General features: G+C 70.7%; 47 protein-coding genes (1 of these 47 only partly in view). 20 read left to right on the forward strand and 27 right to left on the reverse strand.

Annotation, left to right across the window (positions count from 1 at the left end; genetic code table 11):
* Positions 1–276, forward strand: partial view of a dipeptide ABC transporter ATP-binding protein gene (locus ACWD0F_RS27430; RefSeq protein WP_449880182.1) — the 3' end only. It extends 1,374 nt beyond the left edge of the window; 276 of the gene's 1,650 nt are visible here — the last part of the coding sequence; the start codon falls outside the window, past its left edge; the stop codon is at positions 274–276.
* Here ACWD0F_RS27430 and ACWD0F_RS27435 read toward each other — a convergent pair.
* Positions 273–395 (reverse strand): hypothetical protein, encoded by a 123-nt coding sequence (locus tag ACWD0F_RS27435; protein ID WP_449880184.1) that lies wholly within the window; start codon positions 393–395, stop codon positions 273–275. The genes ACWD0F_RS27430 and ACWD0F_RS27435 overlap by 4 nt on opposite strands.
* 17 nt (positions 396–412) lie before the next feature.
* On the opposite strand from ACWD0F_RS27435, the gene ACWD0F_RS27440 reads away from it, so the two are divergent.
* Positions 413–1,288 (forward strand): LLM class flavin-dependent oxidoreductase, encoded by an 876-nt coding sequence (locus ACWD0F_RS27440; RefSeq protein WP_449880186.1) that lies wholly within the window; start codon positions 413–415, stop codon positions 1,286–1,288.
* Here ACWD0F_RS27440 and ACWD0F_RS27445 read toward each other — a convergent pair.
* The 4 genes from ACWD0F_RS27445 to ACWD0F_RS27460 form a co-directional block, all read right to left on the reverse strand.
* Positions 1,257–2,024, reverse strand: a complete 768-nt coding sequence (locus ACWD0F_RS27445) for a DegV family protein (protein WP_449880188.1) — start codon at positions 2,022–2,024, stop codon at positions 1,257–1,259. The genes ACWD0F_RS27440 and ACWD0F_RS27445 overlap by 32 nt on opposite strands.
* A gap of 82 nt (positions 2,025–2,106) precedes the next feature.
* The gene (gene hutI / locus ACWD0F_RS27450; RefSeq protein ID WP_449880190.1) at positions 2,107–3,315 is read right to left on the reverse strand and encodes an imidazolonepropionase; all 1,209 of its coding nucleotides are present in this window, start codon (positions 3,313–3,315) and stop codon (positions 2,107–2,109) included.
* Between the two features lie 505 nt (positions 3,316–3,820).
* Positions 3,821–5,233: a GTPase HflX gene (gene hflX / locus ACWD0F_RS27455; RefSeq protein ID WP_449880386.1), complete on the reverse strand. Its 1,413-nt coding sequence runs from the start codon at positions 5,231–5,233 to the stop codon at positions 3,821–3,823.
* A gap of 84 nt (positions 5,234–5,317) precedes the next feature.
* The gene (locus tag ACWD0F_RS27460) at positions 5,318–6,010 is read right to left on the reverse strand and encodes a DUF4097 family beta strand repeat-containing protein (RefSeq protein ID WP_449880192.1); all 693 of its coding nucleotides are present in this window, start codon (positions 6,008–6,010) and stop codon (positions 5,318–5,320) included.
* A gap of 166 nt (positions 6,011–6,176) precedes the next feature.
* Between ACWD0F_RS27460 and aceB the strand changes: the two genes are divergently transcribed.
* The 8 genes from aceB (at position 6,177) to ACWD0F_RS27500 (ending at position 15,335) form a co-directional block, all read left to right on the forward strand.
* On the forward strand, positions 6,177–7,754 hold the full coding sequence (gene aceB, locus ACWD0F_RS27465) for a malate synthase A (RefSeq protein ID WP_449880194.1): 1,578 nt from the start codon (positions 6,177–6,179) through the stop codon (positions 7,752–7,754).
* A 24-nt stretch (positions 7,755–7,778) separates the two neighbouring features.
* A complete protein-coding gene (locus ACWD0F_RS27470; RefSeq protein WP_449880388.1) occupies positions 7,779–9,215 on the forward strand; it encodes an FAD-linked oxidase C-terminal domain-containing protein in 1,437 nt (478 codons plus the stop codon).
* 8 nt (positions 9,216–9,223) lie between these two features.
* Positions 9,224–10,390, forward strand: coding sequence for an FAD-binding oxidoreductase (locus tag ACWD0F_RS27475; RefSeq protein WP_449880196.1), 1,167 nt, complete (start codon positions 9,224–9,226; stop codon positions 10,388–10,390).
* Position 10,391: 1 nt separating this feature from the next.
* Positions 10,392–11,594, forward strand: coding sequence for a (Fe-S)-binding protein (locus tag ACWD0F_RS27480; protein WP_449880198.1), 1,203 nt, complete (start codon positions 10,392–10,394; stop codon positions 11,592–11,594).
* Entirely contained in the window at positions 11,591–12,337 is a 747-nt protein-coding gene (locus tag ACWD0F_RS27485; RefSeq protein ID WP_449880200.1) for an IclR family transcriptional regulator, read from the forward strand. The genes ACWD0F_RS27480 and ACWD0F_RS27485 overlap by 4 nt, the downstream gene beginning before the upstream one ends.
* Before the next feature lie 63 nt (positions 12,338–12,400).
* A complete protein-coding gene (locus ACWD0F_RS27490) occupies positions 12,401–13,141 on the forward strand; it encodes an IclR family transcriptional regulator (RefSeq protein WP_449880202.1) in 741 nt (246 codons plus the stop codon).
* Positions 13,142–13,145: 4 nt separating this feature from the next.
* Positions 13,146–13,358: a DUF2277 domain-containing protein gene (locus tag ACWD0F_RS27495; RefSeq protein ID WP_449880204.1), complete on the forward strand. Its 213-nt coding sequence runs from the start codon at positions 13,146–13,148 to the stop codon at positions 13,356–13,358.
* Between the two features lie 63 nt (positions 13,359–13,421).
* The gene (locus tag ACWD0F_RS27500; RefSeq protein WP_449880206.1) at positions 13,422–15,335 is read left to right on the forward strand and encodes a hypothetical protein; all 1,914 of its coding nucleotides are present in this window, start codon (positions 13,422–13,424) and stop codon (positions 15,333–15,335) included.
* Positions 15,336–15,344: 9 nt separating this feature from the next.
* On the opposite strand, the gene ACWD0F_RS27505 is transcribed toward ACWD0F_RS27500, so the two are convergent.
* A complete protein-coding gene (locus tag ACWD0F_RS27505) occupies positions 15,345–15,572 on the reverse strand; it encodes a DUF6289 family protein (RefSeq protein WP_449880208.1) in 228 nt (75 codons plus the stop codon).
* A 220-nt stretch (positions 15,573–15,792) separates the two neighbouring features.
* Between ACWD0F_RS27505 and ACWD0F_RS27510 the strand changes: the two genes are divergently transcribed.
* Positions 15,793–16,539, forward strand: coding sequence for a sensor histidine kinase (locus ACWD0F_RS27510; RefSeq protein ID WP_449880210.1), 747 nt, complete (start codon positions 15,793–15,795; stop codon positions 16,537–16,539).
* 192 nt (positions 16,540–16,731) lie between these two features.
* Here the strand turns inward: ACWD0F_RS27510 and ACWD0F_RS27515 are convergent, their stop codons facing one another.
* From ACWD0F_RS27515 to ACWD0F_RS27530, 4 genes are all read right to left on the reverse strand, one after another.
* Positions 16,732–17,040, reverse strand: a complete 309-nt coding sequence (locus ACWD0F_RS27515) for a hypothetical protein (RefSeq protein WP_449880212.1) — start codon at positions 17,038–17,040, stop codon at positions 16,732–16,734.
* Between the two features lie 149 nt (positions 17,041–17,189).
* Complete coding sequence (locus tag ACWD0F_RS27520) at positions 17,190–18,050, reverse strand: helix-turn-helix domain-containing protein (protein WP_449880213.1); 861 nt, start codon at positions 18,048–18,050, stop codon at positions 17,190–17,192.
* 127 nt (positions 18,051–18,177) lie between these two features.
* Complete coding sequence (locus ACWD0F_RS27525; protein ID WP_449880214.1) at positions 18,178–18,516, reverse strand: hypothetical protein; 339 nt, start codon at positions 18,514–18,516, stop codon at positions 18,178–18,180.
* Positions 18,513–18,656 (reverse strand): hypothetical protein, encoded by a 144-nt coding sequence (locus tag ACWD0F_RS27530; RefSeq protein ID WP_449880215.1) that lies wholly within the window; start codon positions 18,654–18,656, stop codon positions 18,513–18,515. The genes ACWD0F_RS27525 and ACWD0F_RS27530 overlap by 4 nt, the downstream gene beginning before the upstream one ends.
* Positions 18,657–18,776: 120 nt before the next feature.
* Here ACWD0F_RS27530 and ACWD0F_RS27535 point away from each other — a divergent pair, with 120 nt between their 5' ends.
* Positions 18,777–19,145, forward strand: coding sequence for a PepSY domain-containing protein (locus tag ACWD0F_RS27535; RefSeq protein WP_449880216.1), 369 nt, complete (start codon positions 18,777–18,779; stop codon positions 19,143–19,145).
* A gap of 69 nt (positions 19,146–19,214) precedes the next feature.
* Here the strand turns inward: ACWD0F_RS27535 and ACWD0F_RS27540 are convergent, their stop codons facing one another.
* The 5 genes from ACWD0F_RS27540 to ACWD0F_RS27560 form a co-directional block, all read right to left on the reverse strand.
* Positions 19,215–19,874, reverse strand: coding sequence for an HNH endonuclease family protein (locus ACWD0F_RS27540; protein ID WP_449880218.1), 660 nt, complete (start codon positions 19,872–19,874; stop codon positions 19,215–19,217).
* Between the two features lie 78 nt (positions 19,875–19,952).
* A complete protein-coding gene (locus ACWD0F_RS27545; RefSeq protein ID WP_449880220.1) occupies positions 19,953–23,099 on the reverse strand; it encodes a 2Fe-2S iron-sulfur cluster-binding protein in 3,147 nt (1,048 codons plus the stop codon).
* On the reverse strand, positions 23,096–23,338 hold the full coding sequence (locus tag ACWD0F_RS27550) for a sarcosine oxidase subunit delta (RefSeq protein ID WP_449880222.1): 243 nt from the start codon (positions 23,336–23,338) through the stop codon (positions 23,096–23,098). Before ACWD0F_RS27550 ends, ACWD0F_RS27545 begins: the two co-directional genes overlap by 4 nt.
* Entirely contained in the window at positions 23,338–24,540 is a 1,203-nt protein-coding gene (locus ACWD0F_RS27555) for a sarcosine oxidase subunit beta family protein (RefSeq protein ID WP_449880224.1), read from the reverse strand. The genes ACWD0F_RS27550 and ACWD0F_RS27555 overlap by 1 nt, the downstream gene beginning before the upstream one ends.
* Positions 24,537–26,999: a GcvT family protein gene (locus ACWD0F_RS27560; protein ID WP_449880226.1), complete on the reverse strand. Its 2,463-nt coding sequence runs from the start codon at positions 26,997–26,999 to the stop codon at positions 24,537–24,539. The genes ACWD0F_RS27555 and ACWD0F_RS27560 overlap by 4 nt, the downstream gene beginning before the upstream one ends.
* Before the next feature lie 162 nt (positions 27,000–27,161).
* Here ACWD0F_RS27560 and ACWD0F_RS27565 point away from each other — a divergent pair, with 162 nt between their 5' ends.
* A complete protein-coding gene (locus tag ACWD0F_RS27565; protein ID WP_449880227.1) occupies positions 27,162–28,148 on the forward strand; it encodes a helix-turn-helix domain-containing protein in 987 nt (328 codons plus the stop codon).
* A 3-nt stretch (positions 28,149–28,151) separates the two neighbouring features.
* Here the strand turns inward: ACWD0F_RS27565 and ACWD0F_RS27570 are convergent, their stop codons facing one another.
* Genes ACWD0F_RS27570 through ACWD0F_RS27595 form a run of 6 tightly spaced genes read right to left on the reverse strand, consistent with a single transcriptional unit; the run spans position 28,152 to position 34,277 of the window.
* Positions 28,152–28,910: an SDR family NAD(P)-dependent oxidoreductase gene (locus tag ACWD0F_RS27570; RefSeq protein WP_449880229.1), complete on the reverse strand. Its 759-nt coding sequence runs from the start codon at positions 28,908–28,910 to the stop codon at positions 28,152–28,154.
* A 1-nt stretch (position 28,911) separates the two neighbouring features.
* Positions 28,912–31,185, reverse strand: coding sequence for a tetratricopeptide repeat protein (locus tag ACWD0F_RS27575; RefSeq protein WP_449880231.1), 2,274 nt, complete (start codon positions 31,183–31,185; stop codon positions 28,912–28,914).
* A gap of 19 nt (positions 31,186–31,204) precedes the next feature.
* On the reverse strand, positions 31,205–31,960 hold the full coding sequence (locus ACWD0F_RS27580; protein ID WP_449880233.1) for an SCO6745 family protein: 756 nt from the start codon (positions 31,958–31,960) through the stop codon (positions 31,205–31,207).
* A gap of 48 nt (positions 31,961–32,008) precedes the next feature.
* A complete protein-coding gene (gene dapF, locus ACWD0F_RS27585; RefSeq protein WP_449880235.1) occupies positions 32,009–32,821 on the reverse strand; it encodes a diaminopimelate epimerase in 813 nt (270 codons plus the stop codon).
* A gap of 9 nt (positions 32,822–32,830) precedes the next feature.
* On the reverse strand, positions 32,831–33,736 hold the full coding sequence (miaA, locus tag ACWD0F_RS27590) for a tRNA (adenosine(37)-N6)-dimethylallyltransferase MiaA (protein WP_449880237.1): 906 nt from the start codon (positions 33,734–33,736) through the stop codon (positions 32,831–32,833).
* 13 nt (positions 33,737–33,749) lie between these two features.
* Positions 33,750–34,277, reverse strand: coding sequence for a methylated-DNA--[protein]-cysteine S-methyltransferase (locus tag ACWD0F_RS27595; protein WP_449880240.1), 528 nt, complete (start codon positions 34,275–34,277; stop codon positions 33,750–33,752).
* Here ACWD0F_RS27595 and ACWD0F_RS27600 point away from each other — a divergent pair.
* Positions 34,276–35,193, forward strand: a complete 918-nt coding sequence (locus ACWD0F_RS27600) for a ribonuclease Z (RefSeq protein ID WP_449880241.1) — start codon at positions 34,276–34,278, stop codon at positions 35,191–35,193. The genes ACWD0F_RS27595 and ACWD0F_RS27600 overlap by 2 nt on opposite strands.
* On the opposite strand, the gene ACWD0F_RS27605 is transcribed toward ACWD0F_RS27600, so the two are convergent.
* From ACWD0F_RS27605 to miaB, 4 genes are all read right to left on the reverse strand, one after another.
* Positions 35,166–35,819 carry a hypothetical protein gene (locus ACWD0F_RS27605; protein WP_449880243.1) on the reverse strand — a complete coding sequence of 218 codons (654 nt, stop codon included), beginning with the start codon at positions 35,817–35,819 and terminating at the stop codon, positions 35,166–35,168. The genes ACWD0F_RS27600 and ACWD0F_RS27605 overlap by 28 nt on opposite strands.
* Before the next feature lie 28 nt (positions 35,820–35,847).
* Positions 35,848–36,636 carry an isocitrate lyase/PEP mutase family protein gene (locus tag ACWD0F_RS27610; protein WP_449880245.1) on the reverse strand — a complete coding sequence of 263 codons (789 nt, stop codon included), beginning with the start codon at positions 36,634–36,636 and terminating at the stop codon, positions 35,848–35,850.
* Between the two features lie 210 nt (positions 36,637–36,846).
* Positions 36,847–37,419: a hypothetical protein gene (locus tag ACWD0F_RS27615; protein ID WP_449880247.1), complete on the reverse strand. Its 573-nt coding sequence runs from the start codon at positions 37,417–37,419 to the stop codon at positions 36,847–36,849.
* Between the two features lie 917 nt (positions 37,420–38,336).
* Positions 38,337–39,827, reverse strand: coding sequence for a tRNA (N6-isopentenyl adenosine(37)-C2)-methylthiotransferase MiaB (miaB, locus tag ACWD0F_RS27620; protein WP_449880249.1), 1,491 nt, complete (start codon positions 39,825–39,827; stop codon positions 38,337–38,339).
* A 138-nt stretch (positions 39,828–39,965) separates the two neighbouring features.
* On the opposite strand from miaB, the gene ACWD0F_RS27625 reads away from it, so the two are divergent.
* The 6 genes from ACWD0F_RS27625 to ACWD0F_RS27650 all read left to right on the forward strand — a co-directional run bounded on the left by ACWD0F_RS27625 (position 39,966) and on the right by ACWD0F_RS27650 (position 46,398).
* A complete protein-coding gene (locus ACWD0F_RS27625) occupies positions 39,966–40,721 on the forward strand; it encodes an amino acid ABC transporter ATP-binding protein (protein WP_449880250.1) in 756 nt (251 codons plus the stop codon).
* Between the two features lie 18 nt (positions 40,722–40,739).
* Complete coding sequence (locus tag ACWD0F_RS27630) at positions 40,740–41,618, forward strand: glutamate ABC transporter substrate-binding protein (RefSeq protein ID WP_449880252.1); 879 nt, start codon at positions 40,740–40,742, stop codon at positions 41,616–41,618.
* A 58-nt stretch (positions 41,619–41,676) separates the two neighbouring features.
* Complete coding sequence (locus tag ACWD0F_RS27635) at positions 41,677–42,345, forward strand: amino acid ABC transporter permease (RefSeq protein WP_449880254.1); 669 nt, start codon at positions 41,677–41,679, stop codon at positions 42,343–42,345.
* Entirely contained in the window at positions 42,342–43,259 is a 918-nt protein-coding gene (locus tag ACWD0F_RS27640) for an amino acid ABC transporter permease (RefSeq protein WP_449880256.1), read from the forward strand. The genes ACWD0F_RS27635 and ACWD0F_RS27640 overlap by 4 nt, the downstream gene beginning before the upstream one ends.
* Positions 43,260–43,398: 139 nt before the next feature.
* Entirely contained in the window at positions 43,399–44,244 is an 846-nt protein-coding gene (locus tag ACWD0F_RS27645) for a glutamate ABC transporter substrate-binding protein (RefSeq protein ID WP_449880390.1), read from the forward strand.
* Positions 44,245–44,295: 51 nt separating this feature from the next.
* The gene (locus ACWD0F_RS27650; protein ID WP_449880258.1) at positions 44,296–46,398 is read left to right on the forward strand and encodes a S9 family peptidase; all 2,103 of its coding nucleotides are present in this window, start codon (positions 44,296–44,298) and stop codon (positions 46,396–46,398) included.
* Between the two features lie 251 nt (positions 46,399–46,649).
* On the opposite strand, the gene rny is transcribed toward ACWD0F_RS27650, so the two are convergent.
* Both rny and recX read right to left on the reverse strand, forming a co-directional pair.
* The gene (rny, locus tag ACWD0F_RS27655; protein WP_449880260.1) at positions 46,650–48,269 is read right to left on the reverse strand and encodes a ribonuclease Y; all 1,620 of its coding nucleotides are present in this window, start codon (positions 48,267–48,269) and stop codon (positions 46,650–46,652) included.
* Positions 48,270–49,078: 809 nt separating this feature from the next.
* Positions 49,079–49,900, reverse strand: a complete 822-nt coding sequence (gene recX, locus ACWD0F_RS27660; RefSeq protein WP_449880263.1) for a recombination regulator RecX — start codon at positions 49,898–49,900, stop codon at positions 49,079–49,081.
* Between the last annotated feature and the right edge of the window lie 348 nt (positions 49,901–50,248).

Below are 50,248 nucleotides of genomic sequence, written 5' to 3' on the forward strand. Positions count from 1 at the left end.
CCCGTCTCCGCCCTGGACGTCACCGTGCAGGCCCAGATCCTGGAGCTGCTGGCCCGGCTCCAGCGCGAACGCGGTCTCAGCTACCTGTTCATCTCCCACGACCTGGCCGTCGTCCGCCAGGTCAGTGACGAGATCGCGGTCATGCGCGGCGGTCGCGTCGTGGAACAGGGCGAGACCGGTCAGATCTTCGCCGACCCGCAACATCCCTACACGAAGGAACTGCTCGCGGCCGTTCCCGGTTTCCGGGCCGCATCGGAGGGACCCCCATGGAGCTAGACCTTCATCACCTTCGGCACTCTGCCGCCCGATCCGCGCACCACGTTCACGAAATGCACGGGCAGCCCCCAGGGTCGGCGGACCCCCGACGTGCCGTCGCGCAGGGCGACCGGCCCCATCACGAGGAGCGGAAACTATGAGCGCCATCTCGGGCAACCGGCTGCGCTTCGGCGCGGGCGGCGCCGTCACCGGCCTGTCCGCCGGTCAGACGCTCGACCTCGCGCAGAGCGCGGACGAGCTGGGTTACGACCTTTTCACGTTGAGCGACCATCTGCACGGTGAGCGTCCCAGCCTGGAGCCGCTGACGGCGCTGAGCTGGATCGCCGCCCGCACCAGCACCATCGAGGTCGGCACCAACGTGCTCGCCCTGCCCTACCGCGAGCCGCCCGTCGTGGCCAAGACCGCCGAGACGATCGACCGGCTGTCCGGCGGGCGGCTCGTGCTCGGTCTCGGGGGCGGCGGCTTCGACCACGAGTTCGCCGCGTTCGGGCTCACCGCGCGTACACCGGGGCAGAAGGTCGCGGCGCTGCGCGAGGCGATCGGCGTCATCCGCGGCCTGTGGACGCGGGAGTCCGTCTCCTCCGACGGCGCCCACTACACGGTCAGGGACGCGGCGATCGCGCCGCGGCCCGCGCATACGATCCCGATCTGGCTCGGCTCCTACGGCCCGCGCTCGCTGGCGCTGACCGGCGAGCTCGCCGACGGCTGGGTGCCCTCGATCGGGCGGATCTCCCTGGAGCAGGCCGTCGCCATGCGCAGCGTCGTCCGGGAGGCCGCGCGGTCCGCCGGGCGCGATCCCGACTCGATCACCTGCGCCTGCAACGTGCGGGTCTCCCTCGACGCGGCCGGGCCGCCCGGGGTCATCTCCGGCGACGTGCCGGCCGTGGTGGACGGCCTCACCGCCATCGTGGCGGCCGGCTTCAGCTTCCTGCTGCTCAGCCTGCCGACCGTAGGCGAGCAGGAGCTCTTCGCCAAGGAGGTCATTCCGCAGGTGCGTGCGCGCGTGGAGTGACGGTGAGGCCGAGCATGCCCGGGCCCACGTGTACGCCGATGACCGCCCCCATCTCCACCACCCGCAACTCCGCCGGCCCCGGGATGCGCTTCGGCAGCCGTTCCGCCAGCGCCTCGGCTCGTTCGCGTGCTCCGAGATGCTGGACCGCCACGTCCACGGGCCCTTCGCCCGCGGCCCGCACCGCAAGGTCCTCCAGCCGGGCGAGCGCGCGCGAAGAGGTGCGGACCTTCTCCAGGAGTGCGATGCGGCCGTCCACCAGGTGGAGCAGCGGCTTGATCATGAGGGCTGAGCCGAAGAGGGAGGCCGCCGTCCCCATGCGGCCGCCGCGGCGCAGGTGGTCGAGGGTGTCGACGTAGAAGAACGTCTCGGTGGTGTCCATGCGGCGGCGGGCGGCCGACGTCACCGCCTCCAGGGTGGCGCCGGCCGCGGCGGCCCGCGCCGCGGCCAGCACCGGGTAGCCGACGCCCATCGCGATGGAGCGGCTGTCGACGACCTCCACGGGCACGGGGGCGTCGCGTGCGGCCGTCAGGGCGGACTCCAAGGTGCCCGACAACTCTCGCGACAGATGGATGGAGACGATGCCCGTCGCCCCCGCGGCGGCCAGGGAGGCGTAGCAGGCGGCGAAGCGGGCCGGTGCGGGGCGTGAGGTGGTGGCGGAGCTCAGATCGCCCGCGGAGACCTCATGGACCGAGCCCTCGTCGTATGACACCCCGCCCACGATCACCTGAACGGGCACGACCGTGACACCCGGAACCGCAGGCAAGTAGGCGGTTGAATCCGTGACAACGGCGACCGATGGCGACATGACCCGGGATCGGCTACTGGACCGGGGTTCCACCCCGCCACACCCGGCGCGGCTTGAGGCCGAAGGACCAGGCGAACGCGCCCTCGTGGTCGGCGTCCCACTGCACGATGTCGGCCAGCCGTCCAGGAGCCAGCACGCCCCGGTCCGGTGCGCCCAGGACGGTCGCGCCACCGAGCGTGGCGGCCCGGAGCGCGTCGTTGACGCTCATCCCGAACGCCGACACCGCCATGGCGATCACCAGGGACATGGAGGTGATGCCGCAGTAGCCGGGGTTGTGGTCGCTGCCGAGCGCGATCTGCACGCCATGCTTGATCATCTGACGCACCGGTGGCAGGTGGCCGCGCTGCAGGGCCGTGGCCGGGCAGACGACGGCGGGCACGCCGTAACGGGACATGATGGCGATGTCCTCGTCGGACATGTGGTGCAGCCCGTCGGCGGAGGCGCAGCCCAGCTCGGCGGCGAGCTGGACGGCGCCCCGGCGGCTGAAGAGGCCGCCGTGGATGCGCGGCAGCAGGCCGACGTTGCGGCCGGAGGCGAGGACCCAGCGGGACTCCTCGGTGGTGAAGTGGCCCTCGTCGCAGTAGACGTCGACGCTGTCGGCGCCCGCCGCGGCGGCGTCGGCGCACCAGGCGCCCACGGCCTCGACGTATTCGCGCTGACGGCCGAAGTATTCGGGCGGCACCACGTGCGCGGCCAGGAACGTGACGTGCACCCGCGGCATCATCGGCTCCTTCTCCAGCTCGCGCAGGAGCCGCACGTCGGCGAGCTCGCCGTCGCGGGTGAGGTGGTAGCCGGTCTTGGCCTCGACGGTGGTGGTGCCGCTGAGCAGCCAGCCGCGCAGCCGCTCGCGCACGCCGTTGCAGAGGGTCCACGGGTCGGTGCCGCGGGTCACGGTGACGGTGGAGCCCACGCCGCCGCCCGCCGCGGTGATCGAGGCGGAGGTGGAGCCGCCGGTGCGGATGGCCAGCTCGGCGTAGCGGTTGCCGGCGTAGACGGGGTGGGTGTGGGCGTCGATGAGGCCCGGCGTCACCAGGGCGCCGCCCAGGTTTTCGACGTGGTCGACGTCGACGATGTCGTCGACGACTCCGGGCACGCTCTGCGGCAGGTCGGGCGCGCGCCCGACCCACGCGATGCGATCGTTGTGCACGAGGATGGCGGCGTTGCTCAGGACCTCGTTGCCGGTCCAGAGCCGGCCGATGTTGGTCAGCAGTCGAACGGTCACCGCATCACCGCCCTGCGCGAAGCCGTGTTCGCATCCGGGCGCGCGGGCAGCGCCCAGCGCGCGGACTGTGCCGCGCCCACTGAGTCCGCTCCGGGTCCGGACGACATGGGGGGTCTCCTGCTCTCATCCGCATCGTGCTGTGCGGTGACCGTCGCCAGGGCATGATCCCGGCGATTTCAGTTCAGTTACGTTATTTCACAGTCGGGCTTGCTGTACAGGGTTATTCGGAAGAAAGACCACTCATCCCAGCCGTTACCCAGCCCCACATCGTCCCCATGGCCCCCGCTGACGACTTCGATACCCACAGTCAGCATCCGAAACCTAGAACCCAAACTCAAAAACCCGACCAACGTTAGGTCTGGCCATCCTAGCAATCCCTAGGTTCGGCGACCACTGCCGCTTTTGGGCAACTCTGTGAGTTTTACGGGGGGCGGCGGGTGCGCATAGCGAACGGCCTGGCCATCGCCCTGCGAAGGACGACGACCAGACCGTGCCGTTGGGGACGCTAGGAGACGCGCTCGACCGGCTTGCCCACCCGCAGCAACTCCTGCGACAGGCTGGGCAGCACCCGGGCGTGCAGGATCGTCCCGTCCTCCACGTGGTCCACCGAGAGCACCTCGCCCTCCTTGTGGGCCCGCGAGATCAGGTCGCCCCGGTCGTAGGGGACCAGCACCTGGACCTCGTGATCCAGCCGCGGCAGCTCCCGCTCGATGAGCTCCAGCAGCTCCGGAATGCCCTGGCCCGTCCGGGCCGACACCACGATGCTGTCGCGCTCGCGCCGCAGGATGCGGTCGATCACTTCCTGGTCGGCGGCGTCGGCCTTGTTGATCACGACGATCTCGCGGACGTCGGAGGCGCCGTCGATGTCGGCGAACACCTCGCGGACCGCCGCGAGCTGCCCCTCGGGGTCGGGGTGCGAGCCGTCGACCACGTGCAGGATCAGGTCGGCGTCGGCGACCTCCTCCAGCGTGGACCGGAACGCCTCGACGAGCTGGTGCGGCAGGTGGCGGACGAAGCCGACGGTGTCGGCGATCGTGAACACCCGGCCCTCCGACGTGCGCGCACGGCGCACGGTCGGGTCGAGGGTGGCGAACAGCGAGTCCTCCACCAGCACGCCCGCGCCGGTGATGCGGTTGAGCAGCGAGGACTTGCCGGCGTTGGTGTAGCCGGCGATGGCCACGGCCGGAACCTCGCGGCGCTGCCGCTGGTAACGCATGGTGTCGCGGGTGGTGGACATGCCGCCGATCTGGCGGCGCAGCTTGGCCATCCGCTCGCGGATGCGCCGGCGGTCCAGCTCGATCTTGGTCTCACCGGGGCCACGGCCGCCGATGCCGACGCCGCCCGCGGCCCGGCCGCCGACCTGCCGGGACAGGTTGCCACCCCAGCCGCGCAGGCGGGGCAGCAGGTATTGCAGCTGCGCGAGCTCGACCTGGGCCTTGCCCTCGCGGCTCTTGGCGTGCTGGGCGAAGATGTCGAGGATCAGCGCGGTGCGGTCGATCACCTTGACCTTGACCGTCTCCTCAAGCTGGCGGAGCTGGCCGGGGGCCAGCTCGCCGTCGCAGATCACGGTGTCGGCGCCGCTGGACTCGACCACGTCACGCAGCTCAAGGGCCTTGCCCGAGCCGATGTAGGTGGCCGGGTCGGGCTTCTGGCGCCGCTGGATGAGCCCGTCGAGCACTTCGGAGCCGGCCGTTTCGGCCAGCAGCTTCAGCTCCAGCAAGGAGTTCTCGGCATCGGTGACCGTGCCAGAGGTCCAGACGCCGACGAGAACGACCCGCTCGAGCCGGAGTTGCCGGTACTCGACCTCGGAGACATCCTGGAGTTCGGTGGAGAGGCCCGCCACGCGGCGCAGCGCCTGGCGCTCCTCTAGGTCCATGTCGCCGGTCTCGAACTCGTCGAGCGCGGTGTATTCGTGCATTCGTGTCATCTCTATTAGGGAACGTCTGGACACCTCGATGTCTTCCCACGATGGTGGCACGACATCCCCTGCGTCATCACCTGGTTATCCAGGCATCACGCTGAGGTCGCCAGACCCCGAGGTCAAGGAGATCTTGTGCGCGGAGGAGGCGTCGGTCTTGACCGAAACCGTCGCGTCACCGGATCCGACATCAGTTTTCACGTCATAAGCGCCGTCGGGAAGATTGAGCGCGACATCTCCTGAACCGGATTTCACTTCGGCGTCGTCGGGAGCAACCGCGTACTTCAGCTCGATGTTCCCCGACCCCATGTTCACGAACAACTTTTTGCCCGCCAGCCCCGTGGCGTCCACGTCACCGGAGCCCGCGTGCACGTCGATCGGGCCCGTCAGGCTCCTGAGCGTGAGGTTGCCCGAGCCGGTCTCCAGGTCGAGCGCCATCCCCTTGGGTACTTCGATCTTGTAGTCGACGCCGCAACTCCCCCAGTTCGACGGGCAGTCGTAGGTGACGAACAGCGCGCCGCCCTCGACCTTGTGCTCCGGCTTGGGCTTGTCGTCGCCGCGCCAGCGCAGCGTCTCGACGACCCGGATGGCGGAGCCGTCGATCTCCGTGATCACCGCTTCACCCGCATTGCTCTTGAGCCGGAGCTTGGCGACCTGCTCCGTCACCTCGTACGACGCCGTGTCCTGGTTGGTGGAGCCGCCGATGCTGTCGAGCCCGCAGCCGGTCAGCAGCAGTGCGGAGGCGAGCAGGCCGCCCGCGATAACCATCGTCTTCATGGTGTTCAGCCTGTCCTGGCCTGGGCACGGTCCGCATCGGGGATGACCCGGACCACCCCCCGGGGCTACCCCAGCTTTGACCCGGGAACGGGTACCGGAGTACTTTCACTTCCACAATCCAGAATTCATTTTCCACCTGGTGGAAAACTCAGGGGAAAGAGGTCTCATGGAGATCACCGGCCCGATGCTCGACAGGTTCGACGAGATCCTCACGCCCGAGGCGCTCGCGTTCGTGGCGGCTCTCCAGCGCGAGTTCGATCCCCGGCGGCTGGAGCTGCTGGCGGCCCGGCAGGACCGGCAGGCGGAGTTGTCGGCCGGCGGCACGCTCGACTTCCTGCCCGAGACCAAGCAGGTCAGGGAGGGCGACTGGCGGGTCTCGGCCCCGGCGCCCGGCCTTGAGGACCGCCGCGTCGAGATCACCGGCCCCGTCGACAAGAAGATGACCATCAACGCGCTCAACTCCGGCGCCAAGGTGTGGCTGGCCGACTTCGAGGACGCCAACTCCCCGCTCTGGGCCAACTGCGTGAGCGGCCATCTCAACCTCCGCGACGCGCTCGACCGCACGATCGACTTCGAGACCGGCGGCAAGTCCTACACGCTGCGGCCCGACGACGAGCTGGCCACGGTCGTGGTGCGCCCGCGCGGCTGGCACCTGGACGAGAAGCACGCCGAGGTCGGCGGCCGGCCGGTGTCGGCGTCGCTGTTCGACTTCGGCCTCTACTTCTTCCACTGCGCCCAGCGGCAGATCGACAAGGGCAAGGGCCCCTACTTCTACCTGCCGAAGATCGAGTCGCACCTGGAGGCGCGGCTCTGGAACGAGGTGTTCACCCGGGCCCAGGAGCTCCTCGGCATCCCGCACGGCACGATCCGCGCGACCGTGCTGATCGAGACCTACCCGGCGGCGTTCGAGATGGAGGAGATCCTTTATGAGCTCCGCGACCACTCGGCCGGGCTCAACGCGGGCCGCTGGGACTACCTGTTCAGCGTGATCAAGAAGTTCAGGACCCGGGGCCGCGAGTTCCTCCTCCCCGAGCGGAACACGGTGACGATGACGGCGCCGTTCATGCGCGCCTACACCGAGCTGCTGGTGCGCACCTGCCACAAGCGCGGCACGCACGCCATCGGCGGGATGGCGGCGTTCATCCCCTCGCGGCGCGACCCCGAGGTGAACGCGGTGGCGCTGGAGAAGGTGCGGGCGGACAAGACGCGCGAGTCGGGCGACGGGTTCGACGGGTCGTGGGTGGCCCACCCCGACCTGGTGCCGGTGTGCCGTGAGGTGTTCGACGGGGTGCTGGGCTCGCGGCCCAACCAGCTCGACCGGCTGCGCGAGGACGTCAGCGTCACCTCCGCCGAGCTGCTCGCCGTCTCCGAGACGCCGGGCGAGATCACCGAGACCGGCCTGCGCGCCAACGTGGACGTGGCGCTGCGCTATCTGGCCGCCTGGATGGGCGGGCTCGGCGCGGTGGCGATCCACAACCTCATGGAGGACGCCGCCACGGCCGAGATCTCGCGCTCGCAGATCTGGCAGTGGATCCACAACGACATCACGCTCGCCGACAGCGGCGCGCGGGTGACGAAGGAGCTGGTCGAGCGGATCATCGCCGAGGAGCTCGACAAGATCGCCACGGAGCCGGGCTACGACGAGAAGTTGTACGCCCAGGCCACCGCGCTGTTCAAGGAAGTCGCGCTGGACGACGACTTCGCGGAGTTCCTGACGCTTCCGGCTTATGCTCGGATGCCGTAAACCCAGGACATAGGGGGATCGGTGCTGGAAACCCTGACGGCGGCCCTGCGCTCGCTGCTGCCCCGCGATTCGGTGATCACCGATCCGGTACGCCTGCGCACCTACGAGTGCGACGGCCTGACCCACCACCGGGCGACCCCGGCCGTGGTCGTGCTGCCGGGCACGGCCGAGCAGGTCGCCCGCGTGGTCCGCCTGTGCAACGACTTCGGCGTGCCCTTCGTGGCCAGAGGGTCGGGCACGGGCCTGTCGGGCGGGGCGCTCCCCCGCGAGGACGGCGTGCTCATCGTCACCACCAAGATGCGCGCGATCCTGGAGATCGACCTGGCCGACCGCCGGGCCGTCGTCGAGCCGGGCGTCACCAACCTCGCCATCACCGAGGCCGTGCGCGCCCAGGGTTACTACTACGCCCCCGACCCCTCCAGCCAGCAGGTCTGCTCCATCGGCGGCAACATCGCGGAGAACTCCGGCGGCGCCCACTGCCTCAAGTACGGCTTCACCGTCAACCACGTCGAAGCCTGCGAGATCGTCACCCCGGACGGCGACCTGGTCACCCTGGACCGCATGGACCCGGGCTACGACCTGCTGGGCACGTTCATCGGCTCGGAGGGGACGCTGGGCATCGCCACCAAGATCACGGTACGCCTCAGCCGCGCGCCGCAGGCCGTCACCACGGTGCTGGCCGCGTTCGAGAGCATCGAGCAGGGCGGCCGGGCCGTCTCGGCGATCATCGGCGCGGGCATCGTGCCGGCCGCGATCGAGATGATGGACGCGCTGGCCATCGAGGCGGCCGAGGCGGCGGTGGCCTGCTCCTATCCGGCGGGCGCCGGCGCCGTGCTGATCGTCGAGCTGGACGGGCCGGAGGCGGAGGTGGAGCGGCAGTTCGCGCAGCTCAGGGAGATCTGCTCGGACGCGTTCGAGCTGCGCGTGGCGGCCGATCCGGCCGAGCGGGCGGCGATCTGGAAGGGCCGCAAGTCGGCGTTCGCGGCCGTCGGGCGGATCAGCCCGGCCTACATCGTGCAGGACGGCGTGGTGCCGCGCACCTCGTTGCCCGCCGTGCTGGCCGCCATCGACCGGCTCTCGCGCGAGCACGGGATCAGGGTGGCCAACGTCTTCCACGCCGGGGACGGCAACCTGCATCCGCTGGTGCTGTTCGACGACGCGGAGCCGGGGGCGGGCGAGCGGGCCGAGGTGGTGTCCGCGGCGATCCTGGACCTGTGCATCGAGCACGGCGGCTCCATCACGGGCGAGCACGGGGTCGGGGTGGACAAGTCGCGGTACATGCCGAGGATGTTCAGCGCGGACGATCTGGACACCATGCAGCTCGTCCGGTGCGCGTTCGACCCTCAGGGCCTGTCGAACCCGGGCAAGGTGTTCCCCACGCCCAGGTTGTGCGGTGAGGTTCCGGGGGTGCGCAAAGGCGTGCATCCTCTGGTGGAGTCCGGGAAAGCGGAGCAGTTTTGATCCCTGGAGTGACGGTCAGGCAGGCCGGCGAGGACGACGCGGTGGGCGGCGTGCCGCCCCGCTGGGTGGCGCTGCCGGAGACGGTCGAGGAGGTCGCGGCCGTGCTCCGGGCCTGCGCCGAGCGGGACCTGGCGGTGGTGCCCGCCGGCGGCGGCACCAAGCTGCACTGGGGACGCCCGCCGGAGCGCTGCGACGTGCTGCTCGACCTGTGCTGCATGAACGAGATCCTGGAGCACGCCGCGGGTGACCTCGTGGTGCGCGCGCAGGCCGGGGTGACCATGGACACCCTGTCGGCCGCGCTGGCCGTCCAGGGCCAGGAGCTGGCCTTGGACGTGCCGTTCACCGAGGACACGACCGTCGGCGGCACGCTCGCCGCCGCGCTGCCCGGCCCCCGTTCCTTCCGCTACGGCGGCGCCCGCGACCTGCTCATCGGCATCACGGTCGTGCTGCCCGACGGCACGATCGCCAAGTCGGGCGGCAAAGTGGTCAAGAACGTCGCCGGCTACGACCTGGGCAAGCTCTTCACCGGCTCGTACGGCACGCTCGGCGTCATCGCCGAGGCCACGTTCCGCCTGCATCCGCTGCCCGCCGACCGCGTGTGGATCACGGCGGAGGTCGATCGCGCCGCGCTGCCGCCCATCACCGCCGCGCTGGCGGCCTCGCAGGCCGAGCCGAGCGCGGTCGAGGTCGACCGGCCCGCCCCGGACGGGCCGCTGAGCCTGGCGGTGCTGGTCGAGGGCGCGGCGGCGGGGGCACGGGCCGAGGCGCTGCGCCAGGTGATCGGCGCCGGGTCCATCGGCGCGGGCAAACCGGCGTGGTGGGGGCTGATCCAGCAGGACGACGTGCTGGTGGAGGTGCGTTTTCCTCCTTCGGCCACGGCGGCGGTCCTCGACGCGACCGCCGCGACCGGGATGGCGCTGCGGGGGTCGCCGGTCTCCGGCCGGGTGCTGCTGGAGTCGTGGGAGGCGCCCGGGGAGCGGGCGCTGGCGGCCCTGGTGACCAGGCTCCGGGAGGCGGTCGAGACGGCCGGGGGGCGGGTGCACGTGCTCGCCACGCCGTACGAGAGCGTCGACAGGTGGGGGCAGGTGAGCGGGCTGCCGTTGATGCGGCGGGTCAAGGAACGGTTCGATCCCGGGCGCAGGATGTCCCCCGGACGGTACGTGGGAGGCATCTGACATGGACCCGGAACTCATCGGCGACTGCGTGCACTGCGGGTTCTGCCTGCCGACGTGCCCGACCTACGCGTTGTGGGGCGAGGAGATGGACTCGCCGCGCGGGCGCATTCATCTGATGAAGCAGCACGTCGAGGGCACGCCCATGACGCCGGAGATGGCCGGGCACTTCGACGCCTGCCTGGGCTGCATGGCCTGCGTGACGGCCTGCCCGTCCGGGGTGCGGTATGACCGGCTGATCGAGCAGACCAGGGTCGTGGTGGAGCGGGAGCACGTACGCGAGCCGCAGGAGCGGGCCGTGCGCGAGATCGTGTTCAGCCTGTTCCCCTACCCGCGCCGGTTGCGCCTGCTCCGGCCGGGCATGTGGCTGGCCGAGCGGATGGCGCCGTTCCTCGGCCGGGTGCATCCCAGCCTGGGCGCCATGGCGGCCCTGGCGCCGCGCGTGACGCGGCGTCAGCGCATGCCGCGCGTGGTCAGGGCCAGGGGCGAGCGCCGGGCCGTGGTCGGGATGCTCACCGGATGTGTGCAGGGCGAGTTCTTTCCGCAGGTCAACGCGGCCACGGCCCGGGTGCTCGCGCTGGAGGGCTGCGACGTGGTCATCCCCCAGGGTCAGGGCTGCTGCGGCGCGCTCAGCGTGCACGCGGGACGGGCGGAGCAGGCCGAACGGCTGGCGCGCAGGACGGTCAGGACGTTCGAGCGCGCCGGGGTCGACACCGTCGTGGTGAACGCGGCGGGCTGCGGCTCGTCCATGAAGGAGTACGCCGAGCTGCTCGGCCGCGAGCCCGGGTTCAGGGTCGCCGACCTGTCGGAGTACCTGGCCGAGCTGGGCCCGGTCGCCGAACGGCATCCGCTGCCGCTGACCGTGGCCTACCACGACGCCTGCCACCTGGCCCACGCGCAGGGCGTCCGGGCGCAGCCGCGCGCGTTGCTGGGCGGCATCCCGGAGCTGGAGCTGCGGGAGATCCCCGAGTCGGCGATCTGCTGCGGCTCGGCGGGCACGTACAACATGCTGCAGCCGCAGGCCGCGCAGGACCTCGGCGACCGCAAGGCGCAGGCGGTCGGCACGACCGGCGCCGAGTTGCTGGTCTCGGCCAACCCGGGCTGCACCATGCAGATCGCCGCGGCCATGCGGCGGGCCGGCGCGGACATCAGGGTGGCGCACACGGCCGAGGTGCTCGACGCCTCCCTGCGCGGGGTCTCGTTGTGAGCGTGCAGTCGGTCGAGCGGGCGCTCGACGTGCTGGAGGCCCTGGCGGAGCACGGCGGCGAGGCGGGCCTGTCGGAGATCGCCGCCAGGACCGGCCTGCCGTACGGGACCATCCACCGGCTGCTGCAGACCCTGCTCGCGCGCGGCTACGTGCGCCAGGAGTCGGATCGCCGCTACGCGCTGGGCGGCGGCCTGGTGCGCCTGGGCGGCATCGCCGAGAGCATGGTCGGCGTGTGGGCCCAGCCCTATCTGACCAAGATGGTCGAGCTGTCGGGCGAGACCGCGAACCTGGCCGTGCTCGAAGGCGACTTCATCGTCTACGTGGCGCAGGTGCCCTCGCCGCGCCGGCTGCGGATGTTCGCCGAGGTGGGCCGGCGGGTGCTGCCGCACAGCACGGCCGTGGGCAAGGTGCTGCTCGCCGGGCGGCCGGCCGCCGAGGCGATGGCCGTCTTCGAGCGCACGGGCATGCCCCGCCGCACCCCGAACACGATCACCGACCTCGCGGCCATGCTCACCGAGCTCGACGCCGTCAAGGGCCGGGGCTATGCCATGGACCTGGGCGAGGAGGAGCTGGGCGTGCACTGCCTGGCCGTGCCGGTGTGGGACGGCGACCGGGTGGTCGCCGCGATGTCGGTGTCGGGGCCGGCCGAGCGGATCGACGTGCTCGACCGCGACGACCTGGCGCGGGGCCTGCGCAAGATCGCCCTCGACTTCGGCGGCGAGCTCAGCCCGGCGGCGGGCTGATCGGTTGTGGCCGACGCGGGCTGAACAGCCCATCGCGCCGCCGGCGACGTATCCTGTTGCGCTATGGGCAACACCTCGACGGTTCAGTCGGTCGACCGGGCCATCGCGATCCTGGAGATCCTGGCCCGTGACGGCGCCACCCGGGTGACGGATCTCGCGGTGGCGCTGGACGTGCACAAGTCCACGGCGTTCCGGCTGCTGGCGGCCCTGGAGCAGGGCGGGCTGGTGGAGCAGAGCGGCGACCGGGGGCGTTACCGGCTCGGGTTCGGCGTGGTGCGGCTGGCCGGCGCGGCCACGGCCCAGCTCGACCTCTCCCGCGAGAGCAAACCCGTGTGCCTGCGCCTGGCGGAGGCGGTCGGCGAGACCGTCAACATCGCGGTGCCGCAGGACGGCTACACGGTCAACATCAGCCAGGTGCGCGGCCCCGCGGCGATCTCGGGGCACAACTGGGTCGGGCAGCGCACCCCCTCCCACGCCACCTCCAGCGGGAAGGTGCTGCTGGCCTTCGGCGCCCTGCGGCTGCCCGCCGAGCTGGAGCGCTACACCCCGCACACGATCACCTCGGCGGCCGCACTCGGCCTCGACCAGATCAGGGAGCGCGGCTGGGCGGCCACCGTGGAGGAGCTGGAGGTGGGCCTGAACGCGGCGGCGGCGCCGGTCAGGGGCAGCGACGGCTCGGTGGTGGCCGCGGTGAGCGTCTCGGGGCCGTCCTACCGGCTGACTCCCGAGCGGCTGCCCGAGGTGGGCGAGCTGCTGGCCGGGGGCGCGCGGGAGATAAGCCAGCGGATCGGCTATTACCGTTGAGGGCATGTGCAGAAGCATCAAGACGTTGCGGCCCCCGTACACCGAGAGCGTGACCGAGGACGACGTGCGCGCGGCGGCGCTGCAGTACGTCAGGAAGATCTCCGGGTTCCGCGCGCCCGCCGCGCACAACGCGGAGGCGTTCGACCAAGCCGTGGAGGCGATCACCAGGGCGTCCGAGGAGCTGCTGGCGGCGCTGGAAGTTCGCGGGAGTCGTTGACAGGCCCCTGCCTCGGGAGAAGTGTTCCCTGGTATAACCCCAGCGACCCCCCAGGGAGCTCCCATGATCAGCGGGTTGTACCAGGGACAGGACGGCGACTCGCGGCTGGCGCTCCGGGTAGACGTCGACGGCAACCGGCCCGCCGGGCGGGTGAGCGGCGACCTGTTCGCGGTGGTGGGCGCGACGACGTCCTACGTGGGCTCGTTCGTGGTCAACTCCCCCGCCGTGCACGCCGAAGGGGACGAGGTGCGGATCGAGGGCCTGGGGATCTTCACCTACGAGACGGTGTCGAACGACGTGAGCGTCACGATCACCGACGGCTCCGGGACCGCCACGCTGGCGGGACGTCCGTACGAGGTGGCCTTCGCCTCGCCGTTCTTCCGCAGCGTGCTGCTGGAGCAGGACTCCGTGACGGGGGCCCTGCCGTTCGTGTCGTACCCGACCGGGTCGTTGCCGGGCCCGAGCGGGTCGCCCGTGCGGGAGCTGAGCGTGAGCGCGGCCTACGCGGAGGCGGGCATCGAGCTGACCCTGGCCGAGCCGGGCGTGATCCCGGTGGACGGATCGGGCGCCGATCTGGCGTGGGACGACGCCGAGCTGCACCATGCGATGACGCAGCAGTTCGGCGCGTTCGGCGACGCGCCGGCCTGGCGGGTGTGGCTGCTGGTGGCCAGCAAGCACGTGGGCGGCTACCGGGGGATCATGTTCGACTACAACGACGGGCACCAGCGGCAGGGGTCCGCGGTGTTCTACGACGCGATCAAGGGGGACACGCCGCAGGCGCGGCGGGCGCAGCTCCGGACGTACGTGCACGAGCTCGGGCACGCCTTCAACCTGCTGCACTCCTGGCAGAAGAACCTCGGCACCCCGCCGCAGCCGCTCGGCCGGGACGGCGGCTTCGGCGACCTGTCGTGGATGAACTACGTGCAGAACTACCGTCCCGGCGGCGAGCAGGGCTACTGGGCGGCGTTCCCGTTCCAGTTCACCGATCCGGAGCTGGCGCACCTGCGGCACGGCTTCTACCGTGACGTGGCCATGGGCGCGAACGCGTTCGGCACCGGGGCGGCCGAGATCCAGCCGTTCGAGTTGCCGGTCGAGGACTTCTCCGGGTTGCGGCTGGAGGTCCGGCCCAAGGAGTCGTACGAGCTCGGCGAGCCGGTCGTGGTCGAGTTCAAGCTCTCCTACCTCGGCGAGCCGCGCTCCACGCACGGGCACCTGCACCCCGACACGGAGTTCACCCAGGTGTCGATCACGCAGCCGGGCGGCAGGACCGTGCTGTACCGGCCGATGATGCGGCACTGCGTGGACACCTCGCCGGAGATCCGGCTGGACGCCGGCAACCCGGCCATGTACCGCAGCGCGTACATCGGGCACGGCCGCGACGGGCACTACTTCCAGCAGCCCGGCGAGTACCAGGTGCGCGCCCAGTACATCGCCGCCGACGGCTCCCGCATCGTCTCCCCCTCCTGCCTGGTGCGGGTGCGTTTCCCGGTCGGCCGGGACGACCACCAGGTGGCCGAGCTGATGCTGGGCGAGGAGCAGGGCAAGCTGTTCTCGCTGCAGGGCTCCGACTCGCCGGCGCTGCGGTCGGGCAACGAGGCGCTGGACGAGGTGATCGACAGGTACGGCGAGCACCCGCTGGCCGTCTACGCCCGGCTGGTCAAGGGGCTGAACGCCGAGCGGGAGTTCAAGGCGGTGACGGCGGGCAAGCGGCTGCGCGTCCGGCCGCCCGACCCCAAGCAGGGCATCGAGCTGCTGACCTCGGTGGCCAGGCAGGCCGACATCGACAACATCACCCTCAACCTGGTGATGCGCCGCCTGGCCAGGGCCGAGGCACGGCAGGGCGATCTGGAGCGGGCGAACGCGGTCATGGACCAGATGGTCGCCACCTTCGCGGCGAAGGGGGTCAACCCCATCATCATGGGGCAGATCAGGAGGCAGGCCGAGCTGACGAAGACCGCGCTCGGCGCCGAGGGCTGAGATCCGCCGTCAGCAGGGGTTCTCCTCGAAGGTCACGTGGCCGGTGCGCGTGCCCCACGAGACGCCGCCGATGCAGCCCTCGTACTTGACGCCGGCAACCGTGGTGTAGGTCTCGTCCTCGTACCAGGTGGTGACGCAGTAGTGGTCGATCTTGCAGACCCGGGCCTGGGCAGGGGTCGAAGCGACGGCGACGGCAGCGGTGGCGAGGAGGACGGCTAAGACCGCGCGACGGATCATCGGCGTTCCTTCCTGTCGGAGGGGTTCGCCCCGATGATCGCCCGTGGCGGCGCACTTGTGAAGCCGCGTGATTGTCAGGACGTGCGGGCTACCGGCCGGCCGGCCGTACAGACGATCTTGAGCTCGATCTCCTCGCCCTCGTGCGGCTCGAACTCGACCTTGGCCTCGCGCGCTGCCCGGCGAGCGCACGGTCGGCGCGAACGCGACCCGCTCCGACGCGGTGCGCCTGGCCGCGACCGGGCGCAGCGTCACCGCCGCCGCCGGGGGCAGCGAGGTCCTGGTGTCGGCGCAGTCGCCCGAGGGCACGGCCGTGATCAGGGTGTTCGTGCCGGACGCCGAGCTCATGAGGGGCGTCCGGGAGGCGTGGCTGGCGCTGCTGGCGGCGGAGCGGGAGTCGGTGGCGGACCTGTCACATCGCCTGCGGACCCCGCTGACGGGCCTGCGGCTCGACGCCGAGTCGCTGCTCGACGCCGAGGAGGCGGCCCGGCTGCAGACCCGGGTGGACGCGCTGCAGCGGGCGGTCAGCGCGGTCATCACAGAGGCCCGCCAGCGCTCGGCCGATCGCGGGACGTGCGACGCCGCGATGGTGGTGCGGGAGCGGGTGCGGTTCTGGTCGGTGCTCGCCGAGGACCAGGGCCGGGAGGTGTCGCTCTCCCTGCCCTCCGCGCCGCTGCCGGTCGCGGTGGAGGCCGAGGATCTCGCGGCCTGCGTGGACGCGCTGCTCGGCAACGTCTTCGCGCACACCCCCGAAGGCATCGCGATGTCCGTCAGCCTGGGACCGCGTCATCCGTCCGGCGCGCTGCTGCGCGCGCGTGGAGGTGACCCTGACCACGCCTTAGGACCCGGCTCCAGTGCCAGCGGTGCTGCGCGGCATGGCGGGGAAGCGCTCATACCGACACCTGCACCGGCCCGAAGTCGCCGCTCGTGGGCTTGCGAGCCTCGGCGTAGTGTGCGGGATGGGCCTTGATTCTGGCAGTGGCTCGCCAGCCCGCGATGACCTCCTGGGTGGTGGCGTCGACATCGGACTCGGCCGCATCGGAAAGCGCCTCCACCAATTCCAGCGTGAAGGCCCGCAGTTCGTCCCGGGACAGGTGACTCATGCCGACAGTTTGTGGCAGAACACGTTCTGATGTCAGGGAATCCAGACGGCCGAGCGGCGTCAGGTGTTCCAGATCTGCGTCCGGCAGGCGTGCACAAGTGCGGCCTGACACGACAGCGTCGCCGCCAGGGCGATGGCGTCCCGGTGGTGGACCGTCTTGACCACGCCGATGTTGAGCATGCGTTCGGTGATGACACGCCGGAGCTCGGCATCCCACCATTCACCGCCGGCCGCATCTCGCCGATAGGTGATCTCCCACCCCGGATAGGTGCTGCGCAGCACGTCGAGCTGACGGGCACGCAGGCGCTCCCGTTCCTCTCGCTGATGGTCGGGGGTCAGCGCCAGGTCGAAGATGCGGTCGGGTTGCACGGCGAATGCTCACGGAGGCAAGTCGTGGGTTGCTCGCCGCAACCAGGCCGGGGTGGCGCGTCCCCGAGTGTCTGGCCGCCGCGAGGTGGGTTCGCCTCAAACGCTAGAGAGCCGCGCTGTGGCAGCTCAACGAAGTTTCGTGAAGTTTCTTAAAGATCAGGACGGGCGGCGTCGATCCGCGTTCGGGCCGCCTCCCCGTACGCGCACACCTCCGCGAGCGCGCCGAACGCCTTCTCGTAGACGGCGATGTCGTCCGGCTTCTTGATCCGGAACTGCGCGGCCACCCCGTCCACGCGAACCTCCGCCGTGTCGTACAGCCAGAAGTTCTCCGGCGGCATCACCGGCGGCCGTACATTGCCGGGCAGGATGCCGAGCGAGACGTTCGCGTGGTCGCGGGTGTGGCGGGTGAGCACGTCGAGTTGCTCGTTCATCGCGGCCGAACCGACCATGGGCGTGTGGAGCGCCTGCTCGCCGAGCAGGAACATGAACCGGCGAGCCCCGGTCAGCGTCTCCTGCTGCGCCATCCGGGCCGCCACCGCACGGTCGAGGTCGTCGGGGATGCCGCGAAACTCGATGATCGTGGACAGGTGGGCGCGGGCGTAGTCCTCCGTCTGAAGGAGGCCGGGAACCGCGGAGTGCTGCCACACGCGGAGCTGGGTGGTGCGCTCGTAGAGGCCGAGGAACGCCTCTTGGATCTGGCCGAGCCCAGTTCGTTCCAGGCGCCGCCATTCCGTGTACATGCTGTCGATGTCGCGGACTTGGGCGATCAGGTCGGGGATCTCCTGCTCGGCGCCGCATGCGGTCGCCCAAGCGCGGATGTCTTCCACGCTCGGAAGCTGAGTGCCGTTCTCGATCTTCGAGATGCGGGCCTTGCGTCCTTCCCAGCCCATGAGCTCGGCGAGGCGTTCGCCGGTCAGCTTCCCTCCATCGAGGGTGGCGCCGGCCCGCATTTCCTTGAGGCGGTTCGCGACCGCCCGCCGCGCTTCGTCGATCTTCTCTGTGCTCGCCATGGGAGCGCCTTCCAGCGTCGGTAGCTGTGTGTTGTCGACGCTACGCCGAGAGTGAGATCAGATCTGTAGGGTTTCTTAGAAATCTTGAAGAAACTTCCCCTGGGTCGGCGGGCCCAACGGCAGCGCGTCATACGCGGGGTGGTGCTCCCGGGCCTTTGTTGTTGGACGGCTTGTCGTCGGCGCAGGGGCATGGGGCGGTGATGAGCGTGCCCGCATCCTCATCGATGTGCGCCATCCGCCGGGAGCCGAGGCAGTAGCGGCAGTCGATCATGGCCGCGATCCACGGGTCGTTCCACACCGGGTGGTTGACGGCGCTTTGCGGGGGCGGCTTCGCCTGGTGCCGGGCGGGCTCGTTGTCGCCGCCGACCCAGCCGAGCCCGCCGCAGAAGGTGCAGGCGAGGAACAGTTTGCCGAGCAGCTCGCCGCGCCGGCCTTCGCACTGGGGGCAGGCGATGTCGTCGGTCACGCCCGGCCCGACCCGCCGCAGGTGCCGCAGGGCACCCACCTGCTCTGCCGGTCCTGCTTGCCGTTCAGCTCCATCCACTCGCCCTGCGCTCCCAGGCAGGTGCCGCAGACGGGCGGGGCTTCGTCGTCATCGTCGGACATACCCGGAGGGTAACCGAGCGGCTGCCGTCTGTCTGTTCTTCGGGAACGGACGGGCTCGCTGAAGGTGACCTTAACCACGGCTTAGCGCGCGGTTACCGGCATTCGCGGTGTCGTGAGGTCATGCAGATCTCAAAGAGAATCATCGTGGCCGGTGCCGGGTTCGTCGTACCCGTCGCGGGCGGAGGCGTCGCCTACGCGGCCGCCGCCCCTTCCCCCTCCCCCTCCGCGCCCGCTGCCACCTCCCCCACGGCGGTGGCGCCCAAGGTCACGGCGGAGCAGGCCGTTCAGGTCGCGCTCAAGGAGGTGCCGGGGTCCTGGGTCAGCGAGCTCGACTACGACCGGCGCGGCACGCAGCCGGACGTGTGGGAGGTCGAGCTCACCAACGGCACGCAGCAGCACGAGCTGAACGTGGACGCCGCCACGAGCGCGGTCACCGACCGCGAGACGAAGCAGGCCGGCACGGACGACGACAGCGGCGACGACGACTGATCCGCGCCGTGAGGGCAGGCCCGCGTCCTGCCCTCACGGCGCCGAGGGCGGAGGCGCTCATCCGCGCCGTCAGCAACTCTCCAGGACGGTCTCCATCGCGTCCTTCTCCGCCGAGGTCACCCAGACCTTGTACTTCGTCTTCACGTCGATCTGGCGGGCGATGTAGGCGCAGCGGTACGCCTTGCGCGGCGGCAACCAGGTGGCGGCGTCGGAGTCGCTCTTCTGGCCGTTGAGCGGGCCGTCCACCGCCATCAGGTTCAACGGGTCATTCGCGAACTCCTTGCGCTCGGTCTCCGACCACTGCTGCGCGCCCTTCTGCCAGGCGTCCGACAGCGGGATCAGGTGATCGATCTGGACGTCCATGCTGGTGTCCTGACCGCGCTTGAAGTCGATGGTCTTGCCGCTGTACGGGTCTTTGAGTGTGCCGCTCAGGACGATGCAGTCGTGGGTTCCGGCCTTGAACTTCTCGTCGTCCAGGTCGCGCTTGAGGATGTCGTTGCGGGTGTCGCAGCCGTTGTGGTCCACGTCGGACCAGGCGGGGCCGAACTCGTCGCGGTCGAAGCCGGTCTTCGCGGCGCGACCCTTGACGGTGAGCTCTTTGAGCTTCTTGCGGGCGTCGGAGACCGACGCGGTGTCGGACTTCGACGACTTCGACGTCTTGGGGCTGGTCGACTGCGCGTCGAGTTCGCCACAGCCGGCCAACATCGTGATGGCGGCCAGACCGGCCATAAACGCCCGAACCCGCACGTGTACCCCCAGACCTCGGTTTTCGTAAAGTCTAGGTATAGCCAGTGCCCAAAAATGGTCCTATAACGCCAAGATCGCGTCGAGAAGCCACTCTGCCAGATATTTCGTGAACGATGACCTGACGTAGACGCGGAAGACGTCGGCGTCCCGCCGCTCCAGGAGGACCGGCGTCTTGGCCAGCAGGGTCTGGGCGTGGCCGGGGAACGCCGACGGGTGCAGGTCGATGGGACAGCCGGTGATCAGGATCTCGTACGCGGACGGGCCGGAGAGCTCCAGGATCGTCCGCTGGCCCGACACGTCCACCCATCCAGGCCCGGGGGCGACATTTCCGGAAATGAGCCACCAAGACGGTCCCAGTCGCAGCCCCATACCCGGGTCGTTGCCCCGTACCTCCCACATGGGCTCGAACGCCACCTCGCGCAGGCGTACCGACGGGCCGCCCACGGCGGAGAACCGGGCGGCGAAGGCCGCGGCCGGACTCTCCGCCCGGCACGCCCCCGTCCAGGGGGCGGGCGGCGCGGTCAGAGGCTCGCCGTCGCGGCGGGCGTTCTCCGGATCGTAGAAGACCGGCTCCACGACGGTCACGGCGTGCCGCCCTCCCCCGGACACCGCCGTGAGCCGATCCCCGGGCGTCACGTTCCTGGCCAGGGCCAGGCTGAACGTCCGGCCCAGCGCGGCACTGGCGTAGCTGGAGGTGACGTGGCCGATCATCGGCAGGTCACCCGCCGCGAGGAGCTGCGCGCCCTCCTCCACCAGCGCCGACGGGTCGTCGGGCAGCAGGCCGACCAGGCGTTTGCGGCCGTCCTTCGCGGTGTCGGGCCGGGCGTGGGAGCGCTTGCCGACGAAGTCCGGCTTGCGCTTGGAGACGATCCACGACATGCCGAGGTCCTGCGGGGTGACGGTGCCGTCGGTCTCCTGGCCGACGATCGCGAAGCCCTTCTCGGCCCGCAGCACGTGCATGGTCTCGGTCCCGTACGGCACCGCCCCGAGGTCCAGCACCGCCGCCCACACCGCCCTGCCGTACGGCCACGGCACGTTCACCTCGTACGCCAGCTCGCCCGAGAAACTGATCCGGAACACCCGCCCGGGCACACCGAGCACGTCGCACTCCACGTACCGCATGAAGGCCAGCTCGGCGGCGCCCGGCGCGACGACCGCGAGGACGCGCCGGGCACGAGGACCGGCGACGACCACGGTCGCCCAGTGGTCGGTGACGGACGTGAACGACACGTCCAGGTCCGGCCACTCGGTCTGCCGCCACTCCTCCAGCCAGTCGAGCACGGCGGCGGCGTTGCCGGTGGTCGTGGTCATCAGGAAGCGGTCCTCGGCGAGCCTGGTGGTGGTGCCGTCGTCGAACACCATCCCGTCCGCCGTGCACATCAGTCCGTAGCGGCAGGCGCCGACGGCCAGGGTGGAGTACAGGTTCGTGTAGATCCGGTCGAGGAACACGCCCGCGTCCGCGCCCCTGATGTCGATCTTGCCGAGTGTGGAGGCGTCCATGGCGGCCACGCCGGTGCGGGCCGCGTGGCATTCGCGCCGCACGGCCGCCTCCATCGGCTCGCCGTCCTCGGGGAAGTACCACGGGCGTTTCCACTGGCCGACGTCCTCGAACACCGCGCCCCGCGCGACGTGCGCGTCATGCATGGCGGTGGTCCTGACGGGGTCGGACAGGGCACCGCGGTCCCGTCCCGCCAGGGTGGCGAAGGACACCGGCGTGTACGGAGGCCGGAACGTGGTGGTGCCGACCTGGCCCGGCTCGGCGCCGAGCAGGGCGGACATGACGCCCACGACGGCGGCGCCCGAGGTCTTGCCCTGGTCGGCGCCGGTGCCCGCGGTGGTGTAGCGCTTGACGTGCTCCACCGAGCGCATCCCGGTGCCCGTGGCCCTGGTCAGGTCGGCCACGGTCACGTCCCGCTGGAGGTCCACGAAGGCCGGCTCGCCGGAGGCGCCCGCCACCGACCACAACGCCGCCGGCGGCCGCAGGGCGCGCTCGCCGGTCTCAGGCACCCGAAGACCTTCGGGCGCCTCGAAGGCGGACGTGTCCGCCGGCCCGCCGCCGAGTGCCAGCTCGGCCGCCTCCGCGCCGGCGGCGTAGCCGTCCGCGATGGCCTCGCGTGTCCCGTACAGACCTCTGCACGCCCCGGCGGACCGCTCGGCCTGCGCCGACACGCCCGGCACGAACGCGCGCACCCCCTCGTCGTACCTGACCCGCCCCTGCGACTGGCTGAACAGGTGCACGGCGGGGTTCCAGCCGCCGGCGACGGCCAGCAGGTCGGCCTCGAAGCGCCGGTCGCCGGCCTCGACGCCCGCCAGCGCCCCTTCGCCGTCCGCGACGGTGCCGGTGACGACCTGGCCGGTGAGCACCTCCACACCGTCCACGGGCAGCCCGGCGGCGCGCGGATCCACCACCGCGAGCACCGTCACCCCGGCCGCCACCAGGTCCCGAGCCGCCTCGTAACCGGAGTCCGCGCACGCGAACACCACGGCCCGCCGCCCCGGCGGCACCCCGTACCGGTTGGCGTAGGCGCGGGCGGCCGAGGCCAGCATCACGCCGGGCCGGTCGTTGCCCGGGAAGGCGATCGAGCGCTCGTGCGCCCCCGTGGCCAGCACCACGCGGCGGGCCCTGATGTGCCAGAGCCGCTCCCCGCCCGCCCGGCGCTCCACGGCCACCACGTAGTTGTGGTCGTAGTAGCCGACGGCCGTGGTCCTGGTCAGGATCCGCGCGGGCATGCTCAGCCCGCCGACCCAGTCCAGCGCGGGCGCGCCGTCCAGCAGGACCCGGCCGTTCAGCAGGTCGCCGCCGAGCCGCGGCTGGTCGTCCACGAGGATCACCCGCGCGCCCGTCCGCCCGGCCGCGACCGCGGCGGCCAGCCCGGCGGGGCCGCCGCCGACGACCAGGACGTCTGCGTGCAGGTACGCCTTGTCGCACCGCCGATCGTCGGCCGCGTCGAGGTCCACCCGGCCCTTGCCGCGCAGGCTCCACGCCTCCAGCCCGTCGCGCAGCTCCACGGTCGTGGCCGCCAGCATCGGGTCGGCGCCGACCCGGACCAGGGCGTTCGGCTCCTCGGGACCGGCGGTGAAGACGCCGCGCGGACGCCCGAGCGTGACGCTGCGGCCCACCACCCGCACGCCGTTGCGCAGCAGCGCGGCGGCCAGCGTGTCACCCGGCTCGCCGCGCAGCGGACGGCCGTCGAACGTGAACCTCATGGCGCCTTCCGGATCTCGTGGGTGACCGTGTGCCGTTCGACGGCGAACCAGGTCCGGCAGCCGTGCACGTGGAACCAGCGCTCGTGGAACCAGCCCTTGGGGTTGTCGCGCAGGAACACGTACGCGGCCCACTCCTCGTCGGGCAGCTCGCGCGTGGGGTAGGCGATCCCGGCCTGGCCGCCGTAGCAGAACTCGTTCTCGTCGCGGGGGCCGCAGTGCGGGCAGTCGATCAGCAACATCAGTGCGCCACCGCCGCCGCGCCGTGCTCGTCGATGAGCGCTCCCGTGGTGAACCGGTCCAGTCCGAACGGCTCCGCCAGCGGATGCGGCCGATCACAGGCGAGCGTGTGGGCGTAGACCCAGCCGGAGCCGGGGGTGGCCTTGAACCCGCCGGTGCCCCAGCCCGCGTTGACGTAGAGGCCCGCCACGGGGGTCGGTCCGATGATGGGCGAGGCGTCGGGTGAGACGTCCACGATCCCGGCCCACGTCCGCAGCACGCGCACCCGGCTGAAGATCGGGAACAGCTCCAGCGCCGCCGCCATCTGCGCCTCGATGACGTGCACGCCGCCGCGCTGCCCGTAGGAGTTGTAGGCGTCGATGCCCGCCCCCATGACCAGCTCGCCCTTGTGGGCCTGGCTGACGTACACGTGCACGGCGTTCGACATGACCACGCAGTCGAGCACCGGCTCCAGCAGCTCCGACACCAGCGCCTGGAGGGGATGCGACTGCAGCGGCAGCCGGAGCCCGGCCCGCTCGGCGAGCACGGAGGTGTGCCCGGCCGAGGCGAGCGCCACCTTTCCCGCCGCGATCGGCCCGCGCGAGGTCGTCACGCCCGTCACCCGGCCGCCGCTGAGCTGGAATCCGGTGACCTCGCAGCCCTGGATCAGGTCGATCCCGTACGCGTCCGCCTTGCGGGCCAGCGCCCACGCCACGTGATCGTGCTTGGCGATGCCCGCCCGGCGTTGCAGCGTGGCACCCATGACCGGATAGCGGGCGCCGGCGGAGACGTTGATGACCGGGCAGAACTTCTTGACCTCGTCGGCGTCCAGCCATTCGGCGTCCACGCCGTTCAGCCGGTTGGCGTTGACCCTTCTGCGGCCCTCGCGCACGTCGCTCAGGTTGTGCGCCAGGTTGAGCACGCCGCGCTGGCTGAAGCTCAGGTCGTAGTCGAGCTCCGCGCTCAGCCCCTCCCACAACTTCAGCGAGTGCTCGTAGATCGCGGCGCTCTCGTCCCACAGGTAGTTGGAGCGGATGATCGTGGTGTTGCGGGCCATGTTCCCGCCGGCCAGCCAGCCCTTCTCCAGGACGGCGACGTTGGTCAGGCCGTGGTTCCTGGCCAGGTAGTAGGCGGTCGCCAGGCCGTGGCCGCCGCCGCCCACGATCACCACGTCGTAGGCCGGTTCGGGGTCGGGGTTGCGCCAGAGGAAGTCGGGGTGGGTCAACGTCTGATCTTCTCCATCCCGGGGTCGAACAGGGGCTCTGCGGCGACTTGCGCGGGAACCCGGCGGCCGAAGTATGAAATGTCGATATGCGTCCCGGGTTGGGCCAGGTCGATCGGCAACCAGGCGTAGGCGATGGGGCGGTGGATGGTGTGGCCGTAGGCCGCGCTGGTGACGTACCCGACCGTGCGTCCCCCGTGCCGGACCGGCTCCTTGCCCATGACCACCTCGGTGCAGAGCAGCGGCACGAGCTTGCGCGTGATGTCGGCGGGCGCGGCGGGCAGGGCGTCGCGGCCGATGAAGTCCTTGTCCGCCTTGACGGCGAAGGCCAGCCCGGCCTCGTACGGGTTGTGCTCGGTCGTCATGTCCACGCCCCAGAGCCGATACCCCTTCTCCAGCCGCAGGCTGTTGAACGCGGCCCGGCCCCCGGCCACCGGCGACCCCGCCGACCACAGCGTGTCCCAGAGCTTGAGCCCCAGGTCGGCGCTGGTGTAGAGCTCCCAGCCGAGCTCGCCCACGTACGAGACCCGCAGGGCGAGCACCGGCACATGCCCGATATATCCGGACCGGCAACTGAAGTAGCGGAAGCCCTCGTGTGACATGTCCATGTCCGTGAGCCCCTGCACCAGCTCCCTGGCCCGCGGCCCCCACACGCCCACACAGCAGGTGCCCGGCGTCAGGTCACGCACCCGCACCCCGCCGGAGGCGTGCCTGGACAGCCAGTCGAGGTCCAGGTTGCCGTTCGCGCCGACCTGGAACACGTCCTCGGCCACCCGCGCCACCGTGAGGTCGGAGCGGACGCCGCCCCCCTGGTCCAGCAGCAGCGTGTACGTGACGGAGCCGGGTTTCTTGTCGACGTTGTTCGTGGTCATGCGCTGCAGGAACGCCACCGAGCCGGGCCCGCTGACCTCGATCCGCTTGAGCGGGGTCATGTCGTAGAGCGCGACCTGCTCCCTGGTCGCGTAGGACTCGGCGGCCGCGACCGGCGACCAGTAACGCGAGGCCCACTCACCCCGCTGCGCCGCCGTGCCGAGGAACGGCTCGACGGCCATGCCCCGCGCCTCTTCGGGAACGTCGGCGAACTCGGCCCTGCGCCGCCGGACGAGATCCTCCAGCAGCAACACGTTCGCCTCGAACCAGTGCGGCCGCTCCCACCCCGCCCCCTCCAGGAAGAACGCCCCCAGCTCCCGCTGCCGCGGATGGAACGGGCTCGTCCGCAGCGGCCGCGGCGACTCCATCGGCTGCAGCGGATGGATGACGTCGTAGACCTCGACGAAGTTCTGCTTGCCGCGCTCCTCGACGAACGCGGGCGAGAGCTGGGCCTGCTCGAACCGGTTGAGCTCGCACTCGTGCAGGTCGATCCTCGACCGCCCGTCCACGAGCACCTCGGCCAGCGCCCGCGCCACCCCGGCCGAGTGCGTCACCCAGACGGCCTCGGCCACCCAGAACCCGTCGAGGTGCGGCGCCTCGCCGATCAGCGGGAAGCCGTCGGGGGTGAAGGAGAAGATCCCGTTGATGCCGTCCTCGTACTTGGACTCGCCGAGCGCGGGCAGCAGCTCGACCGCGTCGCGCCAGGCAGGCTCGAAGTCGTCCTCGGTGAACGCCTGCACCGACGGCATCGTGGTGCTTTTGGGGCCGATCTCGGCCTGGGCTACCGGCATGGGGCGGTGGGCGTAGGAGCCGATGCCGACGCGGTCGCCGTGCCGGCGGAAGTACAGGTCGCGGTCCTGGTGACGGAGGATCGGGCCCTCCGGCTGGGGCGCCAGGGGGCCGGACTTGGCGTACTGGTGGGCCAGCGGCAGCAGCGGCACGGTCAGCCCGGCCATCTTCCCGATCGAGGGGCCCCAGAAGCCGGCCGCGCAGACCACCACGTCGGCGGGGATCGTCCGGTATTCGCCCGAGGTCACGACCGCGACGCCGGTGACCCGGCCGCCCCGCTGGTCGATGCCCACCACCGTGTGCCCCGGCAGGAACCTGGCCCCGCGCTCGGTGGCCCGCGCCGCCTGCGCCCGCCCGCACGCGACCGCCGCCGCCAGGCCGTCGCCCGGCACGTGGAAGCCGCCGAGCACCTTGTCCCGGTCGAGCAGCGGCCACAACGCCGCGCACTCGCCGGGGTCGAGCAGGCTGCCCGGTACCCCCCACGACTCGGCCCAGCCGTGCCTGCGGCGCAGGTCGGTCAGGCGCTCCTCGGTGGTGGCCACCTCCAGGCCGCCGACCTGGCGGAAACACTCCGCGCCGAGGCCGGTGTACTTGGCGACGGTGTAGGCGGCGAACTCGGTCATCGTCTTCGACGGGTTGGTCTGGAAGACGAGGCCGGGCGCGTGGGAGCTGGAGCCTCCGGCCGCGAAGAGCGGGCCCTGGTCGACGACGGTGACGTCGCTCCACCCCCGCTCGGCGAGCTCGTCGGCGAGGGCGCAGCCCACGATCCCCGCCCCCACGATCACCAGACGGGGCCGACTCATGATGCCTCCGGTTGTTCCTTAATACGCAACACACACCGGACTACGCAACGACCATAAAGCTCCGCCCATCGAGGAACAAGAGCGCGGGCACCCCGTGGTGGACCGCCGGACGCGGCCCCCCGTACGCTGAATCCGGATCATGGCAGGTCAGAAAGAGGCGACATGGCGCAGCGGCGCTTACTTGAGGGTCTCGGCGTCACCGTCGCCGAGGAAGGCGCCTACCGCGCGCTGCTCCGGCACGGGCCCGCCACGCTGAGTCGGCTCGCCACCGAGACCGGCTCGTCGGCGGCGGCCATCCGCCGCATGTTGCCCCGGCTGGAGGATCTCGGGCTGATCTCCCGGGTGGCGGGCCGGCCGCTGCGGCTGGTCGCCACACCGCCCAACGTCGCCATCGACATCCTCGTCGCCCGCCGCCAGGAGGAGCTCACCCACAGCAGGGCCGCCGCCGCGCTGCTGGCCACCGAGGTCGCCGAGCGCAGCGGGCCGCATCCGGAGGAGGTGCTGGAGGTGGTGACCGGGCGCGACGCCGTGGCCCGCCGCTATCTGCAGCTCGAACGGAACGCCGGCCGGGAGATGCTGGTGCTGGTGCATCCGCCGTACGCGGTGGACATCAGCGACGACCAGGAGAACCGGCAGCGGGCGGCCCGCCAGGGAGCGCCCACCCGCGGGATCTACAGCGCGCAGGCGTTCGAGCAGCCTGGCATGCTGGCCCACACACGCCGCGCCATCGCCGACGGCGAGCGCGCCCGGCTCGGCCAGGTGCCGGTCAAGCTGGCCATCGCCGACGGCCACACCGCCATCCTGCCCCTGGTCTCCGACGAGGACCGCGCCGTGGAGAGCGCCCTCGTGGTGCACCCGTCGGCGCTGCTGGACGCGCTGGTCGGGCTGTTCGAGACGTTGTGGCGGGCGGCCGTGCCGCTCCGCCTGGCCACCGAGGAGGCCCTGGAGCCGGAGGTGTGGCCGCAGGCCGCGGACACGGAGGTGCTGGCGCTGCTCGCGGGCGGCATGAAGGACGACGCCATCGCCCGGCAGCTCGGCCTCAGCCCGCGCACGGTGCAGCGCCGCGTCCAGGTGTTGTGCGAGCGCCTGGGAGCCAGGACCCGCTTCCACGCCGGCTACCTCGCCGCCCAGCACGATCTCCTGAAGTGACGGCTAGGTGATCAGGATCCCGCCGTCCACCGGCAGCGTCACCCCGGTGATGTACGACGACGCGTCGCTCGCCAGGAAGACCGCCGCCGCCACCAGCTCGGCGGGATCGCCGGGCCGCCCCATGACCACCCGCGACTGCGTCATCTGCTCCAGGTAGCCCGCTTTGTACTGCTCGGTCATCTCCGAGGAGAAGAAGCCCGGCTCCAGGCAGTTGACCCGGATCCCGCGCCGCCCGGTCCACTGCTGGGCCAGGTCACGGGTGAGCCCGAGCACCGCCGCCTTGGACGCGCTGTAGGCGGCCTGCGGCAGCCCGGCCGTGGTCTCGCCGAGCACGCTGCCGATGTTGACGATCGACGAGCCGGGGCGCATCACCCGCGCGCAGGCCTGCGCCATCCAGTAGGTGCCGTGCAGGTTGATCTCGATGACCTGCCGGAACTCCTCGGGCGTCTCCCGCAGCGCGGGCACGGCGGCGCCGATGCCCGCGTTGTTGATCAGCACGTCGACGTGGCCGAACTCCTCGACGGCCGCCGCCACGATCGCGTCGCAGTCCTGCGGCAGCGACACGTCGGTCTGCACGGCCAGGCACCGGCGGCCGGTCTCCTCGACCAGCCGCCGTGTCTCCTCCAGCCGGTCCATCCGCCGGGCGCCGATCACGACGTCGGCGCCCGCCGCCGCCAGGCCCCGGGCGAAGGCCACACCCAGCCCGGCGGAGGCTCCGGTGACGATGGCCACCTTGCCGTCGAGACCGAAGCGCTCCAGCATGTCAGAGCCCGTATTCCTTGACGATCCGCTCGTGCCGCTCGATCTCGACGTCGATCTCGCGCGCCAGGTCGAGCCAGGCCAGCGGGTGCACCCAGCGCTCGGTGGCGTCGTCGAGCAGCGCGTCGACCTCAGCGGGCGCCACGTCCGGCGGGACCGCGACCCAGCCGAACACGCCCGGCAGCGACTCGCCGCTGCTCGGATGGGTGACGGTGTAGTTTTCGTCGCTGTAGACCCACATGGGCCAGCCGCGCTCGGCCATGACCTCGGTGAACTCCGCCCAGTCCTCCTCGCTCGGCGCGGCGCCGTCGAAGAAGAAGCTGGTGTAGCCACCAGGGCGCAGGATGCGCACCGCGGCGAACGGCGGCACGAAGCTCTGCTGCTCCTGGGGGTCTTCCGGCACCGGCTCCAGGAGTTGCGGGTCGAACACGACGAGGTCGCCGGCGTTGTAGTCCATCCCGCGCGGCTGCGGGAGGGCCAGCCGGGCGGTGGCCGGGCCGGTGCGGATCGACAACACCTGCCGCTGGCCGCCGTCGGGCGCGGGGAGGATGACCCTGATGAGGCCCATCTCCTCCTCGATCGGGCCCTCCGCAGACTGGATCGGCATGCCGATCTTGGCCGCGCCCTTGCGCACGGTCGCCCAGTCCTCCGCCGAGGTGGCCATGACGATCATCCGCCAGACATCCTCGTCGCTGAGCTCGTCGAGCACCTCCAGCAGCACCTCGGCGGCCCTGGCGTTGGCGTCGACCTGCTGGGCGGCGCTGGACAGCAGACGGCGGGCGTCGACGCCCGCCCCGGCCGCGACGGCGTGCTCGGCGTGGTCGACGGTCTCCGCCCAGTGCTCGCGGGCGCTGTGCAGCCTGGCCAGCGCGAGGTGCTGCTCGGCGTGCGGCAGCAGCGCGGCCATCTGCTCCAGCCGCTCGTCCTGGCGGGCCTCGATGAGCAGCGTCGTCAGGTAGGCCACGTCATCGCTGTCGGCGGTGGCGATGTCGCCGGAGTCGACCAGCAACTTCCAGTAGATGTCGGCGCCGGTGGCCGGATAGCCGAGGAAGCCGAGCGTGGTGGTGTGGCGGCGGGTGGCCTCGATGTCCTGGCCGGACAGCGGCGCCAGCCAGCCCACCCACTTCTCCGGGTCGGCGTTGAAGCCGTCGGCCGCGTCGAAGAGGCCGACGCGCTCCTCCAGCGGGCCGGGGGGCGCGGCCTCGGTGGCGGCGTCGGCGGCGGCGCGCAGCTCGGCGATGCGCGCGGCCGGCGCCTCACCGCGCAGCTCGGCGGCGCCGGACTCGGCGACGTCGGCCAGCAGCCTGGCCTGCCACACGCCCTGCCGGGCGAGGGCCAGCTCGCCGGCGACCAGCGCGAGGTCGACCCGGGCGCGGTAGCCGCCCATCATGCCGAAATAGTCCATCCACTGGCGGAGCACGCGGCCGAGCTGCCAGGTGTTGGTGATCTGCGAGGAGCTCGCCAGCTTGGCCACCGCCTGCGACCACTCGACGAACACCCGCGGGTGCTCGCCGACCACGTCGAGGTCGGGCAGCGCGTCGACGGCCTCGGCGGTGCGGTCGAGCGTGGCCAGGATCAGGGCCCGCCGCACGCCGTCGCGGTGCTCCTTGGCCACCGGGTCGTCGGCCTGGAACCCGGCCGCGGCCTGCAGCGCGTCGAGCGCGTCAGCGGCGCGGCCGGCGGCGAGCAGCGCGCGGGCGCTCTCGGCGCCGAGCTCCCAGCTCGCCTCGCGGCCCGCGCCCCGCAGCCGCTCGACGGCGGACTCGGCGTAGCTCACGGCCTCGCCCGGCTTGCCCGCGTCGACCAGGGCGGCGACATACTGCGTCACCAGGCCGCCGAAGGCGGGCTTGTCAGGGCTCATGCCCTCAAGGGCGGCGCCCAATGTCTCCAGGCGCTCACTGGCGTAGCCGGGGCCGTCGGTGTTGGCCCAGGTGATGGCGAGCGCCTCGACCGCCGCCGGAGCGGCGGGGCACTCACGGACGTCTTCGCGCTGGGCGAACGTCAGCAACTGCTGCGCGTCGTCGATCGCGACCGCGCCCTGCGCCCGGTCGCCCACACGGCCGACCAGGTGCCAGTAGCGGGTGTAGAACTCGAGCCAGGGCAGCTCCAAGGTCTCGGCCTGCTGCGCGATAGCCGGGGCCATGACGTCGAGCTGCGGGTAACGGCCCTCATAGGCCTGTGCGGGTAGGTCTCCCAGCGCCATGGCGAGGCCGACATTGCCCGCCTCGGAAAGCTGCTGCTGGGTATCGCCGACCCAGGCCCAGATGTCCACGTCCATGGGGAGTCAGTCTGCCAGGTCAACGGGCGTGCCCAAAACGCAGAAGCTCGATCAGCTCATCCGATTCGCCGTCGTCGAGAGCCGAAAACACCGTGGCCATCAAATCGTCGGTCACTTCCTCCACAACCGCCCGCCGTGCCACGACCTCGGGGCCGGGGGTGGTGTAGGGCTCGGGCCAGGTGAAGAACTTGGCGATCATCTCGCCCGTCGTCTGCCCGAACGGGGTGGCGTCGTGGCCGGTGGCGAGCGTGGCCTCCAGCGGGCTCAGACCGGCCGCGATCACGGCGTTGGCGTGCAGGCCGCCGCGCAGCTCGCGTACGACGTGCATGAGCTGGACGGCCCGCGCGGGCGCGTCGTCCGGCAGCGGCACCGCGCGCCAGCCGGCGAACAGCGGGGCGCCGGCGGACGGGGCCCGCGCCACGACCGGCTCCAGCAGCTCGGCGATCCTGGCGCAGCCCTCGTAGCCGCCCAGCTTGCGCCTGCCCCAGGCCCGGCACACCTCGGCGTAGAGCTCGACGGCGCGCTCGACGGCGATCTTGCGGCCGCCGTTCCAGCTCGCCTCGACGTGCTCCGGCGGGAAGAAGACGGCCACCGAGTCGACCACGTCGGCGTCGCACTCGCCGAGCACGCCGCAGCGGCCCCTGAAGTAGAACTCGCGGGCGCCGAGGGAGTACTCCTCGCAGACGGCCTTGGCCTCTCGGGAGATCATGAACCCGCCGCCGAACTGGCCTATCGGCGCCTTGACCTGGGCTGCGGTGGTGCGTGGGTCAGCCATGTCCACCCCTCGGTTCGTGAGACAGACCCAGCATCTCCCAGGAGAACCTTATTCTGCAAGCATCAGCTCGCCGCTGGCCACGATGACCGCGGGGCCGGAAAGGTAGCTCGTGTCGTCGTCGAGGGTGACCGTCAGCGTGCCGCCGGTGACCTCGACCTTCCAGGAGCCGGTGGTGTCGCCCGACAGGTGGGCGGCGGCGACGGCCGTGGCCACCGCGCCCGTGCCGCAGGAACGGGTCTCGCCCGAGCCGCGCTCGAAGACGCGCATGACGGCGCGGCTGACGCCGACCGGGTTGAACAGCTCGATGTTGACGCCCGTGGGGAAGACGCCGGGGTCGAAGCCCGGCTGGTGGGCAAGGTCGAGCTGGACCACCGGATCGCCGATGGCGCAGGCCAGGTGGGGGTTGCCCATGTCGACGCGGAGCCCGACGTATTCCTGGCCGCCGACGTTCGCGACGCTCTCGCCGAGGACCACGGGCTTGCCCATGTCGACCCTGATGTCGCCCTCGGGCTCCACGCTGATCCTGCGGATGCCGCCCCTGGTCGCCACCGCGAAGTCCGTCGAGTCCACCAGCCCGTTGTCGATCAGGTAGCGGGCGAACACCCGCACGCCGTTGCCGCACATCTCGGCCATGCTGCCGTCGGCGTTGCGGTAGTCCATGAACCACTCGGCCGCCGACGCCTGCTCGGCCACCTCGTGGTGCAGCTTGGTGCGCGCCACTCTGAGCACGCCGTCCGCCCCGATCCCGGCCCTCCTGTCGCAGATCATCGCGACGAGCGTGGCGGAGACGTCCGCCGTGTCGTCGAGATCAGGCAGGATGATGAAATCGTTCTCGGTGCCGTGCCCCTTGAGAAAACGCATTACCGAAGTTTACCCGCATGGCCGTGCGGCGATGAGCGCGAGGGACCGCTCCAGCAGGTCGGACGCGTCGTAGGGCAGCCAGCGCACCCGGGGATCGCGGCGGAACCACGACTCCTGGCGGCGGGCGAACCTCCTGGTGGTCCTGATCGTCTCCTCGATCGCCCGCTCCTCGCTCCACTCCCCCTCCAGGAAGCGGATGACCTGGGCGTATCCGAGCGCCCGGCTCGACGTGCGCCCCTCCGCCAGGCCCTGCCCGAGCAGGCTCCGCACCTCCTCGACCAGGCCCCCCTCCCACATGCGCGCCACCCTGATCGCGATCCGCTCGTCCAGCTCGGGTCTGGGCACGTCGAGGCCGATCTGCACGCTCGGGTAGACGGCGTCATAGGACGGCATGGACGCCGAGAACGGACGCCCGGAATGCTCGATCACCTCAAGGGCGCGCACGATCCGGCGGCCGTTGCTCGGCAGGATGGCCGCCGCGGCGGCGGGGTCCTGCTCCCGCAGGCGCTCGTAGAGCGGGGCCGGGCCGCGCTCCACGAGCTCGGCCTCCAGCCGGGCCCTGATCTCCGGGTCCGTGCCGGGGAAGTCCAGCTCGTCGATGGCCGCCCTGATGTAGAGGCCGCTGCCGCCGACCAGCACCGGCACCTCGACGGTGTCGATCACCGCCCTGGCCAGCTTCTGGTACTCGGCCGCGCTGGCCGTGACCGTGACGTCCCAGACGTCCAGCAGGTGGTGGGGCACCCCGCGCCGCTCGGCCATGGTCAGCTTGGCCGTGCCGATGTCCATGCCGCGGTAGAGCTGCATGGAGTCGGCGTTGACGCACTCCCCTCCCAGCCGGAGGGCGAGATCGACGGCGAGATCGGACTTTCCGGCCGCCGTGGGACCCACGACGGCGATGACTGGCTGCTGGCGCACACAGACCAGTGTGCTAGAGGTCGAGCAGTGTCGGTTGCAGGTAGCCCTCGTGGGTCAGCAGCCGGCGCTTGGTCTCCACGCCCTCGCCGCCGCTGAAGCCGCCCAGGCCGTTGCCCGCCGCGATGACGCGGTGGCAGGGCACGAAGATCGGGATCGGGTTGGCGCCCATGATCGAGCCGATGCCGCGCGCGGGCACCTTGGAGCCGCTGCGCGCGGCCAGCTCGCCGTAGGTGACGACGGTGCCGTACGGGACCTGGTGCAGGGTCTGGAGCACCTGCAGCCGGGATCCGGACATCAGCCGCCAGTCGATGGGGGTCTCGAAGACCTTCAGCTCGCCGGCGAAATAAGCGTTCAGCTCGGCGACGGCCGAGGCCGTACGATCCGCATCATGAACTTCAGCCAGGCCGAGGTGGCCGGCCGGCCGCGCCCGGGACCCCCAGCCCGTCGCGACCAGGCCGACCTCGGTGACGGCCAGCACGAACGAGCCCACCGGCGTCGCCACCTCGGCGTAGGCGACCGTCTGTCCTTGGGGGGCCATCATGTCCTCTCGTGAGCTCGTGGTCCTGGGCACCTCCAGCGCGGTGCCCACCCGACACCGTAACCACAACGGCTACCTTCTGCGCTGGGACGGCCAGGGCTTTCTGTTCGACCCGGGCGAGGGCACGCAGCGGCAGATGGTGCACGCCGGGCTGAGCGCGCACGACGTGCACTGGCTCTGCCTCACGCACTTCCACGGCGACCACTGCCTGGGCGTGCCCGGGGTCGTCCAGCGCATCGCCCGCGACAGGGTCAGGCACCCGGTGGGCGCGGTCTTCCCCGCCTCCGGCGAGACCTACTGGCGCCGGCTGCGCCACGCCGCCGCGTTCGCCGACACCTCGGTCATCGCCGAGCATCCCGTCTCCGGCGCCCTGGCCGGCGTCGGTCCGCTGACCGCGCGCAGGCTGTCCCACCCCGTCGAGTCCTACGGCTACCGTCTCCAGGAGCCGGCCGGCCGCCGCATGCTGCCCGACAGGCTGGCCGCCCACGGCATCCGCGGGCCGGACGTCGGCGAGCTGCAGCGCACCGGGTCCGTGCGCGGCGTCACGCTGGCCGACTGCAGCGTGCCGCGGCCAGGGCAGAGCGCGGCGTTCGTCATGGACACCCGGCTCTGCGACGCCGTGTTCGAGCTGGCATCGGGCGTCGATCTGCTGGTGATCGAGGCCACGTTCCTGTCCTCGGAGCTCGGGCTGGCCAAGGAGCACGGGCATCTGACGGCGTTCGAGACGGGCGTGGTGGCGGCGGACGCGGGGGTGCGCAGGCTGGTGCTGACGCACTTCTCCGAGCGGTACGGGTTCGACGACGAGCCCGCCTTCATCGCCGAGGTACGGCGGAGCTTCGACGGTGAGGTGCTGCTGGCCCGCGACCTGATGAGGATCCCCGTGCCGCGCCGTCAGGCCGACCACAGCGCGGCGAAGTAGCCGACGCCGTAGGGGGCCGAGCGCATGAGCAGTCTCCCCCCGAACGTCGTCGTGCCCGCCGCCCCGGCCAGCACCTGCAGCGCGGCCCGGCCGCCGGCCCACAACCGGTCCGCCGCCTCCGGGTCGAGGGTGGCGAGGGTGGTGGGATCCGCCTGGGCCAGGGCGTGCGCGATCAGGTCGTCGTACGGCGCCGCGGCGTCGTCGTACCGGCCGGGGGCCTTGGGGGTGAGGCAGGCGGAGCCGTCGGCCATGACCAGCAGCGCCACCTTCCGCGCCACTTTGCCGATTTTTTCGCCCAGCGCCCGACATTCCTCGCTTGTCGCGTCGAACGCCACCGACTGGAAGCCGTCGGGCGCACGCCCGCCCAGCAACGCGCGGCCGACGGTCAGCGACAGCGGCAGCACGGGCGCGCCTTCGCCCGCCGTGACGTCCAGCCCCCAGGGACGCAGGGTGCCCGCCGCCTGACCGCCGTAGCCCGTGGTGCCGGCCGCGCCGCCCACCACGATCAGCGCCTCGGGGCCGGCCTCGCGCAGCCCCTCGATCGCGGCGTGACAGGCGGAGCGGAGGTCGTGCAACCGGTGCACGATCAGCGGGGTGGGCGGGCAGACGGCCGCGGCGACAAGCACGAGCGCAAGCGTACGGCGTGGCTGCCGGTCAGTACGGCGCGCGGCCCTGGCTGATCAGCTCGAACATGCCTTGCGCGTGGACGTGGGCCGCGTGGTGCAACCCGCTGCCGAAGCTGATCCTGGCCACGCCGAGCTCGGCCAGCCGCCCGAGCGACGGGCCGCCGCGCCGGTAGTAGATGTTGACCGGGCCGCCCAGCTCGGCCGTCAGCGCCTGGATCTCCTCTTCGTCGCCGACCCTGATCGGGTACACGCAGTCGGCCCCGGCCTCCAGATAACGCCGCCCGCGCTCGACGACCACCTCGCGCGAGCCCGGACCGCGAACGCCGGCGTCGATCCCGGCGTTATTCCCGGCATCGATCCGGGCGTTGATCTGGGCGTCGATCCGGGCGTTGATCACCAGCCCCGCACCGGCCGCCGCCCGCACCTCCGCCAGGAAGTCCGCCTGCGCGCCGACCTCGGCCAACCGGCCCGTGTCCGGATAGGAGTCCTCCAGGTTGCATCCGACGGCGCCGGTGGCGGCCAGGCGCTCGACGAGCTCGACCGGCTTGAGCCCGTAGCCGCGTTCGAGGTCGGCGGTGACGGGCAGGCCGACGGCCCTGACGATGCGGGCGACGGCCGCCATCATCTCGCCGACCGGCGTGTTCTCGCCGTCCTCGTAGCCCAGGACGTGGGCGACGGCGGCACTGCCGGTGGCCACGGCCGGGAACCCCGCCTCCTGCACCGCGCGGGCGGAGGCCGCGTCCCAGGCGTTGGCCAGGATCAGGGGGGTGCCGGATACGTGCAGGGCCCTGAGCACGGACGCGCTGTCAGTCGTCATGGCCCGACCCTATGGACGGAAGTGGCTCCCGCCGTAGAGCCAGTCTCCGCGAATAACGGCAAGCCACTTCACTCCGCGAGGTGATCCACGGACAACTAGCGGCAAGCCACCGCGCTCAACGAAGCGATCCACGGACGACACGGCGTGCGACCGCGCACGACCTGCTCCCGGCGATCACCGCCACTCCGCGGGAAGGACGCCGGCGAGCGGTCAGCAGCCGCCCTTGGCGCACTGGCCGGCCACCTGGCCCGCCGGGCCGTCGGCCGGGACGTCGCCCTCGGGAACCTGCTGCTGCGACTGCGGCGCCTTGGTCGGTGCCGTGGTCGAGGGCTTCTTGCCGGTGCCGCTCTTGCTCTGGGACGAGTCACTGCCCGTGGACCCCGTGTCGGCGGCGGGATCGCCACCGGGGTCGGTGACGGTCGCGTCGCCCATGCTGCCGTCGTCGGGCGCGTCGGTGGACAGGCCGCCGTCGTCGGGCGCGTCCGTGGCGGCGTCGCCCATGGTGGCGTCGTCGTCGCCCTGGAGGTCCTCGTTCGCTCCGGCGCTCTGGGAGGGCACGGGCCGGCCGCCGCTCTGCTGCGTGCTCTCATCGGAGCCGCTGGCCAGCAGATATCCGGCGCCGCCCGCGACGATCAGGGCGAGCAGCACGACGGCGACGATGACGAGGGTCTTGTTGTTGTTCGCGCGGGCCTTGCCGCCCGAGTTTCTGCTCCGTGCGGCGAGACGGGTATCTCCTGGTCCGGTCAGGATCTCTTGGCGATCCGGCTCCATTCGATCTTGCATGGGGTGTGGCTCCTCGCGGTCGTATCGGGGAAAGCTCACCGGCTTCCGCGGGTGATGGACCACACTAGCCGCAACAGTCGAATGCTCGCACACCAATCACAAAGGAATCACGACTTGTCCCCCCTTAGATCCATTTTCCCAGGTGGCCGCGCCACCTTGGCACCGGTGGCGGGGGCGACCGGGGTACTCGTCACCGCCAGCCTGGGAATTTACCTTGCATTTACCAACAACTCCGAGCCATCCCCGGATAACGCTCCGCCATTGCATGAGGAAACTCACCTTTCCTCAAGATCGCATTCTTCTGCGTCATTGACCTCGCCCGCAACGCCGTTCACGCCCGCACTCACGCCGCCTTCTGGAACGTTCCATGGCCCGGTGGCGCAGTCGAAGGAGGAGCCCGTTTCCTGGGCGCTGTTGCTTCCCTGGATCCAGGCCGTCCCCCCGCCGGACGACCTGACCTCCGCGATCCCTTACCTCTCCGCCGGCCCTTTAGGATCCCCGGTGCCGCTCAGCTCCGCCGTTCCCCTCGGTTCCCCTGGGGCTTCGGAGCCGATCACCGGCCCGCTCGCGACCACGCGTCCGCAACGATCCCCGGCTCCGCGCAAACCGCCCCGCGAACGGCGGGCCGAACCGTCGCAGGCAGCGCCTCAGGCACCCCCGGAGCCACCGCCCCAGCAGCGGTCGGCGCCCGAGCACGCGGATCCGCCACCACCGCCGGCCCCGGCGCTGCGACGCGCCGGCCCCGATCCGTGCGCGACCTTCGACGACTTCCGCCGGCAACCGTGCTACAGCCTCCTGGACAAACTCACCCGCTGAACCAGGGCCGCCCGGACACCGAAACGGCCTGGCCACCTCCGCCGGCAGACGGAGACGGCCAGGCCGCACGGAACGCTCAGGAGAGCTCTCGTGGTGCCCGCTCAGATGGCCGAGCAACCTCCGGCGGACGCGGGGGCGGGAGCCGGGCGGCCGATGGTCGGCATGCCCAGCAGTACTCCGGAGCCGCCCGAAGGCGCGCCCTGGCGGGCCGCCCAGGCGTCGCCCGCGCGGGTGCGGCGCACCGACACGGCGCCGTCGGCCACCAGGTGGTGCGGCGCCGCGTACGTCACCTCGGCCGTCACCATGTCCCCCGGACGCGGCGTCTCGTCGCCCACGGCGAAGTGCACGAGCCGGTTGTCGGCGGCCCGCCCGGAGAGCCGGCGCGTGGCCTCGTCCTTGCGGCCCTCGCCCTCGGCCACCAGCACGTCCAGCGTCCGGCCCACCTGCTTCTTGTTCTCCGCCCAGGAGATCTCCTCCTGCAGCGCCACCAGCCGCTCGTAGCGCTCCTGCACGACCGCCTTGGGCACCTGGCCGGGCATGGTGGCGGCCGGAGTGCCTGGGCGGATGGAGTATTGGAAGGTGAAGGCGTTGGCGAAGCGGCTCTGCCGGACCACGTCGAGCGTGCCCTGGAAGTCCTCCTCCGTCTCCCCGGGGAAGCCGACGATGATGTCGGTGGAGATGGCGGCGTCCGGCATGGCGGCGCGCACGCGCTCGATGATCCCCAGGTAGCGCTCGGCGCGGTAGGAGCGGCGCATCGCGCGCAGCACCTGGTCGGAGCCCGACTGCAGGGGCATGTGGAGCTGGTGCATGACGTTGGGCGTCTCGGCCATGGCGGCGATCACGTCGTCGGTGAACGCGGCCGGGTGCGGCGAGGTGAAGCGGACCCGCTCCAGGCCCTCGATGCCGCCGCACGAGCGCAGCAGCTTGCCGAAGGCGAGCCGGTCGCCGAACTCCACGCCGTAGGTGTTGACGTTCTGGCCGAGCAGCGTCACCTCGAGGACGCCCTGCTCCACCAGCGTCCGCACCTCGGCGAGGACGTCGCCGGGGCGGCGGTCCTTCTCCTTGCCGCGCAGCGACGGCACGATGCAGAACGTGCAGGTGTTGTTGCAGCCGACCGAGACCGACACCCAGGCGGCGTAGGCCGACTCACGCTTGGTGGGCAGCGTCGAGGGGAAGACCTCGAGCGACTCCTTGAGCTCGACCTGGGCCTCGCCCTCGATGCGGGCGCGCTCCAGCAGCACCGGCAGCGAGCCGATGTTGTGGGTGCCGAACACCACGTCGACCCAGGGCGCCTTGCGGACGATCTCCCCCTGGTCCTTCTGTGCCAGGCAGCCGCCCACCGCGATCTGCATGCGCGGATTGCTGACCTTGGCCGGCCGGAGATGGCCGAGGTTGCCGTAGAGGCGGTTGTCGGCGTTCTCCCGCACGGCGCACGTGTTGAACACGACCACGTCGGCGGCGTCGCCGTCGGAGGCGGGCACGTAACCGGCGTCCTCCAGCAGGCCCGACAGCCGCTCGGAGTCGTGCACGTTCATCTGGCACCCGTATGTGCGCACTTCGTATGTGCGGGCGCTTTCCTGGGTCACAGTCATGGCATGTTCAAGGGTAGTCGGTGTGTGGCTTGAAGCGGTCCGCACAGATCTAAAAGACCAGCTTGATGGCATGATGTGATCGGATCGGTACCGCTCGGTTAGTGACCAGCGCTTCAATGCCCTCTACCGTTTTGGTCCATGACGGAGAACGGCGACGCCACTCCACTGGTTCACTTGGAGAACGTCAACAAGCACTTCGGGACGCTTCATGTCCTGAAGAACATCAACTTGACCGTCTCTCGTGGCGAGGTCCTGGTCGTCATCGGCCCTTCGGGCGGCGGGAAGTCCACGCTCTGCCGCACGATCAACCGGCTGGAGACGATCAACGACGGGAAGATCATCTTTGACGGCCAGGTGCTGCCCGAAGAGGGCAAGGGGCTGGCCAGGCTGCGTTCCGACGTCGGGATGGTGTTCCAGTCGTTCAACTTGTTCGCGCACAAGACCATCCGTGACAACGTCACACTCGGCCCGATGAAGGTGCGCGGCACCTCCAGAGACGCGGCCAACAAGCGGGCGATGGAGTTGCTCGAGCGGGTGGGCATCGCCGCACAGGCGGACAAATATCCGGCCCAGCTCTCGGGCGGCCAGCAGCAGCGGGTGGCCATCGCCAGGGCTCTGGCCATGGATCCGAAGATGATCCTGTTCGACGAGCCGACCTCTGCACTGGACCCGGAGATGGTGCAGGAGGTGCTCGACGTGATGATCGGGCTGGCCCGCGACGGGATGACCATGATGGTCGTCACCCACGAGATGGGCTTCGCCCGACGGGCCGCCAACCGTGTGGTGTTCATGGCAGACGGTCAGATCGTCGAGGAGAACACCCCCGACGAGTTCTTCACCAACGCGCAGACCGACAGGGCGCGTGACTTCCTTTCGAAGATTCTCACGCACTGATAATTGAGGCAGGTACACATGCATATGCGTCGAACGGGAGCGGTGCTCACCGCAGCGGTTCTCGCCGCCGGCCTGACCGCCTGTGGCGGTGGCGACGGCGGTAGCGGTGGGGACAAGACCTACACCACCGTGGTGGACAAGATCCAGGGCGCCAGCTCGGTCGTCGTCGGCACCAAGTGGGACCAGCCCAGCCTGGGTCTGAAGACGGGCCCCGAGCCCGAGGGCTTCGACGTCGACGTGGCCAAGGCGGTCGTGAAGGAGCTGGCCGGCGGCAAGGACGTGAAGATCGAATGGAAGGAGTCGGCTTCCTCCAACCGCGAGCCGTTCCTCCAGAACGGCACGGTCGACATCGTCTTCGCCACCTACTCCATCACCGAGGAGCGCAAGGGCAAGGTCAGTTTCGGCGGCCCCTACGTCATCGCCCACCAGGACGTGATGGTCCGCAAGGACGACACCTCGATCAACACCCCGCAGGACCTCAAGGGCAAGAAGATCTGCAAGGCGGCGGGCTCCAACTCCTACAAGCGGATCACCGACCCGCCCCCGGACGGCGAGCTCGACATCGACGCGACGACCGTCGACGCGGCCAACTACTCCGAGTGCGTGCAGAAGCTCAACGGCAGCAACCTCGACGCGGTGACCACCGACGACCTGATCCTGGCGGGCTTCGCCAAGCAGGCCGGCGGCAACTTCAAGGTGCTGGGCCAGGGCTTCACGGACGAGAAGTACGGCATCGGCCTGAAGAAGGGCGACGCCAAGACCTGTGAGGCCGTCAACACCGCGGTGAAGAAGCTGTGGGACAACGGCACCATGAAGCAGCTTCTGGACAAGTGGTTCGGTGGCATTCAGGGCCTGAAGGTATCCGACACGGCCCCGCCCGCCGAGGGTTGTAGCTGATCACACTAGAGGCGGCGGCCGGATTCCCGGCCGCCGCCGTCCTATGCGGTGGAGCACGATGGACGAACTAATCAAGTACGCCCCCGATCTCGCCCTCGGTTTCCTGGAGAACGTCAAGCTCTCGCTCGTGGGCGTGGTGGCCTCCCTGATCCTCGGCACGATCCTGGTGGCGATGCGCGTCTCTCCGACACCGGTGCTGCGCGCGGCCGGCACGATCTACGTCAACGTGGTGCGCAACACCCCGCTGACCCTGGTGCTGGCCTTCTCGGCGCTGGGCCTGAGCGACCAGCTCGGGCTGGTCTTCTCCGACACGCCGCAGACCAACTCCTTCTGGCTCGTGGCGCTGGGTCTGTCGGTCTACACCTCGGCCTTCGTGTGCGAGGCGCTGCGGGCCGGCGTCAACACGGTGCCGATGGGACAGGCGGAGGCGGCCAGGGCGATCGGGCTGACGTTCACGCAGTCCCTGACGATGATCATTTTGCCGCAGGCGTTCCGCGCGGTCGTCGCGCCGCTGGGCAGCGTGATGATCGCCATGATCAAGAACACCACCGTCGCCACCGCCGGCGGGTTCCTCGCCGACGCGGCGGCCACGATGAAGGAGACGTTCGACACCACGGGCGCGTCCATCCCGATCTTCCTCGGCATCGTCGTCGCCTTCATGGTGCTCACCATGCCCGTCGGCTTCTTCACCGGCTACTTGTCACGACGTCTGGCGGTGGTCCGATGAGCACGTCCGTTCTGTTCGACGCGCCCGGCCCGCGCGCGCGGGTGCGCAACGGCCTGCTCACGGTGGTCAGCGTCATCGCGGTGGCGGCCGTCCTGTACGGCATCTATCGCGGCTTCGACGCCAAGGGTCAGTGGGAAGGCAAGATCTGGCAGCCGTTCCTGCAATGGTCCACCTGGGAAACCTTCATCATCCCCGGCCTGATCGGCACCCTCAGGGCCGCTGCGGTGGCCGCGGTGCTGGCCCTGGTCTTCGGCGTGGTCTTCGGCCTGGCCAGGCTCTCCGATCACGCCTGGATCCGGATCCCGGCCGGTGTGGTGGTCGAGGTGTTCCGGGCCATTCCGCTGCTGTTGCTGATCTTCTTCATCTTCTACCTGGCGCCCACGGTGCTGGGCGGCGGCGACTACGCGTTCATGGCCGTGGTCGTGGGCCTGATGCTCTACAACGGCTCGGTGCTGGCCGAGGTCGTCAGGGCCGGCGTGCACGCCGTGCCCAGGGGGCAGTCGGAGGCCGCGTACGCGGTCGGCCTGCGTAAGAACCAGGTGATGCGGCTGGTGCTGCTGCCGCAGGCGGTCACGGTGATGATGCCGGCGATCGTCAGCCAGCTCGTCGTGCTGCTGAAGGACACGGCGCTCGGCTACATCATCGCCTACGTCGACCTGCTCAACACCGGCTTCAAGATCCTGCCTGCCGTCTTCTTCGGCTCGCTGATCCCGGCCGCGATCGTCATCGGCATCATCTACGTGGCGCTCAACATGGCGCTGAGTTACCTGGCCACCTGGCTGGAGCGGCGTAGCAGGCGCAGCCGCAAGACCTCGGCGGCGCCGATCGTGGCACCCGGCTCGGCCGAGGTGAGCATAGGAGCGGGCACGGGCACCGAGGGCGCCGGCCTGGCGCCCGACAAGCCCCTGGAGTGAGCCCCGGGCGGCGGTGGTGTCGTTGTGCCCCCGCCGCCCGATCTCCCGGAAATGTGCAAGAAAGTCCCATGCATGCGTTGAAACCGCCGTAAGAGCGGCCCGCGCGGGTTACGCATAGTCGTGGGAGGCCACGGTGACCATGCGCAGGGCGGCGTTCGCGGGCGCCACAGTGACGTTGGTCCTGGCGGCGTGCAACGGCGGGGGCTCGTACAGCACCGTCGTGGAGATGATCAGGAACACCGGGAAAGTCGTCGTCGGCACCAAATGGGACCAGCCGGGCCTCGGCCTGAAGACGGGCGACGGCGAGCCGCAGGGGTTCGACACGGACGTCGCCAGGTACGTCGTCCGCAAGCTCGCGGGCAACGCCGGAGTACGCATCACGTGGCGGGAGTCGCCCTCGTCAGCCCGCGAGGCGCTGCTCCAGAACGGCACCGTGGACCTCGTCTTCGCCACCTACTCCATCACCGAGTCCCGCAGGCCCAAGGTGACGTTCGGCGGCCCGTACGTGAACGTCCAGCAGGACACGCTGGTCCGGGCCGGCGACACCGGCATCAAGAAGGTGACCGACCTCCGCGGCAAGCGGATCTGCCTGGCCGCGGGCTCGAACTCGTACCGGCGGATCGTCGAGCCGCCGCCCGACGGCAAGCTGGGGATCCCCGCGGTGCTGGTGCCGGCGAGCAACTACTCCGGCTGCGTGCACATGCTCGCCACCGGCAAGCTCGACGCCGTGAGCACCGACAACCTGATCCTCGCCGGGTACGCCGAGGCTGAGCCCGGCAAGTTCCGGCTGCTGAACGACCCGATCAGCGAGGAGAGGTGGGGGGTCGGGATCAAGAAGGGCGACACCGCCACCTGCGAGGCCGTCAACAGGGCGGTCGCCGAGATGTGGCGGGACGGCACGGCCACCCGGCTGCTGCGGAAATGGTTCGGCCGGATGAGGCTCACGCTGCCCTCGTCCCTGCCGCGCCCAGAGGGCTGCCCCTGAACTGTGGGGACCGCGTCACGCGCGCGCTGATCTTCCGGCAGGATGCGGGGTATGCCTTTCTGGCCCTCCCCCATTTCGACCAGAGACGTGGCCGGCTCCGGCGTGCGCCCCGGCTGGCCCACGGTCCAGCGCGGCCGTGTGTGGTGGACCGAGGACCGTCCCGACGAGGGCGGGCGCACCTCGATCGTGTGCCGCGACGCCGACGGCACCGAGCGTGACCTGCTGCGGGCGCCGTGGAGCGCGCGCACCCGGGTCCACGAGTACGGCGGCCGGCCGTATGCCGTGACCCCCGAGGGTGACGTGGTCTTCGCCAACCTCAAGGATCAGCGCCTCTACCTTCTGCGAGCGGGCCGCGATAACGGCGACCCGAAACCTCTCACCCCCGAAGGGGGACGCTACGCCGACCTGGTGGTGCGGGACGGGCAGGTGTGGTGCGTGCGCGAGCTGCATGCCGAAGAGGGCAAGGTCATCCGGGCCATCGTGTCGATCCCGCTGGACGGCGGGGAGGCCCGTGAATGGGCCACGGGCTCCGATTTCTACGCCTCCCCCAGCATTTCTCCCGATGGGCGACATCTCGCTTATGTCTGCTGGGACCACCCGCGCATGCCCTGGGACGGCACCGAGCTCCGCGTCATCCCGCTGTCGAGCAACTCCTCGATCGTCCCGGACGGCACCACCCAGCCCTCAGCACCAGGCTCCTCGCCCACCACAAGCGGCACCACGCAACAACCAGGCTCCTCGCCCACCGCTAGCGGCACCACTCAACAACCAAGCCTCTGGCCCACCACAAGCGGCACCACCCAGCAGCCGTCCCCGGGCGACGGCTCGTGGATCGTCGCAGGCGGTATCGCCGAATCCGTTCTCGCCCCGATGTGGAAGGACGACGCGCATCTCTACCTGATCTCCGACCGCTCCGGCTGGTGGAACCTCTACGAGACGGACCTGCGCGGCGACAGTGGCGAGGGCGGGGCGCGGGCGGTGTACCCGGCGTCGGAGGAATTCGTCGCGCCGCCGTGGCAACTGGGCGGGCGACCGTACGCGGTGCTCGGCGACGGACGCCTCGCAGTCCTGCACGGACGCGGCGACCTGCGGCTGGGCGTGCTCGATCCCGGGTCCGGCGTACTCACCGACCTTGACGTGCCCTATGCCGGATGGGACGGGGCGCTGTCCGCCGAGCACATGTCCGTGACCGGAATCGCCTACGCGGCCACGCTCCCCCGGTCAGTGCTCCTCATGGACATACCAGCCGTACCTGGCCCGAACCGGTCAACCGATGCGACCGGCCCAGCCCACCCTTCGGACACGGCCCGCGCCACCCCCCACGCTGAGCCGCCGACCGGCCTGGCTCGCTCGCTCAGACATGACATCGAACGTCTTCCCGACCCCGTCTACCTTCCCGTTCCGCAGGCGGTGGAGGTGCCCGGACATGCGGTGCACGCCTTCCGCTATCCGCCATACGGCCCGGCGGCCGAAGGTGGCCTCCCTCCGTACGTCGTCTTCGTGCACGGCGGCCCCACCGCACACGCCGGCACCGCCCTGGACCTGGAGAAGGCGTTCCTGACCTCGCGCGGCATCGGCGTGCTCGACGTCAACTACGGCGGCTCGACCGGCTACGGCAGGGCCTATCGCGACCGTCTGAAGGGTCAGTGGGGCTTGGTGGACGTTGCCGACACGGTCGCCGCCGCCGAGTGGCTGGCCGCCGAGGGCCTGGCCGATCCCGCCAGGATCGCGGTACGCGGCGGCAGTGCGGGCGGCTGGACGGTCATGGCCGCCTGCTGCCGCTCCGACGTGTTCGCCGGAGGCGTCTCGTACTACGGCGTCAGCGCTCTCGGACCCCTCATCGCCCACACCCACGACTTCGAGTCGCGTTACGTGGAGTGGCTGGTGGGGCCGGAGGAACCGCAGGTGTACGCCGGCCGCGAACCCCTCGCCCTGGTGGACGGCGTGTCCTGCCCCATGCTGCTCCTGCAGGGCCTCGATGACCCTGTGGTGCCGCCGGAGCAGTCGTCCGCCTTCGCCGACGCGCTGTCCGAGCGCGGGGTGCCATGCACGTACCTGGCCTTCGAGGGCGAGTCACACGGCTTCCGCCGCACAGAGACCCGCACCGCCGCCCTCGCCGCCGAACTGGCCTTCTACCAGCAGATCTTCTCCTGACCCAGCCACCGGCCCACCACCGGCACCCACAAACTCAGCCCGGCTCAACAGGCTCCGCCAACACCGGCAAACGAACGGATTCAGCTCCGCTGACCAGCCGACTCAAACGCGCCCCCGCCCGGTCAGCTCAGCACACTCCCGCGCGGACGGTCCAGCACACCCCCACGCAGTCAGCTCAACACGGGCCCACCCACACGGTCAGCTCGACGCACTCCCGCGCGGACGACTCAACACGCCCTCGCGCGGTCAGCTCAGCGGGCGAACTCGGTGGCCCTGGACTCCCGCACCACCGTGATCCGAATCTGCCCGGGATAGGTGAGCTCCTCCTCCACCTGCTTGGCCACGTCCCTGGCGATCACCTGCGCCTGGATGTCATCGATGGCGTCCGGCTTGACCATGACCCGGATCTCCCGCCCGGCCTGCATGGCGAACACCTTCTCCACACCCTCATACGACTGTGCGATCTCCTCCAGCCGCTCCAGCCGCTTGACGTACGCCTCCAAGGACTCACGCCGAGCACCCGGCCGGCTGCCGCTGATCGCGTCGGCGGCCTGCGTGAGAACCGCTTCGACGGTACGTACCTCGACCTCGTTGTGGTGCGCCTCGATCGCGTGCACCACGTCCTCCTCCTCGCCGTAGCGGCGCGCGATCTCGGCCCCGATCAGCGCGTGACTGCCCTCGACCTCGTGCGTGAGCGCCTTGCCGATGTCGTGGAGCAGAGCGCAACGCTTCAGCAGCGGCTGGTTCAACTTCAGCTCGGCGGCCATGATGCCGGCGATGTGCGCCGACTCGATCAGGTGCTTGAGCACGTTCTGACCGTATGAGGTGCGGTAACGGAGCTGGCCCAGCAGCAGTGTCAGCTCGGGATGCATGTCGGTGATCCCCAGTTCGACCAGGGCGTCTTCACCCGCCCGCGCGCACAGGTCCTGAACCTCCTGGCGGCTGCGATCGTGGGCCTCCTCGATGCGCTGGGGATGAATCCGGCCGTCCAGCACCAGCTTCTCCAGCGTGAGCCGGGCCGTCTCCCGCCGCACCGGATCGAAGCACGACAACAACACCGCCTCGGGGGTGTCGTCGATGATCAAATTTACGCCGGTGGTGGACTCGAAAGCCCGGATGTTGCGCCCTTCACGGCCGATGATGCGGCCCTTCATCTCATCGCCGGGCAGATGCAGCACACTGACGACCGACTCCGCCGTCTGCTCCGCCGCCAGGCGCTGAACGGCCAGCGTCACGATCTTGGTGGCCCGCTTCTCGCCTTCCTTGCGGGCGTCCCCCTCGATCTCCCTGATGATCAGTGCGGCCTCGCGCTTGGCCTGGTTCTCGATCTCCTTGACCAGCTCGGCCTTGGCCTGATCGCCGGTCAGTCCGGACACCCGCTCCAGGATGACCCGCCGCTGATCCTCGACCTGCAGCAGCTCCTCCCGCCGGTCGGCCAGCTCGACCTCGGTCTCGCCCAGCTTCCTGTCCCGCTCGGACTGCCGCCGGGCCTCCTCGTCCAGCCGCTGCTCCCGCTCGGCTAGCCGGGCCTCCCTGCGTTCGAGGTCGGCGCGCAGCTCCTTGAGCTCGGACTTGAGGATCCGGCCCTCCTCTTCGGCCTCCCGCCGCGTCTGCGCGGCGCTCTCGGTCGCGACCTCCGACCTGCGCAGAATCTCCTCGGCGTCGGTCTCCGCCTTACGGCGGATCTCCCTCGCCTCCTCGCGCACCTGCTCAAGCTCTTCGTGTACGGCCTGCGTCTGCTCGGGGCTCGGCTTGGCGGCGCGGGGTGCGCTGCCGCCCGAGGTGCGCCGTATGACAACGAGAAGCGCCACGATCATCCCGAACGCGAGCACGAGCACCGCCACCATCAGCACCACAACAAGCGGCCCCATGTGCGCCCCGCCCTCCTCGCGTCGTCAACACCTCATAACGCGGACTCAAAACGGGAGGGGTCACAAGCGCGTCACGAAAAGCCCTGCCGGCTTCAGCACCAGGATCGGTGTCAAGCCAAGACTGATCGGGCGTCGACTGTGATAGCCGACACCTCGACTGCCTGCGTCAACCGAGCTCGTTCGTCCGTTGTTCACCGGTATGGCAATCCGCGCTGCGCGGAGTAACTCCTCACTGCCGTCGAGGTTATGCGTCGAACAGGTCACGAGCAAGCAAACGCGTCATCAAGCGTGTCTTACGGGCCCGCATCTCCACATTCGACCCCCTATCACCCGATACCGCACGAATTGCACCACCTACCGGCCCGCCGTCATGTTGGGACAGACAGCAACGATGCCGAGCACACTTCTCGCCCCACCACGCAACGCAACGCAACCGACGCCCGCCACCGCAAGGCGAGTCAGAAGCACGACACGAACACGGCAGACACTCCGCAAGGCAAGACGCCCAAGGCAGAGCAGGACAGACAAGGCACTCCAGGACAAGGAAAGGCATGACAGGGCACAACGTGACAGAGATGATCATAACCGGGCATGTGCGACAGGACACGGCGGAGCACGACGGGCAAGCGCGACGGAGCACGACGGGCAAGCGCGACGGAGCACGACGGGCAAGCGCGACGGAGCACGACGGGCAAGCGCGACAGGGCAGAGCACGGCTGACAGGGCCGGGCACGGCACGGGGAAGGCCAGGCGCGGGGAAGGCCAGGCGCGGGGAGGAAGTGACGGGTGCCAGGTCAGCACGGGGGCTGTTAGGGGAAGTCCTCCTCCAGGTCAATGCCCTCCTGTTCCAAAGCCTCGCGGATGACCCGGAAGGCCAGACTCGAGGAGTAACCCTTGCGTGCAAGCATGCCCGCCAGCCGTCGGGTGCGGACTTGCGCGTCGAGGGATCGGGTTGAGGCGAGTTTGCGATCCACCAGCCGCCGGGCCGTCTCCGCTTCCTGGTCGGAATCCAGGCGATCCACGGCTTCGTTCACCGTCTCGGTGTCCACGCCCCGATGGCGCAACTCCGCCGCCAGAGCGCGCTTGGCCAGGCCACGGCCATGATGTCGAGAATCGACCCAGGCCGCCGCGAACGCCTCGTCGTCGATCAACCCGAGCTCCGAGAACCGGCTGAGGACCGCCTCGGCGGCTTCGTCCGGAACGTCACGCTTGCGAAGTGCCTCAGCAAGTTGGGCTCGTGTCTTGGGGGCCATGGTGAGGAGCCGGAGGCAGATGGCTCTAGCCACCGACTCCGGATCCGCAGTGGGTCCAGCACCGGCTGAGCTCTCGGCATCGGACCCCTCAGGCAGCCGCTCACGCCCCGAAGCGTCTTTCCGAGAACGCCCGCCGCCTCGGCTCCCCGCAACGCCTTTTCTGGAGCTTCCGCTGCCTCGGCTTCCCCACCCTCCATTGGATCGGCCGGATCGGCGGCCCCCGCCCGACGACCGCCCCGTACTTCCGTCGAGCTCATCGCTGCCGTCGAGCCGATTGTCGCCGTCTCGTTGGTCGCTGCCGTCGAGTCGATTGCTGTTGCCCGGTTGATTGCTGTCGTGTGGCTGATCGCTGGAGAACCAGCTGCTCCCGGCCAGCACCTCGGAGTGCCACCCGGGGTCCTCCTGATCCTTGGAAGACGCCTTTTCACCCGCACGCCAGTCGAAGCTCTTCTGGTCCTCGGACGAAGCCTCGCCGCCAGCACGCCACTCACCGCCGACCGGAGATTGACCGGCCAGAGGCTGATCAGCGGGCGATTGGCCCGCCGGAGATTGATCGACCAGAAACTGGCCCTCCGGACGCTGGCCCTCCGGACGCTGGCCCGCCAGAACCTGGCCGGCTCGATCCTGGCCAGCTCGATCCTGGCCAGCTCGATCCTGGCCAGCTCGATCCTGGCCAGCTCGATCCTGGCCAGCTCGATCCTGGCCAGCTCGATCCTGGCCAGCTCG

It is taken from the genome of Nonomuraea sp. NPDC002799 (assembly GCF_053592075.1).

Bases quoted from the DNA above. Each gene is read 5' to 3' on its own strand.
- ACWD0F_RS27435 (WP_449880184.1), bottom strand. From the start codon at position 395: ATGGGGCCGGTCGCCCTGCGCGACGGCACGTCGGGGGTCCGCCGACCC.
- ACWD0F_RS27440 (WP_449880186.1), top strand. From the start codon at position 413: ATGAGCGCCATCTCGGGCAACCGGCTGCGCTTCGGCGCGGGCGGCGCC.
- hflX (WP_449880386.1), bottom strand. From the start codon at position 5,233: ATGCACGAATACACCGCGCTCGACGAGTTCGAGACCGGCGACATGGAC.
- ACWD0F_RS27460 (WP_449880192.1), bottom strand. From the start codon at position 6,010: ATGAAGACGATGGTTATCGCGGGCGGCCTGCTCGCCTCCGCACTGCTG.
- aceB (WP_449880194.1), top strand. From the start codon at position 6,177: ATGGAGATCACCGGCCCGATGCTCGACAGGTTCGACGAGATCCTCACG.
- ACWD0F_RS27480 (WP_449880198.1), top strand. From the start codon at position 10,392: ATGGACCCGGAACTCATCGGCGACTGCGTGCACTGCGGGTTCTGCCTG.
- ACWD0F_RS27490 (WP_449880202.1), top strand. From the start codon at position 12,401: ATGGGCAACACCTCGACGGTTCAGTCGGTCGACCGGGCCATCGCGATC.
- ACWD0F_RS27495 (WP_449880204.1), top strand. From the start codon at position 13,146: ATGTGCAGAAGCATCAAGACGTTGCGGCCCCCGTACACCGAGAGCGTG.
- ACWD0F_RS27500 (WP_449880206.1), top strand. From the start codon at position 13,422: ATGATCAGCGGGTTGTACCAGGGACAGGACGGCGACTCGCGGCTGGCG.
- ACWD0F_RS27505 (WP_449880208.1), bottom strand. From the start codon at position 15,572: ATGATCCGTCGCGCGGTCTTAGCCGTCCTCCTCGCCACCGCTGCCGTC.
- ACWD0F_RS27520 (WP_449880213.1), bottom strand. From the start codon at position 18,050: ATGGCGAGCACAGAGAAGATCGACGAAGCGCGGCGGGCGGTCGCGAAC.
- ACWD0F_RS27530 (WP_449880215.1), bottom strand. From the start codon at position 18,656: ATGTCCGACGATGACGACGAAGCCCCGCCCGTCTGCGGCACCTGCCTG.
- ACWD0F_RS27535 (WP_449880216.1), top strand. From the start codon at position 18,777: ATGCAGATCTCAAAGAGAATCATCGTGGCCGGTGCCGGGTTCGTCGTA.
- ACWD0F_RS27540 (WP_449880218.1), bottom strand. From the start codon at position 19,874: ATGGCCGGTCTGGCCGCCATCACGATGTTGGCCGGCTGTGGCGAACTC.
- ACWD0F_RS27545 (WP_449880220.1), bottom strand. From the start codon at position 23,099: ATGAGGTTCACGTTCGACGGCCGTCCGCTGCGCGGCGAGCCGGGTGAC.
- ACWD0F_RS27550 (WP_449880222.1), bottom strand. From the start codon at position 23,338: ATGTTGCTGATCGACTGCCCGCACTGCGGCCCCCGCGACGAGAACGAG.
- ACWD0F_RS27560 (WP_449880226.1), bottom strand. From the start codon at position 26,999: ATGAGTCGGCCCCGTCTGGTGATCGTGGGGGCGGGGATCGTGGGCTGC.
- ACWD0F_RS27565 (WP_449880227.1), top strand. From the start codon at position 27,162: ATGGCGCAGCGGCGCTTACTTGAGGGTCTCGGCGTCACCGTCGCCGAG.
- ACWD0F_RS27570 (WP_449880229.1), bottom strand. From the start codon at position 28,910: ATGCTGGAGCGCTTCGGTCTCGACGGCAAGGTGGCCATCGTCACCGGA.
- ACWD0F_RS27575 (WP_449880231.1), bottom strand. From the start codon at position 31,185: ATGGACGTGGACATCTGGGCCTGGGTCGGCGATACCCAGCAGCAGCTT.
- ACWD0F_RS27580 (WP_449880233.1), bottom strand. From the start codon at position 31,960: ATGGCTGACCCACGCACCACCGCAGCCCAGGTCAAGGCGCCGATAGGC.
- dapF (WP_449880235.1), bottom strand. From the start codon at position 32,821: ATGCGTTTTCTCAAGGGGCACGGCACCGAGAACGATTTCATCATCCTG.
- ACWD0F_RS27600 (WP_449880241.1), top strand. From the start codon at position 34,276: ATGTCCTCTCGTGAGCTCGTGGTCCTGGGCACCTCCAGCGCGGTGCCC.
- ACWD0F_RS27595 (WP_449880240.1), bottom strand. From the start codon at position 34,277: ATGATGGCCCCCCAAGGACAGACGGTCGCCTACGCCGAGGTGGCGACG.
- ACWD0F_RS27610 (WP_449880245.1), bottom strand. From the start codon at position 36,636: ATGACGACTGACAGCGCGTCCGTGCTCAGGGCCCTGCACGTATCCGGC.
- ACWD0F_RS27615 (WP_449880247.1), bottom strand. From the start codon at position 37,419: ATGCAAGATCGAATGGAGCCGGATCGCCAAGAGATCCTGACCGGACCA.
- miaB (WP_449880249.1), bottom strand. From the start codon at position 39,827: ATGACTGTGACCCAGGAAAGCGCCCGCACATACGAAGTGCGCACATAC.
- ACWD0F_RS27625 (WP_449880250.1), top strand. From the start codon at position 39,966: ATGACGGAGAACGGCGACGCCACTCCACTGGTTCACTTGGAGAACGTC.
- ACWD0F_RS27630 (WP_449880252.1), top strand. From the start codon at position 40,740: ATGCATATGCGTCGAACGGGAGCGGTGCTCACCGCAGCGGTTCTCGCC.
- ACWD0F_RS27635 (WP_449880254.1), top strand. From the start codon at position 41,677: ATGGACGAACTAATCAAGTACGCCCCCGATCTCGCCCTCGGTTTCCTG.
- ACWD0F_RS27640 (WP_449880256.1), top strand. From the start codon at position 42,342: ATGAGCACGTCCGTTCTGTTCGACGCGCCCGGCCCGCGCGCGCGGGTG.
- ACWD0F_RS27645 (WP_449880390.1), top strand. From the start codon at position 43,399: ATGCGCAGGGCGGCGTTCGCGGGCGCCACAGTGACGTTGGTCCTGGCG.
- ACWD0F_RS27650 (WP_449880258.1), top strand. From the start codon at position 44,296: ATGCCTTTCTGGCCCTCCCCCATTTCGACCAGAGACGTGGCCGGCTCC.
- rny (WP_449880260.1), bottom strand. From the start codon at position 48,269: ATGGGGCCGCTTGTTGTGGTGCTGATGGTGGCGGTGCTCGTGCTCGCG.